This is a genomic window from Methylobacterium sp. P1-11, from assembly GCF_008329595.1.
In the GTDB taxonomy this organism is placed as follows: domain Bacteria; phylum Pseudomonadota; class Alphaproteobacteria; order Rhizobiales; family Beijerinckiaceae; genus Methylobacterium.
On the sequence record NZ_NPKS01000034.1, the window covers coordinates 1 to 56,149 of the forward strand.

The 56,149-nt window shown below is 72.2% G+C and carries 52 protein-coding genes and 2 riboswitches (1 of these 54 cut by a window edge); of the genes, 24 read left to right on the forward strand and 28 right to left on the reverse strand.

Going from position 1 to position 56,149, the window contains the following annotated elements; all coding sequences use genetic code 11:
• Positions 1-621 (forward strand): glycosyltransferase (locus CIW48_RS26280; protein WP_149313386.1); only part of this gene is annotated, 621 nt, incomplete at its 5' end.
• A complete protein-coding gene (locus tag CIW48_RS34620; protein WP_149313387.1) occupies positions 618-1,337 on the forward strand; it encodes a CatB-related O-acetyltransferase in 720 nt (239 codons plus the stop codon). The genes CIW48_RS26280 and CIW48_RS34620, both read left to right, overlap by 4 nt.
• Before the next feature lie 28 nt (positions 1,338-1,365).
• Here the strand turns inward: CIW48_RS34620 and CIW48_RS26290 are convergent, their stop codons facing one another.
• From CIW48_RS26290 to uvrA, 7 genes are all read right to left on the reverse strand, one after another.
• Positions 1,366-2,568 carry a Zn-dependent hydrolase gene (locus CIW48_RS26290; protein ID WP_149313388.1) on the reverse strand — a complete coding sequence of 401 codons (1,203 nt, stop codon included), beginning with the start codon at positions 2,566-2,568 and terminating at the stop codon, positions 1,366-1,368.
• Between the two features lie 50 nt (positions 2,569-2,618).
• Complete coding sequence (trmFO, locus tag CIW48_RS26295; RefSeq protein WP_149313389.1) at positions 2,619-4,046, reverse strand: methylenetetrahydrofolate--tRNA-(uracil(54)-C(5))-methyltransferase (FADH(2)-oxidizing) TrmFO; 1,428 nt, start codon at positions 4,044-4,046, stop codon at positions 2,619-2,621.
• Positions 4,047-4,122: 76 nt separating this feature from the next.
• A complete protein-coding gene (locus tag CIW48_RS26300) occupies positions 4,123-4,269 on the reverse strand; it encodes a DUF1127 domain-containing protein (RefSeq protein WP_091787538.1) in 147 nt (48 codons plus the stop codon).
• A 295-nt stretch (positions 4,270-4,564) separates the two neighbouring features.
• A complete protein-coding gene (locus CIW48_RS26305) occupies positions 4,565-4,834 on the reverse strand; it encodes a hypothetical protein (protein WP_091787388.1) in 270 nt (89 codons plus the stop codon).
• Positions 4,835-5,021: 187 nt separating this feature from the next.
• Positions 5,022-5,996 (reverse strand): S1C family serine protease, encoded by a 975-nt coding sequence (locus CIW48_RS26310; protein WP_091787391.1) that lies wholly within the window; start codon positions 5,994-5,996, stop codon positions 5,022-5,024.
• A gap of 261 nt (positions 5,997-6,257) precedes the next feature.
• A complete protein-coding gene (locus tag CIW48_RS26315) occupies positions 6,258-7,238 on the reverse strand; it encodes a transporter (protein WP_149313390.1) in 981 nt (326 codons plus the stop codon).
• 556 nt (positions 7,239-7,794) lie between these two features.
• Positions 7,795-10,971: an excinuclease ABC subunit UvrA gene (gene uvrA, locus CIW48_RS26320; protein WP_149313391.1), complete on the reverse strand. Its 3,177-nt coding sequence runs from the start codon at positions 10,969-10,971 to the stop codon at positions 7,795-7,797.
• Between the two features lie 468 nt (positions 10,972-11,439).
• Between uvrA and CIW48_RS26325 the strand changes: the two genes are divergently transcribed.
• Positions 11,440-12,618 carry an MFS transporter gene (locus CIW48_RS26325; RefSeq protein ID WP_149313392.1) on the forward strand — a complete coding sequence of 393 codons (1,179 nt, stop codon included), beginning with the start codon at positions 11,440-11,442 and terminating at the stop codon, positions 12,616-12,618.
• A gap of 55 nt (positions 12,619-12,673) precedes the next feature.
• On the opposite strand, the gene CIW48_RS26330 is transcribed toward CIW48_RS26325, so the two are convergent.
• Positions 12,674-13,090: a cupin domain-containing protein gene (locus CIW48_RS26330; RefSeq protein WP_149313393.1), complete on the reverse strand. Its 417-nt coding sequence runs from the start codon at positions 13,088-13,090 to the stop codon at positions 12,674-12,676.
• A 10-nt stretch (positions 13,091-13,100) separates the two neighbouring features.
• A complete protein-coding gene (locus CIW48_RS26335) occupies positions 13,101-14,120 on the reverse strand; it encodes a zinc-binding alcohol dehydrogenase family protein (protein ID WP_149313394.1) in 1,020 nt (339 codons plus the stop codon).
• 110 nt (positions 14,121-14,230) lie between these two features.
• Between CIW48_RS26335 and CIW48_RS26340 the strand changes: the two genes are divergently transcribed.
• Complete coding sequence (locus CIW48_RS26340) at positions 14,231-14,590, forward strand: helix-turn-helix domain-containing protein (RefSeq protein WP_091787408.1); 360 nt, start codon at positions 14,231-14,233, stop codon at positions 14,588-14,590.
• 102 nt (positions 14,591-14,692) lie between these two features.
• Positions 14,693-16,741 carry a nitrate- and nitrite sensing domain-containing protein gene (locus tag CIW48_RS26345; RefSeq protein ID WP_149313395.1) on the forward strand — a complete coding sequence of 683 codons (2,049 nt, stop codon included), beginning with the start codon at positions 14,693-14,695 and terminating at the stop codon, positions 16,739-16,741.
• An 88-nt stretch (positions 16,742-16,829) separates the two neighbouring features.
• On the opposite strand, the gene CIW48_RS26350 is transcribed toward CIW48_RS26345, so the two are convergent.
• The 4 genes from CIW48_RS26350 to CIW48_RS26365 form a co-directional block, all read right to left on the reverse strand.
• Positions 16,830-17,687: an amidohydrolase family protein gene (locus tag CIW48_RS26350; RefSeq protein WP_149313396.1), complete on the reverse strand. Its 858-nt coding sequence runs from the start codon at positions 17,685-17,687 to the stop codon at positions 16,830-16,832.
• A 222-nt stretch (positions 17,688-17,909) separates the two neighbouring features.
• Positions 17,910-19,310: an MFS transporter gene (locus CIW48_RS26355; protein WP_149313397.1), complete on the reverse strand. Its 1,401-nt coding sequence runs from the start codon at positions 19,308-19,310 to the stop codon at positions 17,910-17,912.
• Between the two features lie 115 nt (positions 19,311-19,425).
• Positions 19,426-19,680, reverse strand: a complete 255-nt coding sequence (locus CIW48_RS26360) for a hypothetical protein (RefSeq protein WP_091787420.1) — start codon at positions 19,678-19,680, stop codon at positions 19,426-19,428.
• Between the two features lie 155 nt (positions 19,681-19,835).
• Complete coding sequence (locus CIW48_RS26365; protein ID WP_091787423.1) at positions 19,836-20,678, reverse strand: RNA methyltransferase; 843 nt, start codon at positions 20,676-20,678, stop codon at positions 19,836-19,838.
• An 865-nt stretch (positions 20,679-21,543) separates the two neighbouring features.
• On the opposite strand from CIW48_RS26365, the gene CIW48_RS26370 reads away from it, so the two are divergent.
• From CIW48_RS26370 to CIW48_RS26380, 3 genes are all read left to right on the forward strand, one after another.
• Complete coding sequence (locus CIW48_RS26370) at positions 21,544-22,638, forward strand: replication protein RepA (protein WP_149313398.1); 1,095 nt, start codon at positions 21,544-21,546, stop codon at positions 22,636-22,638.
• Positions 22,639-22,758: 120 nt separating this feature from the next.
• Positions 22,759-23,424, forward strand: coding sequence for a hypothetical protein (locus CIW48_RS26375; protein ID WP_149313399.1), 666 nt, complete (start codon positions 22,759-22,761; stop codon positions 23,422-23,424).
• A 195-nt stretch (positions 23,425-23,619) separates the two neighbouring features.
• Complete coding sequence (locus CIW48_RS26380) at positions 23,620-23,835, forward strand: hypothetical protein (protein ID WP_149313400.1); 216 nt, start codon at positions 23,620-23,622, stop codon at positions 23,833-23,835.
• Positions 23,836-23,883: 48 nt separating this feature from the next.
• On the opposite strand, the gene CIW48_RS26385 is transcribed toward CIW48_RS26380, so the two are convergent.
• From CIW48_RS26385 to CIW48_RS26415, 7 genes are all read right to left on the reverse strand, one after another.
• Positions 23,884-24,234: a hypothetical protein gene (locus CIW48_RS26385; RefSeq protein WP_149313401.1), complete on the reverse strand. Its 351-nt coding sequence runs from the start codon at positions 24,232-24,234 to the stop codon at positions 23,884-23,886.
• 439 nt (positions 24,235-24,673) lie between these two features.
• Positions 24,674-26,254 (reverse strand): SulP family inorganic anion transporter, encoded by a 1,581-nt coding sequence (locus tag CIW48_RS26390; RefSeq protein WP_246695426.1) that lies wholly within the window; start codon positions 26,252-26,254, stop codon positions 24,674-24,676.
• A gap of 2 nt (positions 26,255-26,256) precedes the next feature.
• Complete coding sequence (locus CIW48_RS26395) at positions 26,257-26,934, reverse strand: carbonic anhydrase (protein WP_149313402.1); 678 nt, start codon at positions 26,932-26,934, stop codon at positions 26,257-26,259.
• Positions 26,935-27,165: 231 nt separating this feature from the next.
• Positions 27,166-27,486 carry a hypothetical protein gene (locus CIW48_RS26400; protein ID WP_246695427.1) on the reverse strand — a complete coding sequence of 107 codons (321 nt, stop codon included), beginning with the start codon at positions 27,484-27,486 and terminating at the stop codon, positions 27,166-27,168.
• Positions 27,487-27,870: 384 nt separating this feature from the next.
• Positions 27,871-29,772: an HWE histidine kinase domain-containing protein gene (locus tag CIW48_RS26405; RefSeq protein WP_149313403.1), complete on the reverse strand. Its 1,902-nt coding sequence runs from the start codon at positions 29,770-29,772 to the stop codon at positions 27,871-27,873.
• A 204-nt stretch (positions 29,773-29,976) separates the two neighbouring features.
• Positions 29,977-30,843 carry an alpha/beta hydrolase gene (locus CIW48_RS26410; RefSeq protein WP_173009410.1) on the reverse strand — a complete coding sequence of 289 codons (867 nt, stop codon included), beginning with the start codon at positions 30,841-30,843 and terminating at the stop codon, positions 29,977-29,979.
• A 67-nt stretch (positions 30,844-30,910) separates the two neighbouring features.
• Positions 30,911-31,216, reverse strand: coding sequence for a hypothetical protein (locus CIW48_RS26415; RefSeq protein WP_149313404.1), 306 nt, complete (start codon positions 31,214-31,216; stop codon positions 30,911-30,913).
• Positions 31,217-31,422: 206 nt separating this feature from the next.
• Between CIW48_RS26415 and argE the strand changes: the two genes are divergently transcribed.
• Complete coding sequence (gene argE / locus CIW48_RS26420; RefSeq protein WP_149313405.1) at positions 31,423-32,625, forward strand: acetylornithine deacetylase; 1,203 nt, start codon at positions 31,423-31,425, stop codon at positions 32,623-32,625.
• 125 nt (positions 32,626-32,750) lie between these two features.
• On the opposite strand, the gene CIW48_RS26425 is transcribed toward argE, so the two are convergent.
• Positions 32,751-33,548, reverse strand: a complete 798-nt coding sequence (locus CIW48_RS26425) for a glycosyltransferase family A protein (protein WP_149313406.1) — start codon at positions 33,546-33,548, stop codon at positions 32,751-32,753.
• Between the two features lie 453 nt (positions 33,549-34,001).
• Between CIW48_RS26425 and CIW48_RS26430 the strand changes: the two genes are divergently transcribed.
• Positions 34,002-34,475, forward strand: coding sequence for a DoxX family membrane protein (locus CIW48_RS26430; protein ID WP_149313407.1), 474 nt, complete (start codon positions 34,002-34,004; stop codon positions 34,473-34,475).
• Positions 34,476-34,497: 22 nt separating this feature from the next.
• On the opposite strand, the gene CIW48_RS26435 is transcribed toward CIW48_RS26430, so the two are convergent.
• From CIW48_RS26435 to CIW48_RS26445, 3 genes are all read right to left on the reverse strand, one after another.
• Positions 34,498-35,103, reverse strand: a complete 606-nt coding sequence (locus CIW48_RS26435) for a glutathione S-transferase (protein WP_149313408.1) — start codon at positions 35,101-35,103, stop codon at positions 34,498-34,500.
• Between the two features lie 87 nt (positions 35,104-35,190).
• Positions 35,191-35,442, reverse strand: a complete 252-nt coding sequence (locus CIW48_RS26440) for a hypothetical protein (protein ID WP_149313409.1) — start codon at positions 35,440-35,442, stop codon at positions 35,191-35,193.
• A 191-nt stretch (positions 35,443-35,633) separates the two neighbouring features.
• A complete protein-coding gene (locus CIW48_RS26445; protein ID WP_091787465.1) occupies positions 35,634-35,969 on the reverse strand; it encodes a hypothetical protein in 336 nt (111 codons plus the stop codon).
• A 190-nt stretch (positions 35,970-36,159) separates the two neighbouring features.
• Positions 36,160-36,262: riboswitch (glycine riboswitch) on the forward strand.
• 3 nt (positions 36,263-36,265) lie between these two features.
• Positions 36,266-36,375, forward strand: a riboswitch (glycine riboswitch).
• A gap of 68 nt (positions 36,376-36,443) precedes the next feature.
• Between CIW48_RS26445 and CIW48_RS26450 the strand changes: the two genes are divergently transcribed.
• The 6 genes from CIW48_RS26450 to CIW48_RS26475 all read left to right on the forward strand — a co-directional run bounded on the left by CIW48_RS26450 (position 36,444) and on the right by CIW48_RS26475 (position 43,810).
• The gene (locus tag CIW48_RS26450) at positions 36,444-37,706 is read left to right on the forward strand and encodes a D-amino acid dehydrogenase (protein WP_149313410.1); all 1,263 of its coding nucleotides are present in this window, start codon (positions 36,444-36,446) and stop codon (positions 37,704-37,706) included.
• A gap of 183 nt (positions 37,707-37,889) precedes the next feature.
• The gene (locus CIW48_RS26455) at positions 37,890-39,029 is read left to right on the forward strand and encodes a pyridoxal-phosphate dependent enzyme (protein ID WP_149313411.1); all 1,140 of its coding nucleotides are present in this window, start codon (positions 37,890-37,892) and stop codon (positions 39,027-39,029) included.
• 46 nt (positions 39,030-39,075) lie between these two features.
• The gene (locus tag CIW48_RS26460; protein ID WP_149313412.1) at positions 39,076-40,197 is read left to right on the forward strand and encodes a DSD1 family PLP-dependent enzyme; all 1,122 of its coding nucleotides are present in this window, start codon (positions 39,076-39,078) and stop codon (positions 40,195-40,197) included.
• Positions 40,198-40,321: 124 nt separating this feature from the next.
• Complete coding sequence (locus CIW48_RS26465) at positions 40,322-41,260, forward strand: ornithine cyclodeaminase family protein (protein WP_149313413.1); 939 nt, start codon at positions 40,322-40,324, stop codon at positions 41,258-41,260.
• Positions 41,261-41,308: 48 nt separating this feature from the next.
• Entirely contained in the window at positions 41,309-42,097 is a 789-nt protein-coding gene (cobF, locus tag CIW48_RS26470; RefSeq protein WP_149313414.1) for a precorrin-6A synthase (deacetylating), read from the forward strand.
• Positions 42,098-42,106: 9 nt separating this feature from the next.
• On the forward strand, positions 42,107-43,810 hold the full coding sequence (locus tag CIW48_RS26475) for a DEAD/DEAH box helicase (RefSeq protein ID WP_149313415.1): 1,704 nt from the start codon (positions 42,107-42,109) through the stop codon (positions 43,808-43,810).
• A 610-nt stretch (positions 43,811-44,420) separates the two neighbouring features.
• On the opposite strand, the gene CIW48_RS26480 is transcribed toward CIW48_RS26475, so the two are convergent.
• On the reverse strand, positions 44,421-45,167 hold the full coding sequence (locus tag CIW48_RS26480; protein ID WP_149313416.1) for an SDR family oxidoreductase: 747 nt from the start codon (positions 45,165-45,167) through the stop codon (positions 44,421-44,423).
• Between the two features lie 96 nt (positions 45,168-45,263).
• On the opposite strand from CIW48_RS26480, the gene CIW48_RS26485 reads away from it, so the two are divergent.
• Complete coding sequence (locus tag CIW48_RS26485; RefSeq protein WP_149313417.1) at positions 45,264-46,166, forward strand: AraC family transcriptional regulator; 903 nt, start codon at positions 45,264-45,266, stop codon at positions 46,164-46,166.
• A 44-nt stretch (positions 46,167-46,210) separates the two neighbouring features.
• Here the strand turns inward: CIW48_RS26485 and CIW48_RS26490 are convergent, their stop codons facing one another.
• Complete coding sequence (locus CIW48_RS26490; RefSeq protein WP_149313418.1) at positions 46,211-47,344, reverse strand: hypothetical protein; 1,134 nt, start codon at positions 47,342-47,344, stop codon at positions 46,211-46,213.
• Between the two features lie 90 nt (positions 47,345-47,434).
• Positions 47,435-48,679 (reverse strand): histidine kinase dimerization/phosphoacceptor domain -containing protein, encoded by a 1,245-nt coding sequence (locus CIW48_RS26495; protein WP_149313419.1) that lies wholly within the window; start codon positions 48,677-48,679, stop codon positions 47,435-47,437.
• Between the two features lie 151 nt (positions 48,680-48,830).
• On the opposite strand from CIW48_RS26495, the gene CIW48_RS26500 reads away from it, so the two are divergent.
• The 6 genes from CIW48_RS26500 (at position 48,831) to CIW48_RS26525 (ending at position 54,436) form a co-directional block, all read left to right on the forward strand.
• Positions 48,831-49,094: a hypothetical protein gene (locus tag CIW48_RS26500; RefSeq protein WP_149313420.1), complete on the forward strand. Its 264-nt coding sequence runs from the start codon at positions 48,831-48,833 to the stop codon at positions 49,092-49,094.
• Between the two features lie 111 nt (positions 49,095-49,205).
• On the forward strand, positions 49,206-49,436 hold the full coding sequence (locus CIW48_RS26505; protein WP_149313421.1) for a DUF2945 domain-containing protein: 231 nt from the start codon (positions 49,206-49,208) through the stop codon (positions 49,434-49,436).
• Between the two features lie 117 nt (positions 49,437-49,553).
• On the forward strand, positions 49,554-50,045 hold the full coding sequence (locus CIW48_RS26510; protein WP_149313422.1) for a (2Fe-2S)-binding protein: 492 nt from the start codon (positions 49,554-49,556) through the stop codon (positions 50,043-50,045).
• Complete coding sequence (locus CIW48_RS26515) at positions 50,042-51,085, forward strand: xanthine dehydrogenase family protein subunit M (RefSeq protein WP_149313423.1); 1,044 nt, start codon at positions 50,042-50,044, stop codon at positions 51,083-51,085. Before CIW48_RS26510 ends, CIW48_RS26515 begins: the two co-directional genes overlap by 4 nt.
• Before the next feature lie 10 nt (positions 51,086-51,095).
• Positions 51,096-53,372 (forward strand): xanthine dehydrogenase family protein molybdopterin-binding subunit, encoded by a 2,277-nt coding sequence (locus CIW48_RS26520; RefSeq protein ID WP_149313424.1) that lies wholly within the window; start codon positions 51,096-51,098, stop codon positions 53,370-53,372.
• A 128-nt stretch (positions 53,373-53,500) separates the two neighbouring features.
• Positions 53,501-54,436: a dihydrodipicolinate synthase family protein gene (locus tag CIW48_RS26525; RefSeq protein ID WP_149313425.1), complete on the forward strand. Its 936-nt coding sequence runs from the start codon at positions 53,501-53,503 to the stop codon at positions 54,434-54,436.
• Positions 54,437-54,552: 116 nt separating this feature from the next.
• Here the strand turns inward: CIW48_RS26525 and CIW48_RS26530 are convergent, their stop codons facing one another.
• Complete coding sequence (locus CIW48_RS26530; protein ID WP_149313426.1) at positions 54,553-55,821, reverse strand: efflux RND transporter periplasmic adaptor subunit; 1,269 nt, start codon at positions 55,819-55,821, stop codon at positions 54,553-54,555.
• 204 nt (positions 55,822-56,025) lie between these two features.
• Here CIW48_RS26530 and CIW48_RS26535 point away from each other — a divergent pair, with 204 nt between their 5' ends.
• Positions 56,026-56,149, forward strand: partial view of an oxalate decarboxylase family bicupin gene (locus tag CIW48_RS26535; protein ID WP_149313436.1) — the beginning only. 1,103 nt of this gene lie beyond the right edge of the window; 124 of the gene's 1,227 nt are visible here — the first part of the coding sequence; the start codon lies at positions 56,026-56,028; the stop codon falls past the right edge of the window.

Consider the following 56,149-nt stretch of genomic DNA (forward strand, 5'->3'; position numbering starts at 1 on the left):
ACGGTGCGGCCGCACCTGGAGCCGGAGCGGTCGGTGCGCGACACCAGCCTGCAGCGGCCCGGCCGCGTCCGCCGCGTCGCCGTGCTCGGCGCGATCAGCGCCACGAAGGGCGGCCTGTTCCTGCAGGCCCTGGCCACCGACGCACAGGACCGGGACCTGCCCCTGCACTTCTCGATCGTGGGCTTCTCCGACCCGGCGCTCGCCGTCGGTCTGGAGCGCGTTGGGGTCGCCCAGACCGGGCGCTATTCCGGCGACCACGAGGCCCTGGACCTGGTCTGGCGGGTCTCGGCCGATCTCGTGCTGCTGCCGGCGATCTGGCCCGAGACCTACTCGTACGCGCTGACCCTGGCGCTGCGCACCGGCCTGCCGGTGGTGGCCTTCGACCTCGGCGCACCGGCCGAGCGGTTGCGCGCCTATCCGAACGGCCACCTGCTCCCCTGCACGCTGGCCACCGACCCGGCCGCCTTCAACGACCGCCTGCTCGCCATCGACGTCTCGGCTACCGGCCGGCTCTCGGTGCCGATCCGGGCCGCCACCTACAACGACCTGAGGCGCGACTATTACGGCCTGGATCCGGCGCCGGCCGGAACCGGACATCCCATCGACGAGGACGCCGCATGATCTCCGTCAACGAGGAAATGAAGCAGGAGATGCTGCGGCGTGGCATCTCGGTGCTGCATCCTGCCCCCTTCGGTCTGCCGGAAGACTGCATCTTCGAGCCTCCGTGCAGCATCAAGTGGATGGGGATCGATTACTGCCTCACCATGGGGGCGTTCTCCTACGCGGTGAGCGGCTATTATTTCGGCGCCGACATCGCCCGCTACTGCTCGATCGGCGAGAGCGTCCAGGTCGGGCGCGGCAGCCATCCGGTCCAGTGCGGCTCGACCTCGCCGCTGTTCTACACGCACCACGCGGCGGTGTTCGACCGCCTCGACCCGCGGGCGGAGGATTACGAGATCTGCGGCCCCTATCTCTGGCCCAAGCGCGTGCGCATCGGCAACGACGTCTATATCGGCCACGGCGCCTTCCTGATGCCCGACATCACGATCGGCGACGGGGCGGTGATCGGCGCCATGGCGGTGGTGACCAAGGACGTGCCGCCCTACGCGATCGTGGCCGGCAGCCCGGCCCGGATCGTCAAGATGCGCTTCCCCGACGCGCTGATCGAGCGCTACCTGAAGGTGCAATGGTGGCGCTACGCCTTCTGGGACCTGCGCCAGTGCTCGATCACCGACCCGGAGAAGTTCATCGACGCCGTCGAGGAGCGGATCGCCGGGGGCATGCAGGAATACCGGCCGGAGCTGATCCCGATCCAGTCGCTGGTGCCGGGCGCCTGAGGCTCGGGGCGCCCGGCTGCCCGTCCGCTCAGCCCGCCAGCACGCGTGCCGCCGCGTCGCCGAGGGCCCGCACCCCGAGGGCCAGGTCGGCGTCGCTGGTATCCTCGGCCCAGTGATGGCTGATGCCGCCGATCGAGGGCACGAACAGCATCGCGGCCGGGAGGATCCGGGCGACGTTCTGGGCATCGTGGCCGGCGCCCGACGGCATCACCTGCCACCGGCCGGGGCAGACCGCCTCGGCGGCCTCCGACAGGGCACGCATCAGGGTCGGGTCGCAGGGGGCGGGGATCGCCTTCGCCAGGGCCGTCAGCGTGGCGGGGCAGCGCTCGCGCCGGTTCGAGTCCCGCACCAGCGCCTCCAGGCAGGCCTCCATCCGCTCCAGCACCGGCATCGCCACGTCCCGGAACTGGAAATACACCTCGGCCCGGCCCGGGATGATGCTGAAGCCGCCGGGATCCAGGGTGATCCGCCCCGTGGTCCAGGTGCTGCGCGGGCCGCAGACCTTCGGAAATTCTCGGTCGATCGCCGCCAGCAGCCGCACCGCCGAGAGGCCCGCATCCCGGCGCTCCGCCATGGTGGTGCCGCCGGCATGGTCCTGGTTGCCTTCGAACACGATCCGGAACTGCCAGATCGCCACGATGCCGCTCACCACACCGAGATGCAGGCCGGCGGATTCGAGCTGCGTGCCCTGCTCGATATGCATTTCCAGGAAGCCGCGGTAGCGGTCCGGATCGAGCCGCATCCGGGGCAGCCCGGCGAGGCCGGCGGCCTGCAGGGCGTCGCGCAGGGGCGTGCCGTCGGTGCGGTTGCGGGCCTCGTCGATCTCGGCCTCGGTCAGGTCGCCGATCGCCGAGCGGCTGCCCAGGAAGCCGCCGGAGAAGTGTCCCTCCTCGTCCGCGAAGGCGACGACGTCGACGGGCAGGCCGGCGCGGGCCAGCGCCACCCCGGCCACGACCCCCAGCGCCCCGTCGAGCCAGCCGGCCTCGTTCTGGGTCTCGATGTGGCTGCCGACCAGCAGGTGCGGGCCGGGGCCGCGATGGCGCCCCAGCACGTTGCCGATCCCGTCGATGGAAGCCTCCAGACCGCAGGCCTCGAGCCGGGCCATCAGCCAGCGGCGGGATTCCATGTCCGCGGCCGAGAAGGTCGGCCGGTGGACGCCGGTGCGGAACCGGCCGATCGCGCGCAGGTCGTAGAGGTCGGCCAGAAAGGCCTGGGTGTCGATCTCGGTCATGATGAGCCCAGCTGCTGAAGACCCGGGCGGTGCAAGCCCCGTGCGGCAGGCTATTCCGCCGCCGCAGGTCTCGACGCTCCGCCCTGCGCGCCCTCCATCCAGACGGCGAGGTCGGCCCGAGCCCGGTCGGTCAGCGCGCGCTTCTTCAGCGCGGCCTTCTCGGGCCCGCGCAGGCGCCGGCCGGTCTCGTTGCGGGGGGCCCGCTCGAGCGGCGGGAACAGGCCGAAATTGACGTTCATCGGCTGGAACGAGCGCGGGGCATTGGCCTCGCCGTCCGCCGCCACGTGGCCGCCGGTGATGTGGGCGATGAGCGCGCCGAGGGCCGTGCTCTGGGGCAGGGGTGCGAGGGGCCGGCCGGCCGCCTCGGCCACCGCGAACCGGCCGGCCATCAGCCCGACCGCGGCGCTCTCCACGTAGCCCTCGCAGCCGGTGATCTGGCCTGCGAAGCGTAAGGAGGGCCGGGCCTTCAGCCGGAGGGTGGCGTCGAGCAGGCGCGGGCTGTCGAGATAGGTGTTGCGGTGCAGGCCGCCGAGGCGGGCGAACTCGGCCCGCTCCAGGCCTGGGATCGTGCGGAAGATCCGCACCTGCTCGGCATAGGTCAGCTTCGTCTGGAAGCCGACCATGTTGTAGAGGGTGCCCAGCGCGTTGTCCTGGCGCAGCTGCACGATCGCGCAGGGCTTGACCAGCGGGTCGCGCGGGTTCGTGAGCCCCACGGGCTTCATCGGGCCGTGGCGCAGGGTCTCGGGCCCGCGCTCGGCCATGACCTCGATGGGCAGGCAGCCGTCGAAATACGGCGTGCCCTCCCATTGCTTGAACCCGATCTTCTCGCCCGCCACGAGGGCGGCCACGAAGGCCTCGTACTGCTCCCGGTTCATCGGGCAGTTGAGGTAGTCCGCACCCGTACCGCCCGGTCCCGGCTTGTCGTAGCGGGACTGGAACCACGCCACGTCCATGTCGATCGAGTCGCGGTGCACGATCGGCGCGATCGCGTCGAAGAAGGCGAGGGACTCGGCCCCGGTAAGCCCGCGGATCCCCTCGGCGAGGGACGGCGCCGTGAGCGGCCCGGTGGCGACGATGCAGGGGCCCCATGCCTCCGGCGGCAGGCCCTCGACCTCCCCGCGCGCGATCGCGACGTTGGGGTGCTGCTCCAGCGCCCGGGTCACGGCGGCGGCGAAGCCCTCGCGGTCGACCGCGAGCGCCCCGCCCGCCGGCACCTGGTTGGAATCGGCCGCCCGCATGATCAGCGAGCCGAGGCTGCGCATCTCCTGGTGCAGCAGCCCGACGGCGTTGCCCGCGGGGTCGTCCGACCGGAAGGAATTCGAGCAGACGAGTTCGGCCAGGCTGTCGGTCTGATGAGCTTCGGTGCCGCGCACCGGGCGCATCTCGTGGATCACCGCGCGGTGTCCGGCTTCGGCGACCTGCCAGGCGGCCTCGGATCCGGCGAGGCCGCCGCCGACGATGTGGATGGTCTGTGTCATGTCTGAGAATAGCGAAGGACCGCCGTCCGGATCAACGGGCGGCGGTCCTTCGGGAAGTTCGTCACGAACGCTGGGATCAGACGCGGGCGACGCCGCGGATCTCGCTGCGGTTGATGCCGAGATCGGCAAGGTCGCGGTCCGACAGGCGGGACAGCTGGGAAACGGTGTCGCGGTACCGGATATAGGCGCGGACGCGGCTCAGGACGCTACGGGCGGCGGACATGGTGTGCTGTGACCTCTGCTCGAGCAGACGATGGCGCCTCATTGCGCATCGCTGCCTCTTGTTGGTGCAACGCACATATAATCCCCCCGCAGCGCAGCAGGAGTCGCAAGGTCAAGCATCAGACCTGCGGAAATCGCATAACCGGCTTAAGAAACCGGCAAGGTTTCCAAATGGTCATTCTTTGTGCGCATGCGGACCGCCGGAAGGGTCGCGCTTGGCGTTCCACAAACACGACGGGCGCCCCGCCGGCCGGCGGGGCGCCCGTCATGCGATCCGGATTGCCCGGAGCTGGATTTCAGTAGAACGGCCGCGGGCCGTAGAAGCCATAGGGCCGATAGAAGGGTCGCGGCCGGTAATACCCGCCGTAACCACCATAATAGATCGGCCGCCGCCAGTACCCGTAGGGCCGCGGGCCCCAGTTCGGCCGGCAGATGCCCCAGGGATTGGGATGGAAGCCGGGGCCGCAGCCCCCGGCCGCCTCGGCGGACCCCGCGAGCCCGAGGCCGCCGGCGATCGCGGCGGCCATCACGAGCGCCTTCGCGCGCGGTGCGCTCAGAACCGTCATGACTGGATCTCCTCAATGCGTCCGGCGGATCGGGAGCCGGTCGTCGAAGATTTGGCCCCGCCACCTGAACCGTTGCTGAGCCGTAGGTTGTGTCCGGTACAGCCCGCGACGACCGCGGCGGCAACGCCCCGCGCCGCGCGAAGGTTGCGCGGCGCAGGATGGGCCGGGACGAGCCTGCCGGGCCCGCTCAGTGGAGCGAGGGTGTGCGCAGGAACCGCTCCCGGTCCCCGGACACGAGGGCGAGCTTCACGCCGCGCCCTTCGCGGCGGACCGTGAGGGGCACCCGGACCCCGGCCTCGCCGAGGGCCCAGACGCTGCGAAACAGCGCCGCAAGATCGGCCACCGGCTCGCCGGCCACCGCCTCGATCACGTCGCCGGCCTGAAGGCCTCCGGTCTCGGCCGGACCGCCATCGGCAAGGCCCATCACGACGATGCCCTCCTCGCTCTCGGTGGCGTAGAGCCCGAGCCAGGGGCGCGGCGGCCGGTTGGCCCGCCCGCGGGTGGCGAGATCGTCGAGGATCGGCGTCAGCAGATCGATGGGCACCACCATGTTGATCGGTCGTGCCGCGCCGCTGCTCCCCTGCTGCAGCTGCAGCGAGCCGATGCCGAGCAGATCGCCCTCGGGACCGATCAGCGCGGTCCCCCCCCAATGCGGGTGCGCGGGGGCGGTGAACAGGGCCTCGTCGAGGACGTATTCCCAGTAGCCGGCGAATTCCTGCCGGGCCACGACCTCGACGGCGACGCAGCGCTGGCGGCCGCCCGCCCCCGCCAGCACCGCCCGGTCGCCGGTCTTCAGCCCGGCCGAGCGGCCGAGCGGGAGGGCGGGCACGCCGAGGGTACCCAGCGCCTGGACCAGGCCGAAGCCCGTGGCCGCGTCGAAGCCGAGGACGTGGCCCGGCACCGAGCGGCCGTCCCGGGTGGTCAGCCAGACGCTCTCGGCCTCGGTGACGAGGTAGCCGATGGTGAGCACGAGACCGTCCTCGCGGATCACCACGCCGTTGCCGGCGCGCTCGGTGCCGAGCGTCTCGGCGGTGAAGGCGCTCTCCGGGATCCGCGCCGACAGGGCCAGCACGGCGGAGAGCGCCCGGTCGAGATCGTAGCCGTAATCCGCGGGCCTGGGCTGGGCCTGCGCGGGGATCTTCCACTCGCCCTGCGTCGCCATGACATTCCTTCGGCTCGTCCGCCTGCGGTCCGGCCGGCACCGGACGCGCGCAATCGGCCCACCATAGGATGTCCACGCCGCCCGCGTCACCCGCGGCCCGGTGCGGCGCATGGCACGGGCTTGCTCGGCGCGGTCCGCGGTGGGCGCGGCACAACGAAAAACCGCCCGGCGGAGCCGGGCGGCGCGCCGTCCCGGAGGACGGCCTGTCGGAGATCCGGGCGCCCCCGCCGCGCGGCGGGAGCCCGGCGTCTCGGGATGGTCTCAGTACTTGCGGACCAGAGCCGCCGGGACCGGCGAGGCGGCCGGGGCCGGCGAGTACAGCGGCACGATGAACCGGATCCAGCCGTCGGTGGAGTAGTTGTCGCGGGTGCGGCCGAACGCGTTGGTGAACTGCGCGCCCGTCACGACGTCGCGGGCAACGTAGGCCTGGACGGTGAAGATCTTGAAGTCGTAGCCGACGAGGCCGCCGAGGGCGAAGCGCCCGCGGTTGCCGGCCGCCGCGCTGGCCTGGCTGATGTCGAAGTTGTAGGTGCCGTAACCGATGGCGCCGATCTCGAAGTTGCCGAACTTCTTGGTCGCCGTGAGGTCGAAGTTCAGGGCGTCCGACAGGCGGATCGGGCCGATGGCGGCGCCGACCTGACCGGGGAAGCGGCCGGGCGAGTCGTAGATGTTGGCGGTCAGGTTGGCGGTCAGGTTCCAGCCGTCACCCGTGTAGCTGCCGGCGATGCCGAAGCGGTAGGTGTTGGAGGAGAGCTGCGGCAGGACCGGGGTGGCCGTCGTGCCGTTGGCGGTGATGATCGAGCCGCGGTCGCCGTTCAGGTCGTTCAGGTAGACGCCGCCGAGCAAGCTGACGCCGAAGTTGCTGCCGAGGTCGAAGGCCCAGATGCCGCCGACGAAGGTGCCGACGTTGATCGAGATGTCCTTGTTGCGCACGCCCGCCGGGTTGCGGGTGAAGGCGAACACGGTCGGGGGTGCGACGAGCAGCTCGACGCGGCCGCCGAACGGCACGAACGGGGTCGACCAGACCAGGACCGGGATGTTGACGGCCGTGTCGGGATCGTTCCGGCCTTCGGTACGGCGATAGGTGAACGTGTTGATCGCGTAGAGGCCTTCCGGCAGCGGCGCGCCGACCGCGAGGCCGACCTGCTCGCCCGGAACCGTCGTGGTCTGCGCCTGCGCGATCGTCGAGGCCATGCCGACCGTGAGCGCGACCGTGCCGGCCGCGAGCCAGTTCTTCATCATTTTCTCATTCCTTCCCAAGGTCACACGGCGTCCGTCCCGCATTCGGCACTTCCTTGCCGGTCTGCTCGCCTATCGCGGCTGCCGGCTTCGAACCTGCCGAGCGCCCCCACGGAGCCTGCCCGTCTCAACGTCTGCGACTATTCTACAGAGACCTGCGGAAAGACAGTGGAATGCTCGCCGAAACGCCACAACCGGCCGAACCGTTGCGCAAAAGCCGCATTTTTGCGGCGATGCAACACTGTCCACAGACTGCGCTCGAACGGGGGGGTTCGGCAAAATATCGTTGAACGGTCAAGCTGTTGTCGCGCCGGATCACGGGAGAATCCGGCAAGGCCCGGCGGGTGATCGGGCAGGCCGCCGGGCCGGGCAGGCCGGCCGGAATCCGGCTCCGCACCGGCCGGCGACGGGTGCGAACCGGCGGCCCGCGGCTCGAATCACCGCGCGCCGGGCCGGTTCCGGCCGGCGCCCGGCAGAAAGTGCCGCGCCGGCCCGCCCGTCTCGCGGCCTCGTCCCCGGTGGCCGCGACGCCCGCCGCGCACCGGGAAGGCCCTGCGGGCTACTCGGCGGCGCGACCGCGGCTCGCGGGCGCGGCGGGGCGCCGCGCCAGCACCTCGCGCAGGAACCGGCCGGTATGGCTGGCCTTCGCGCGGGCGATCTCTTCCGGCGTGCCCTGCGCCACCACCTTTCCGCCGCCGTCGCCGCCCTCGGGGCCCATGTCGATCACCCAGTCGGCGGTCTTGATCACTTCGAGGTTGTGCTCGATCACCACCACCGTGTTGCCCTGGTCGACCAGCTCGTGGAGCACCTCCATGAGCTTGGCGACGTCGTGGAAATGCAGGCCGGTGGTCGGCTCGTCGAGGATGTAGAGGGTGCGGCCGGTGGCGCGCTTCGACAGCTCCTTGGAGAGCTTCACCCGCTGCGCCTCGCCCCCCGACAGGGTGGTGGCCTGCTGGCCGACATGGACGTAGTGCAGGCCGACCCGCTTCAGGGTCTCCAGCTTGTCGCGGATCGCCGGCACCGCCTTGAACAGCTCGGCCGCCTCCTCGACGGTGGAATCGAGCACGTCGGCGATCGACTTGCCCCGGTACTTCACCTCCAGGGTCTCGCGGTCGTAGCGCTTGCCCTTGCAGACGTCGCAGGTGACGTAGACGTCGGGCAGGAAGTGCATCTCGATCTTGATGACGCCGTCGCCCGAGCAGGCCTCGCAGCGCCCGCCCTTGACGTTGAACGAGAAGCGGCCGGGCTGGTAGCCCCGGGCCTTGGCCTCCGGCAGGCCCGCGAACCAGTCGCGGATCGGCGTGAAGGCGCCGATATAGGTGGCGGGGTTCGAGCGCGGGGTGCGGCCGATCGGCGACTGGTCGATGTCGATGACCTTGTCGAGATGCTCCAGCCCCTCCAGCCGGCCGTAGGGGGCCGGGTGCTCCAGGGCGCCGTTCAGCTTCTTGGCGATGGCCTTGTAGAGGGTGTCGATCACCAGGGTGGACTTGCCGCCCCCCGAGACGCCGGTGATGCACGTGAAGGTGCCGAGCGGGATCTCGACGTCCACGTCCTTGAGGTTGTTGCCCCGTGCGCCGAACAGCCCGAGCTTGCCCTTCCGGCCCTTCCGGCGGGCGGTCGGCGTGCGGACCGCCATCTCGCCGGTCAGGTACTTGGCGGTGAGCGAGGCCGGGTTGGCCAGCACCTCCGCGGGGGTGCCCTGCGCGATGATCTCGCCGCCGTGGATGCCGGCGCCCGGGCCGACATCGACCACGTAATCGGCCTGCAGGATCGCGTCCTCGTCGTGCTCGACCACGATCACGGAATTGCCGAGGTCGCGCAGGCGCTTCAGCGTGCCGAGCAGCCGCTCGTTGTCGCGCTGGTGCAGGCCGATCGAGGGCTCGTCCAGCACGTAGAGCACGCCGGTCAGCCCCGAGCCGATCTGCGAGGCCAGCCGGATGCGCTGGCTCTCGCCGCCCGAGAGCGAGCCCGAGCCGCGGGCGAGCGTCAGGTATTCGAGGCCGACATCCACCAGGAAGCTCAGCCGGTCGCGGATCTCCTTGAGGATCCGGACCGCGATCGCGTTCTGCTTGGCCGTGAGTTTGTCCGGCAGCTCCGAGAACCAGCGATGCGCCTCGCTCACCGAGAGGGCCGTGACATCGGCGATGTCCGCCATGGCGACCTTCACGGCCAGCGCCTCGGGCTTCAGCCGCTTGCCGCCGCAGGTGGCGCAGGGCGTCTCGCTCATGAAGCGCCCGATCTCCTCCCGGACCGCGTCGGAGTCGCTCTCCTTGTAGCGGCGCTCGAGATTCGGGATCACGCCCTCGAAGGGCTTGGTGACCGTGTATTTGCGCAACCCGTCGTCGTAGGCGAAGCGGATCGACTGGTTCCCCGAGCCGTACAGCACGATGGCGCGGGCCGTCTCCGACAGGCCCTGCCACGCCACCCCGGTCTTGAAGCCGAAATGCTCGGCCAGCGCGTCGAGGGTCTGGCCGTAATAGGGCGAGGTCGATTTCGCCCAGGGACCGACCGCGCCGCGCTTCAGGCTCAGGGCCGGATCGGAGATCACCAGCTCGGGATCGATCCGCATCTCGTGGCCGATGCCGCTGCAGGTCGGGCAGGCGCCGAACGGGTTGTTGAACGAGAACAGCCGCGGCTCGATCTCCGCGATGGTGAAGCCCGACACGGGGCAGGCGAAGCGCGACGAGAAGGTGATGGTCCGGGGCGCCTCGCCCTCGGGGGCGTCGGCGAACACGATCTCGCTGATGCCGTCGGCGAGCTCCAGCGCGGTCTCGAAGGAATCGGCCAGACGCGCCGCGATGTCGGCCCGGACCACGATCCGGTCGACCACCACGTCGATGTCGTGCTTGAACTTCTTGTCGAGCTTGGGCACGTCGTCGATGGCGTAGTACTCGCCGTTGACGCGCAGCCGCTGGAAGCCCTTCTTCTGGTATTCGGCGATTTCCTTGCGGTACTCGCCCTTGCGGCCGCGGACCACCGGGGCGAGCAGGTAGAGCCGGGTCTTCTCCGGCAGCTCCAGCACCCGGTCGACCATCTGCTGGACGGTCTGGCTCTCGATCGGCAGGCCGGTGGCGGGCGAGTAGGGGATGCCGACCCGCGCCCAGAGCAAGCGCATGTAGTCGTAGATCTCGGTGACCGTCCCCACGGTGGAGCGGGGATTCTTGGAGGTGGTCTTCTGCTCGATGGAGATGGCCGGCGAGAGCCCGTCGATCTGGTCGACATCGGGCTTCGACATCATCTCCAGGAACTGGCGGGCATAGGCCGAGAGCGACTCGACGTAGCGGCGCTGCCCCTCGGCGTAGATCGTGTCGAACGCGAGCGACGACTTGCCGGAGCCCGAGAGCCCGGTGAACACCACGAGCTTGTCCCGGGGGATCGTCAGGTCGACGTTCTTGAGATTGTGTTCCCGGGCGCCCCGGACCGCGATGACCCGCCGGTCATGGGCGCTCGCCGGTGCGGCGTCGAACAGGGCCTCCAGCTTGGCGTCGACGGCGGCCTCGGCGGCGGCCGCCCGCGCGACGGGCATGCCGGCCTTCACGCGCGTCGGCTTGGGAGGCGCCGCCTCGGACGCCACCCCTGCGGCGGGGACGGCCTTGGGACCCGCCTTGGGGCCGGAACTCGCCTTGGGCGTGGTCTTGAGATTCGTCTCGGACACCGTCTTGGGAGCGGCTTTGCTGGCGCCGGCCCGGGCTCCGGCACCGGTTCCGGCACGACTTCCAGCTTGGGCTTTGGCCATGTGGGCGGCGGTCTTTCGAGGCGTCGACGCGGTCGGATCGGGTTCGCGCCGGGCCAGCCGCCGCACCGACTCATGTCGAGCCCGGAGGGGCCGATGGCAAGGTGGGCCGGCGGGACGCAAGCCCGTCATGCGCCGCCCTTGCTAGAACGAAACGCGTACGGCGGCAACCGCTCCGTGAACGAGCCGCCACCCCTGCAAGCGCGGCGAAGCGATCCAGCAGCGCCCGGATGTCCGCCCAAATGGGCGCCCAAGGAACAAGCGGGCGCCCAGGGAAGCAGAGCAGGCACGTGAGCGCGCACGTGACCTGACCGCGCAAGCGAGAGCGGTTGCGCCATCCCGGCCCGCTGCGCTGCGCGCCATGCCGGCTCGCCGCGCTGCGCGCGATGACGGCCGCGGTGTTGCACCGCGGGAGCCGAGGCCCCACGTCGCCGGGATCCATTCTCGGACTCGACCCCATCGCAGGTGCCGATGCCAGTGCTCGACCTGACCGGCCCGGCCGCCCTCGGCGGGGCCGGAGATCGGAACGCGGCCCGCGGGCAGCGCGTGTCCACGCGGCTCCTGTTCCTGATCGTCGGCATCGCCAACGCCACCTGGGCGCCGCTGGTGCCGCTGGTGAAGGACCGCGCGGGCCTCGACGCGGCGGGACTCGGCCTGCTGCTCCTCACCTTCGGAATCGGCTCGCTCCTGGCGATGCCGAGCGCGGGGGCGGCGGCCGCGCGGCTCGGCTTCCGGCCGGTCCTGCTCGCCGGAACGCTCGCGCTCGGCCTCGCCTTGCCGGTGCTGGCCGTGGGCTCGGGCCTCCTGCCGCTCACCCTGGCGCTGCTGCTGTTCGGCGCCGGGATGGGGGCGATCGACTGCGTCATGAACCTGCAGGCGGTGGTGGTGGAGCGCGCGAGCGGGCGGCCGATGATGTCGGGCTTCCACGGCCTCTACAGCCTCGGCTGCATCCTGGGGGCGCTGATCGCCAGCGTCCTGCTGGCCGCCGGGCTCGGCGCAGGCTGGAGCGTGCTGCTCCTGGTCGCCGGGATCGCGGCCCTGTTCGCGGCCGCGTGGCCCGGCATCCTGCCGGCCGGCCGGGCCCGGGGAAGCGGCCCCGCCCTCGCGCTGCCCCAGGGCATCGTGCTGGTGCTGGGCCTGCTCTGCTTCGTGGTGTTCCTCACCGAGGGCTCGGCCCTGGACTGGAGCGCCCTGTTCCTGATCCAGCACCGGGGGCTCGATCCGGCCTGGGCGGCGCTCGGCTACGCGGCCTTCTCGGTCACGATGACGGCCGGGCGTCTTGCCGGCGACGCCATCGTGGCCCGGCTCGGCCGGCGGACGGTCGTGATCCTCGGCGGCCTGCTGGCGGCGGCCGGCCTCGCGCTCTCGGTCGTGGTGCCGGCCTGGGAGGCGGCGCTCGCCGGATACGCCCTGGTCGGGGCGGGCTGCGCCAACATCGTCCCGGTCCTGTTCACGGCGGCCGGCCGCCAGACGGCGATGCCCGAGAGCGTGGCGGTCCCGGCGGTGACGACGCTGGGCTATGCCGGGGTGCTGGCGGGCCCGGCCCTGATCGGCTTCGCCGCGCAGGGGGTCGGCCTGCCGGCCGCCTTCCTGATCGTGGCCGCCCTGCTCCTCGGCGTGGCGGCGGCCGGGCGCTCCCTGCGGGTCTGAGGCCCCGGTCTGGGGCCCCGGTCGGAATCTCAGGTCCGCGGCGGCGGTCCGAGGCTCAGGTGGCCGCGTTGCGGGCCATGAAGGTCGCCGGGCTGCCGTCCTCCGGGTTCACGAAGACGATGTCGGTGGGCGCCCGCCGGGGCGTGTCGATCGACAGGAAGGTCACCGGCGCGCCGGACTCGATCTCCGGCATGGCGTGGACAATGCCCCTGGCGAAGAACAGCAGCTGGCCGGGGCCGAACGCGGCCACCGAGGCGGGGTCGCCCATCCAGAAGGTGCCCCGGCCCGACAGGCAGTACAGGTACTCGTCGCAGGTGGCGTGATAATGCGGCGGGGTCGGCCGGTAGACCCGGAACACCCGGGCGCTCGCGGCCGCCCGGTCGGTCAGGTAGGTGTCGGCCAGGAGCGTCGCGGCGCTGTCGGGCAGGGCCGCCGCCAGCGCCGCCACGTCGAAGATCCCGGTTTCCGCCATCCCGTCCCCCTCACGCCGGAAAGCCTTCGAGCACGATCTTGCCCTTGGCGCGCCCGCTCTCGATCAGCGCGTGGGCGCGCCGGAGGTTCTCGGCGTCGATCCGCCCGTAATGCTCACCCAGGGTGGTGCGCAGGCGCCCCGAATCAACGAGGCGGGCGATCTCGTCGAGGAGCGCGCCCTGGGCGGCGATGTCGGCGGTGCCGAACATCGAGCGGGTGAACATGAACTCCCAGTGCAGCGACAGGCTCTTGCGCTTCAGGAGCCCGACATCGAGGCGCTCGGGATCGTCGATCAGGGCCAGCCGCCCCTGCGGGGCGATCAGGTCGACGATCGCGGCGAGGTGGGCGTCGGTATTGGTCGTGGAGAAGACCAGCCCCGGTGCGCCGAGCCCCAGGGCCGCCACCTCGGCGGCGAGGGGCCTGGAATGGTCGACCACGTGGTGGGCGCCGAGATCCCGGCACCAGGCCGCCGTCTCGGGCCGCGACGCGGTGGCGATCACGGTGAGGTCGGTGAGTTCCCGGGCGAGCTGGATCGCCACCGAACCGACGCCCCCCGCCCCGCCGACGATCAGGATCGCCGGTGCGGCGCCCGGCACGGGCTTTCCGGTGTCGAGCCGGTCGAACAGGGTCTCCCAGGCGGTGATCGCGGTGAGCGGCAGGGCGGCGGCCTGCGCCCAATCGAGGCGCGCCGGCTTGTGGCCGACGAGGCGGGCGTCGACGCAATGGAACTGGGCGTTCGTCCCCGGCCGGGTGAGGTCGCCCGCATACATCACCGCGTCGCCCGCGGCGAAGCCCTGGACCTCCGCGCCGGCGGCGACGACGGTCCCGGCCGCGTCCCAGCCCAGCACCTTGAGTCCGCCGGCCTCCGGCTCGGCCCGGCGCCGGACCTTGGTGTCGACGGGATTCACCGAGACCGCCTCGACCTGCACCAGGAGGTCGCGCGGGCCGGGCTCGGGCTGCGGCAGGTCGCAATCGACCAGGGCTTCGGGATCGGTGATCGGCAGGGATTTGCGGTATCCGACGGCGCGCATCGTGATCTCCTCGAACGGTCGCCGCAGGAGATGCCGCCTGCCTTCACAGGCCGCAAGTACGCACATAAAACGCCGATAGTGCCGAAAACGATACCGTCGGAGAGGATGCCATGCCCCGCACCCGCCACCACACCGGCGCCTGCAGCCCCGGCTGCGCCGTCGAGGCGACCCTCCGGTTCATCGACGGCAAGTGGAAGGGCGTAATCCTCTACCACCTGCTGGAGGGGACCCTGCGCTTCAACGAGATCCGGCGGCGGCTCACCAGTGTAACCCAGCGCATGCTCACGAATCAGCTGCGCGAAATGGAAGCCGACGGCCTGATCACCCGGACGATCTATCCCCAGGTCCCGCCGAAGGTCGAATACAGCCTGACCGAGCGGGGGCGATCCCTCGAGCCGGTTATCCGCGCGCTGAAGACATGGGGTGATCTGCACGCCGAGCCGGCACAAGCGATCCAGAACGCCGCCTGATTGGGCAGATCCGTGCCGGATCTGTACGAAGCCGCATAACCCTATCTTTATGACTTCACCGGATGGTGAACCGTCTCCTGCTGGACGGTCCCAGATCTTCCGATGCCCATCCTTGCCTCGCTCCGCGCCCGCATCCTCGCGGTGGCGCTCGCCCCCTGCCTCGCCTTCGCGGGGGCGGCGGGCCTGGCCGTGTCGGACCAGTGGGCGCGGCGCGGCGAGATGGACCGGGTGGAAAGCTTGGTCGGCCTCGCCTCCCGGATCAGCGCCTTCGTGCACGAGGCCCAGCGGGAGCGCGGAGCCTCAAGCCTGTTCCTGGGCGCGAGGGGGGCGCAGTTCGGACCGGACCTGGCGGCCCAGCGCGGACGCACCGACGCGGCGCTCGCCGGGCTGCCCGGGGCCATGGCCGTCGCGACGGGCTTCGGCCCGGTCTTCGCGGCCCGGGGAGACGGCTTCGCGAAGGCGCTCACCGGACTCGCCGCGCAGCGCCGGGCGGTCGATGGCCTGACGGCGGGCACGCCGTCGGTCGTGGCCTATTACACCGGCCTGATCGGCGAGGGGCTCGGGCTCGTGCGGGCGATGGGCGGCGTGATCGACGAGGCCGGCCTCGTAGCCCGGGCGAATGCCTACGCGTCCTTCTTGTCCATGAAGGAGGCCGCGGGCCTGGAGCGGGCCGCCGTCTCGGCCGCCTTCGCGTCTGGCCAGCTTGATCTCGCGGCCGCCCGCCGCCTCGCCACGCTCGCTTCCGAGCAGGCGACCTATGCCGGCCTGTTCCGGGCCGGGGCCGAGGCCGGGCAGGCGAGCCTGCTCGACGCCGCCGAGGCGACCGAGCCGGCCCGGGAGGTCGCGCGCCTGCGGACGCTCGCGCAGGAGACGGTACCGGGTACGCCGCTCGCCTACCGCGACGCGCCGGCCTGGTTCCGCCTCGCCACGCAGCGCATCGACGCCCTGAAGGGCGTGGAGGACCGGCTCACCGCCGATCTGGTGGCCGCCGCAGGCGCGGTGCATGCCCGGGCCGACCGGATGCTGATGCTCTGGGCCGCCGGAGGGCTCGCCCTGTTCGCCCTCTCGGCCGGCCTCGCGGTCTGGCTCGGCACGGCGATCGCCCGGCCGCTCGTCCGGATGGCGCAGGTGCTGACCGCGATCGGCCGCGACGAGGGCACGGCCGATCTGGCGATCCCGGCCGGCGGACCGCGGGAGGTCCGGGCGATCGCCGCGGCCGCATCGGCGTTCCGCGACAGCGTCGCCGAGCGCCGGGCGGCCCGGGCCGCGCAGGAGCGGCTCGCCGCCGAGACCGCGGCGGCCCAGCGCGCGGCGGCCCTCGGCCTCGCCGACAGCTTCGAGCGCCAGGTCGGCGGGATCGTCGAGGCGGTCTCGGCCGCGGCCACCGAGCTGGAGGCCTCCGCCCACGGCATGGCCCGGGCAGCCCAGGACACGACCGATCTCAGCCGGGCGGTGGCCAAGTCCGCCGATTCGGCCGCGCGCTCGGCCGACACGGTGGCGGCGGCCACCGAGGAACTCACCGCCTCGGTCCGGGAGATCGGCGTGCAGGTCGGCGCCTCGGCCGACCTCGCCGCCGCCGCGACCCGGGACGCGGACGGGATGGCCGGCGAGGTGCGGCGCCTTTCCGAGGCGGCCGGCAGCATCGGGGAGATCGTCGCGATCATCTCGCAGATTGCCGGCCAGACCAATCTGCTGGCGCTCAACGCCACCATCGAGGCGGCCCGGGCCGGGGAAGCCGGACGCGGCTTCGCGGTGGTCGCCGCCGAGGTGAAGCACCTCGCCGAGCAGACCGCCCGGGCCACCGAGGAGATCGCCGCCAAGGTCGCCGAGATCACCGGTTCGACGGAAGCCTCGGTCCGGTCCATCGGCGGCATCACCGAGGTGATCCGCACTCTCGCCCGGATCGGCGCCGAGATCGCCGCCATGGTCGAGCAGCAGGGCGCGGCCACCGCCGAGATCGCCCGGACCACCGGGCAGACCTCGCAGGATACCCGCGGGGTCTCCGGGCACATGGCGGGCGTCGGCGAGGCGGCCGGCACCGCCAGCCAGGGCTCGGCCCAGGTGCTGCAGGCGGCGGCCGACCTCTCCCGCCAGGCGGGGGACCTGCGCGGCGCGGTCGAAGGCTTTCTGGCCCGCATCCGGGCCGCCTGAAGACGGGGATCCCAAAGGGCTGAGCCCGGCGACAGGGCGCGGCCCTGCACCCGCGAAAGGTCCGGGACCTATCGGATCGGGGACTTTTCTACCCGCCGAGACCGAGACCGAGGAGCCGGTCGGCGTTGCGCCAGAGGGCGGCCTCCAGGGCGGCCTCGGAGAGCCCGAGCGCGCGGAAATCCGCCACGCCCTGGCTCATCGGGCGGAACGGGAACGAGGAGCCGAACAGGAACTGGTCCTTCATGAAGCCGTTCGCCGCCTCGACGTAGAGGCCGCCGCCCGGCGCGAAGGTGTACATGTCCGGCGAGACGAACACGTTGGCGTTGCGGAACGCCACCGCCACCATGTCGGCGATGCGCGGGTAGAACCCGTGGCAGCACACGATCGGCAGCTTCGGGAAGGTCCGGGCGACCCGGTCGACCGCGAGCGGGTCGTTGAGGCGCAGGTCCGGCGTGGTCGGGCCCGACATCACGAAGGCCGGGACCCCGAGGTCCTGGCACAGGTCGTAGAGCGGCATCAGGCGCTCATCGTCGGCCGTCATGGCCTCGCGATAGAAGCCGGCATCGAGGTTGATGCCCTTGAAGCCGAGTTCGGTCACGGCGCGCTTCGCCTCCGCGACCGCGGCCTTTCGGCCGAGCTTGACCGGATCCACCGAGGCGATGCCGATCAGGCGCTTCGGATCGTGCCGCGCGGCCTCCGCGAGCGCGTCGTTCGTGACCCGTACCCCCGGGACCGAGCGGGCGACCATGACGGCGACGTCGATGCCGGCCCCGTCCATCTCGGCGCAGAAACCTTCGATCGTCGTGCCGCGCGTGAAGTGCTCGACCTCCCGGCTGCCGACCCGGGCATTCAGCCAGCGGGCAACCCCGAATTCCGGCGTGTCGGGCTCGGCGCCGAAGAACCTGTGCAGGAAGGTCGGACGGCTGCGCATGTCCACGACGGGCATTTTCTGCGACTCTCCGGTGAGGCTGGGGGATCGTCCGGTGTGTACGGGCAAGTCCCGGGTTTCCAAAGGGCCAGCGGGCCCTTTGGCGGGGTGTCGGGGCGGAGCCCCGACGAGCACGGCTTCGCCCTGCACCCATGACAAGGTCCCGGACCTTTCGAGACCAGTGTTTCTCGACTCAAGACTCCGGAACCGTTCGGCACGACGCCGTGAGGCCGGGCGACATCAGTGCGAGACGGCCTCCAGGACCTTGCCGCGGGTCTCGACGCCGAGGATCAGGACCAGCAGGGCGGCGATGAGGAAGCCGCCGGCCCCGACCTGGAAGGCCGCGGCCGGGCCGTGATCCCGCACCAGAACCGGCACGATCATCGGGCCCAGGATCGCGCCGATCCGGCCGAAGGCCGAGGCGAAGCCGGCGCCCGTGGCCCGAGCCCGGGTCGGGTAGAGTTCCGGCGTGTAGGCGTAGAGGCAGCTCCACATGCCGAACATGAAGAACTGCATCACGAAGCCGGCGACGAACAGCCAGGTCACCGCGATGCCCGAGACGGTCAGGAGCGACCCGGCGCCGGCATTGCCGTACAGGTAGGCCGAAGCCGCCGCGCAGATCAGGAACAGGGCGGTGGCGGGCTTGCGGCCGACCCGCTCGAGCAGCACAGCCGCGGCGGCGAAGCCCGGGATGCCGCCGAGGGTGATCAGGGTGACGAAGCCCACCGAGCCGACGTTGGAGAAGCCGCGCTCCTTGAGCAGCACGGCGATCCAGGCGTTGAGGCCGAAGAAGCCGATCAGCGCGAAGAACCACAGCCCGAACGCCATCACGGTGCGCAGGCGGTATTCGGGCGCGAACAGCGTCGCGACGGCGCCGAGCCGCGGGGCCGGCACCGCGGCTGCCGGGGCCGGAGCCGGCGCGACCGGGGGGAGGGGACGGCCGGTGGCCCGCTCGACGGCCCGCTCCATGCGGGCCATCACGGCCTCGGCCTCGCCCCGGCGGCCGATCTCGGCGAGCCAGCGGGGCGATTCCGGCATCGTACGGCGCACCGCCAGCACCACGAGCGACAGCAGGCCGACCACCACGAAGGCCCAGCGCCAGCCGAGATAGGGCAGCACGAAGAAGCTGATCGCCCCCGAGAGGACGTAGCCGACCGCCCAGAACCCCTCCAGGATCGCGATGTACTTGCCGCGCACCGGGGCCGGGACGATCTCCGAGACCATCGCCTGCGCCACCGGCGCCTCGCCGCCGACCCCGACCCCGATCAGGAACCGGCAGGCCATCAGCACGGGCAGGCTCCAGGCGACCGCCGCCGCGAGGCTCGCCAGACCCCAGACCACCATGGTGACCTGGAACACCGCCTTGCGGCCGAACCGGTCGGAGGCGGTGCCCGCGAGGATGTTGCCCACGAGCTGGCCCGCGAAGGTCATGGCGGCGAGCTGGCCGGCCTCGGTGGGCGTCAGGTTGAACGCCGCCACGATCGCGCCGAGCAGGAAGGTCAGGAGCGCCACGTCGATCTGATCGACGAGCCACGCCGAGGCGATGATCGCGAAGATCCTGCGCTGGTAGCCCGACATGGGCAGCCGCTCCAGGCGCGCCGCGATGTCGGAGGCGCCGGGGCGTTCTGCGGCTGGCGGCACGGTCGGCTGTCTCCTGCCGCGTGCCGGACCGTTCCGGGGCGGTTCCGCCGATCCGGTACAGCAGGCCGGGCTTCCGGAACAGGGACGGCGGCACGCTCGGCCTGCGCCGGGGCGTTCAGTCGGGAATGGCGAAGCCGATCGACAGGCACAGGACCGCGACGGCCGTCAGTGCCATGGCGGCCTGGCGGACCTGATGCCAGCGGGCGCTGCGCGCACGCTCCTCCGGGCTGGCGCCCAGCTGCAGCTCGTCGTCGAAGCCCTTCACGAAGGATTCGAAGCTCGGAAAGGCGCGCCGCGCGAGCCACATCCACACGCCGACGGCGACCAGGCTGAAGGCCCAACCGCCGTAGGTAAACGCATCGTCCAGCATCCGGCGCAGCCCTCGAGCCTACGCCCCCCTCACCCTCACTTCTACGGGAGATTGCGGAGATTGCCTAGGCGGACGAGGGGCTTCCGGCGCCGGTTCCGTGTTTCCGGACATGTCTCGGCCGGACCCGCCGGGCCGTCGTCTCGATCAGGCGCCGGTCAGGGCGCGGTCCGGCCGAGGGCGTAGAGGGTGATGGCGGCCGCGTTCGAGACGTTGAGACTGCGGATCGCCCCCGAGAAGGGGATCCGGGCCAGGACGTCGCAGCAGCCCCGGGTCCGCTCGCGCAGGCCCTTGCCCTCGGCGCCGAGCACGATCACCAGCGGCCGCGCGACCGTCAGCGCGTCGAGGCTCTCGGGCGCGTCGGAATCGAGGCCGACCCGGGTGAAGCCGCGTTCGCCCAGGGCGATCAGAGCCTCGGCGAGGTTCCGCACGGTCACGAACGGCACGTGTTCCAGGCCGCCGGAGGCGGATTTCGCCAGGACGCCGGTGGCGCCCGGCGCGTGGCGCGCCGTGGTGACGATTCCGGCCACCCCGAAGGCCGCGGCGGTGCGCACGATCGCCCCGACATTGTGCGGGTCGGTGATCTGGTCGAGCGCCAGCAGCAGCGCGTCGGCGGGCAGGTCGTCAAGGCCGGGGGCGGGCAGGGGCTCGGCCTCGAGATACAGGCCCTGGTGGACCGCGTCCGGGCCGAGCAGACGGCCGATCTCGCTCGGCCGCACCAGTTCGGGGGTGATCCGCAAGGGGCCGCCGAACTCCGCCTCCAGCCGCGCGGCCGCGTTCTCGGTGGCGAGCAGCCGGTGCAGGCCGCGCTCGGCATTGCCCAGGGCCTGCACCACGGGATGCCAGCCGTAGAGCACGGCCGGCCCGTCGCCGCCCTCCTCGTGCCGGCGACCCGCCGCCGGGCGGCCACCGGGCCGCGGAGCCGCCCACCGGGATCCGTGCGGGCGGTGATGGGCGGGGCGGCCGCCGGGCGGCCGGCCGTCATTGCGGCGGTCCGTCATCGGGATGCGATCGGCAAGGGCGGCTTGGGTAACGGGAGCTTGGGCAACGGGAGCTTGGGCAAGGGGGACATCGGCACGCCGTTCTCTGAGGGCCCGTTCGGGAGGATCCGAGAAACCGGGCGCCATCGCCCGCGTCAAGCCGCCCGCGTACCGGCGAAGCCCTGCGCGGACACGTCAAGCCGGCGCGGTCGGCGGCCGTCGGAATGTGGAAAACCATCTCATATTCCCTTCGTGCCCTGTGCATGTCCGGACCAGTCTCGGTTCGTTCGTCAGAACGAACGGGCGTCCCCGAATTAGGAAGATTATCTAGAAGAGTCTTTCAGAGAGTCAGTTCAGCAGGTTATATGCAGTGGGAAATCCTGACGCTGCATCAGTGGTTTGAGCGCTGTTTGCGCATCCGACTCTGCGTGGCGGTGCATCGGATTCTGCGCTCACCCGTATCGGATTCTGCGCGCGTCGGGTCACCGGACGTATCGGAATCTGCGCGGCGGCGTATCGGATTCGGCGCGGATTCCGGCCCGGGCCGGTGGATAACGGGGACGGAACGGGCGCGGCCGGCCGTATTGGATTCTGCGCTGGCCGGGATCGCCGCCGGACCCCGTATCGAACTCTGCGTGATGTCGCGCGGAGGGCCGGCCCGAGCGGCGTCCGAGGGGCCGGAGAGGTCCTGGAGATCGCTTGGCCCCTGCCGGTGCGTCCGCATGCGGGGCAGGGAAGCGTGGATTGCCGGGACAAGCCCGATCGGACCGGGGCCGCGGCGCTCGAATCGTGGCATGGATCATGGCTTGGATCGTGGCTTGGCAGGATCGGGGCGTCCGCGCGTTCACCGGGCGGACGGTCCACCTGCCGCGTTGGCCGAGGGGCGATGAGCATCGAGGAGAAGATCGCCGGGATCCACGACCCGGACCTGCGGGCCGAGATCGAAGCGGCGCGCGGCGGCTTCCTGTTCGCCCAGATCGTCGAGCATGTGCTGCACCGTCAGCGCGAGCGCGATGCCCAGGTCGCCCTCCTCGGGGAGGAGGAGAGCCGCCGGGCCGGGCTGTCGCGCGACCAGCGCCGCCGCGACGCGGTGCGCCTCGTGATCGAGAACGAGCCGGCGCTCCCGTCGAGCCTCCAGCATATCCACTCGGTCCTGGCGCTGTGCGGCCTGCCCTACCGCGATCCCGGCCCGGTGCGGGAATTCTCCCGCAGCTACGGTCGCAACTCGCTCAACCTGATCGCCGGCCGGATCAAGGACCCGGAGACCGGTGCCTTCGAGCCCCAGGGGCTGCCCTACGGCCCGAAGGCCCGGCTGGTCCTGCTGCACCTCTGCACCGAGGCCGTGCGCCAGCGCAGTCCCACCGTGAAGGTCGCCGAGACCCTGTCGGGCTTCATGCGCGAGATGGGCTTCGCGGTCACGGGGGGCGAGCGCGGCACCATCCGCCAGTTCAAGGAGCAGCTGAACCGGCTGGCCGCCTGCTCCATGCAGATCGGCCTCTGGGACGGGCGCGACAGCGCCACCACCCTCAACGTTCCGCCGTTCCGCAGCCTGGAATTGTGGCGCCCCCGTGCCGGGGAGGGGGACGAGGAGGCCGGTCGTACGGTGCGGTTCGACCCGGAATTCTACGAGACGCTGATCCGGCACGCCCTGCCGGTGGACGTGCGGGCGGCCCGGGCCTTCTCGGGCTCGGCACGCAAGCTCGACCTGCTGTTCTGGACCGGATATCGCCTGCGCTCGCTGCAGCGGCCGCTGCGGCTGACCTGGGCCAACCTCCACGCGCAATTCGGGGCCGAGAACGCCTCGATCCGCAGCTTCCGGCAGGCGTTCAAGGCGGATCTGGCGCATCTGCGCGAGGTATTTCCGCGCCTGCCGCTGGTCCTCGACGATGGCGGCCTGACCCTGCACCCGGCCGATCCGAGCACGCTGCTCGTGCCGCCCCGCCCGGCAGCCAAGGGAATACGGAAGCGGCTGAAGGAATAGGCGAGTTCCCGGGCCGCTTATTCTATTCCTTCGGGAGTGGGGCGAGCAGACGGAATGATTCGGTATTCCTGCAGCTCAAAGGAACGGCTATACGTTCCTTCCGGTCGGAGGGAACATCGCGTGGGCCTGTCGGAAGCCGAGATCGAGGCGCGGCTCGCCCTCCTGCGGCGTCAGCGCGAGGCGCTCGATCGGGAGATCGCCGATCTCGTGCTCTACCTGGAACTCGGCCGCCGCCTGGCCGCTTCCCGCTCCCCGGCACGGCCTGAGCCCGTCCCGGTTCCCGAGACAGCCCCCGATCGGGGGTCGGTGCTTGCCGCGAACCCGGCCGACAGCCCGGCGCCGCCGGGTCCGGTCGGGCCGGAGACCCGGTCCGGACCGGCTTCCGGACCGGCTTCCGGCGCGGATGCGGCGCCGCGCGGAGACCGGGTGGTCGGGGCCCGTCCCGGACCGCGGTCCGCGGGGGCGCCGGGGCCCGCCTTCGGCCCCGGCGCGATCCCGCCGGCGATCGCCTTCGCGGAGGATGCCGCCGGCGCCCGCCGCTACGGCCGGGCGGTGGTGCAGGCGGCCTGTGCGGCGATCGCCCGCGCGGGCCGGCCGCTGCACGCCGCCGAGATCCTGGAGGTGCTCGCCGGGCAGGGCTTCACCCTGCCCGGCCGGGATCCGGTGGCGGCCCTCAACACGCGCCTGTGGAAGCGGTCCGGTCCGGGCGGGCCCCTGAGCCGGGTCGGCGAGGCCACCTACGCCCTGGCATCCACCCCGGAATCGCCGGAGCCGGACCCCGCCTGACGGGCGCCGGTCACGAAGACGTGACGCCGCGCCCGGCCACCCTCTCTCCATATTGGGGGCGCGCCGGGACCGGCGATCGGCTTGGCTGCCAGCCTGCGGGCCAGGAGGGCCGGCCGCGCGGCGGATCGGCCGGGGAGGGCGTGCCATGGATAGGATCGGCGGGATCGGCCGTCCGCGGATGACCGGGAGGCCGCGATGACCCCGGTACTCGCCACGCCGGTCACGCAGGTCTGCGCCTTCCTGCTCGGCTGCGCGGTGATCCACGCCGCCCGCGCCCACGCGGATCGGATCACGCGGGTGCTCGGCGTCGCGGTCGTCGGGGCGGCCGTGCTGGTGCTCCTCGTCGCCTCCCTGGACTACGCGCCGGAAGGCGGGACCTTCGACGAGGTCACGGTCTACGCGGCCTCCTGATCCGGCCGCCGGACCCTGCAGGGGTCCCGGGACGGTTGACGGGACCGCTCAATTGACCAGGCAGAAGCCCTGACCGGTGCCGACCCGCCGTTCCTGCGCGCACCACGGCTTGGACGCGGCCGACGGGGCCTTCAGGCTGGCGGTCGTCTGCGCGGGGTCGGCGGCGGTGATGCCGAGGGGGGACCGGCCGGGCGCGGGCCGGAAGGCGGCCTGATCGGGACCGGTCCCCAGGCGCAATCCCGGCGCGGGCCCACCGTCCGGCGCCGGATCGGATGGGCTCGCCGCCACCGGCTGGCCCGGATCGGACGGGCTCAGGGTGGCGAGGCCGGGCATGTCCTGCGCCGCCGCGGCGCCGCACAGGACCAGGCAGGCGGCCGAGGCCGCGAGGGACCTGATCATCGACGAAGCTCCTGACGAGAATCATGTGCGCCGACCGATCCCGCAGAGCGGGCCTGCCGTATCGCCGAGTCTGGCGCTCCGCTCGTTAAAGGCCTGCGAAGATTTAGGATTAACCGGTTTTGAAGATCGTGGAATTCCCGGGGCCGGGCCGCCTTGACGACGCTCGTCCCGGGTCACGCCGCCCGCCCGGCCGCCGCGGCGGGATGCCTCGAGCGGACGTGGTGCAAGCCGGCGCTGCCTCCGCGCGGGGCCTCGATCCGTCGCGGGGGCGCCGCGGGATCGATGGTCCCGCCCGCGGGGCCTGCGCGGAGCGGAGGTTGCAGCGCGCCCGGGGGCCGCTCCCGACGGCCAGGTGATCGGAAACGGCCCCCTTGCGTCCTTCTCGGCGTCCTTCTCGGCGTCCCTCCGCCGAATCGGCGGCGCCTGCGGTGGAGGCCGCCTAGTGAGCCGGCGCCGCCACCGCGGCGGCGAGCCGGTCGTGCGGAACGCCAGACCCCCCGACCACGGCGATCCGGCTGCCGGCGGCGCTGCGCCGGCTCGCCCAATCGCCGATCATCTCCAGGCAGGTGTGGTCGATGGCCGCGAGATTGTCGGTGGCGAGGCGAACCTCGTCGCCCGCGGGGGTGCGCTCCAGCGCCGCCGTGAGGCTCGGCAGCTGCAGGAAGGTCGCCGCCCCCGACAGGCGCAGCTCCGGCACGCCCGGCACCTCGGGGGCCGCCGCGTGTTCGATCCGGAGCCGGCCCTTGCGCAGGCTCGGCAGGGCCTGGACCAGGCTCAGGGCGAGGCCGGTGAGCACCCCGGTGAGCAGGTCCACCGCCACCACGGTGGCCAGCGTGGCGAGCCAGATCGCCGCGGTCAGCCAGCCGTAGCGGGCCTGCAGGTGCAGGGCGTGGGCCGGGCTCGCCAGCCGCCAGCCGGTGACCACCAGGATGCCGGCGAGGCTCGCGGTCGGCACCAGGGCCAGCAGCCAGGGCAGGGCGAGCAGGAAGGCCAGGATCCAGGTCCCGTGCATCACCGTGGCGGCGCGGCTCACGGCGCCCGCCTGGACGTTGGCCGAGGAGCGCACGATCACCCCGGTCATCGGCAGCGCGCCGACGAGGCCGCAGATCAGGTTGCCGATGCCCTGCGCGCCGAGTTCCCGGTTGAATTGGGTGCGGGGGCCGTCATGCATCCGGTCGACGGCCGCCGCCGAGAGCAGGCTCTCGGCGCTGGCGATCACCGCGATGACCAGGGCCATGATCAGGATCTCGGCCTCGGCGAGGCGCGCCCAGGACTCGGCGCCCGGCAGGGCGAGGCCGGAGAACAGCGCCTCCGGCACCGCCACGCGCTTGACGGCGAAATCCCCGAGCCCCGCCACCAGGCTGCCCGCCAGCACGCCGATCAGCGCCCCGGGCAGGAGCCGGAGCCGCGCCGGGCGCAGCCGCTCCCAGGCGATCATCGCCGCGATGGTGATCCCGCCGACGATCACGGCCCCGGTGCGGTCGCCCGCGCCGGTGACGAAGTCGAAGAACGCGGCCGGGATCGCCACGAGGTTGTCGAGGCCGCTCGCCCGGGGGAGGGCGTCGGCCAGGACGTGGATCTGGGCCAGCACGATCAGGATCCCGATGCCGGCCAGCATGCCGTGCACCACGGCCGGCGAGATCGCCCGGAACCAGCCACCGACCCGCAGGGCGCCGGCGGCGAGCTGGACGAGGCCCGCCACCACCAGGACGGGGCCCAGGACGTCGAGACCGTGCGCCTGCACGAACCCGTAGACGATCACGGCGAGCCCGGCGGCGGGCCCGCTGACCTGGAGCGGCGAGCCGGCGAGGAATCCGACCACGATGCCGCCGACGATGCCGGTGATGAGGCCGCGTTCCGGCGGCACGCCGGACGCGATGGCGATGCCCATGCAAAGGGGCAGCGCGACGAGGAAGACCACCACGGAGGCGGGCAGGTCCCGGGCGAGGCTCGTCCGGACGGCGCCGCCCGGGGCGAGGGCGGTGTGCAGGCGTGTGGTCAGGCTGCCGGGGGGGCGCATGATCAGGCCGCCTGCAGGCGGCTGCCGGCGGAGGAATCCTGCGCCACGGGCATGTCGGCCCCGGCGATCGGCCGGAAGCGCCCGCTCGCGCCGTCATAGGCCAGGAGGGCCCCGGTCTCGATCTCGAAGAACCAGCCGTGCAGCCGCAGGGATCCCTTGGCCAGGGCGGCGGCGACGCTCGGATGGGTGCGCAGGTTGGCGAGCTGGACCACCACGTTCTCCAGGGCCAGGGCGTGGTGGCGGGCCTGTTCATCCATCCCTTCGGGATAGGCTTCGCAGACGATCCGCTCGGCGGCCTCGGCGTGGCGCAGCCAGGCGGCGACGCTGGGCATGCGCTTGAGCAGATCCCGGTTCATCAGCCCCTTCATGGCGCCGCAATCGGAATGGCCGCAGACCACGATGTCGCGCACGCCCAGTGCCACCACGGCGTACTCGATCGCCGAGGAGACGCCGCCGACCACGTCGGAGGCCGGGGGCACGATGTTGCCGGCGTTGCGGCAGACGAACAGGTCTCCGGGCCCCGCCTGGGTGATGTGCTCGGGCGAGACCCGGGAATCCGCGCAGGCGATGATCAGCGCGCTCGGGTGCTGACCGTCGCGCACCAGCTGCTGGTACATCTGCCGCTGGCCGGGAAAGACGCTCCCCTGAAAGCTCGCAATGCCCTGGATCAGGTTGTTCATGAAGGGATCTCTGACGCTGGGAGAACCGGAGGACGGGACGGGGGAGGGCGATGCGCGCAGGCCGTGCCCGTCAGGGTATGGACGGGACGTGCGGAAGGGGCGTGCGAAGCGGCATTCGGATCGGGTCGGGGCCGCCCGGCCGGTGGGGCCGGGCGGTGGAGGCTGAACCGCCGGCCCAGGGCCGGACGGTCAGTCGACGGCCAGCCGACGGTCAGTCTGAGCCTCGGATCCTCAGCGTCGGATCCGGCGGGGCTCGCCGGTTCCGGAAGCCCAGTGCGGGTCGACCACCCGGCCGGGGGCGACCGTGGCACCGGCCCGGTCGTGAAGCATCGGCGCCCCGAGGATCTGCCCGGTCCCGGAGCGCTGCGAATGCAGCGAGCGCGGATCGTGATTGGGATCGCTGACGTAGGAGCTCATATGGCCGCCGCCGGCAGCCTGACGGCTGCCGCCGCCGCCCTCACCCGCCTGGGCCGCCAGGGGTACGCCGAGCAGGAGGCCCAGGGCGAGGCCGACAGTGGTGCCGCGGACCGGGAGGTGTCTGGACTGGGTCATGGCGTTTCCTCGCATGTTCGTCTTGTGGCGAGGGACACCGCATCCCTGCCGATAAGTCGACCCTAGTCAAACTATCCAAAAGTGCGTGTGCGTCTCAGCACATTCCATCAATGAAAGCTTTAATCCTCATCCCTGTACTATTGGGTGCGATCGCGCACGTCATTGTTGTCTGATGAAATCATCGACGGGATTAAAGGGATATCCGGTTTTGGCGCACCCGGAACGTATCCTGCCGGGCCACCGGGATGCCCGGCCACTCTCCCGCCGCGACGGAGCGGGGCGCTGTCGGGGCGCTGTCGGGAGGATGCCGGGAGGATGCCGGGAGGATGCCGGGAGGATGCCGGGAGGATGCCGGGAGCGACGGCCGGTCAGGCCCGAGCGGGATCAGGCCCGTCCGGCGCGCAGACGCGCCGCCGGCCGTACGGGCGCGCGGGCGGCGGCGGGCAGGGGATTGGCCGCCACGTAGACGAGGCCAGCAGCCTCGTAGGTGAGGCTGGCGGTCCGGCCCCCGGCAAAACCCCGCTCCAGCAGGCGGGTGCCGAATCCCGTCCGCGATGGGGAGACGACCGGCGGGCCGCCGCACTCGCGCCAGGTCAGCCGCAGGGTCTCGGTGTCCGGACCGGATTCCACCGTCCAGGCCAGAGCCGCTCGCCCGTCCGGAACCGACAGGGCGCCGTGCTTGACCGCGTTGGTGCACAATTCGTGCAGGATCATCGTGAGCGCGAGCGCGCCCTCGGGCGGCAGCCGCAGGTCGGGGCCGTCCAGCGTGATGCGGGGTGCCGTCGCACCCGAAGAATCCCGACCCGAAGAATCCCGACCCGCGGGTTCCGCGCCCAGGAAGGGCCGCACCGCCTGGGCGGCGATGCCGCGCAGGTCCGCGCTCGCCCAGCTCTCGCGGGTCAGGATGTCGTGGGCGCGGGACAGGGCGAGCAGCCGCGCCTCGAAGGCGTCGCGCCCGGCGGCGGCGCCGCCGCCGAGATTCTTCAGGCTCTGCGCCGCCATCGCCTGCACGGTGGCGAGGGTATTCTTCACCCGGTGATTGAGTTCATCGATCAGCAGTCGATGGGTCTCCGCGCGCCGGGCGCGTTCGTCCGCCGCCGCGGTCAGGGCGTCGGCGATCATCGCACCCTCGCGCACCAGGGAGCGGGGCAGCGGCGGCAGCGGCTGGTCGCGGCCCAGCGTCTCGGCGGCGACCGCCAGCTCCAACAGGGGGCGGGCGATCAGGCCGGCCAGCAGCCACGCGAGCAGCGCCGCCGCGAGGGCCACCCCGCTGCCCGCCGCCAGGATGAACCCGCGCAGGGCCGCCACCGAGGTCAGGGCCCGGTCGGCCGTCTGCCGCACCACCACCTGCCAGCCGAGACCCGGATAGTCGCGGTGACCGGCCGTGGATGCGTGGGCGCTGAGATACGCGGCGGCGCCGTCGGGCCAGGGCCCAACCCAGCTCGTGCCCTGCGCATCGAGGGGCCGGCCGCCCGCCAGGACAGACCCGGGCAGGCGCGCGCCCTGCAAAGCGGGCGGACCGAGGAGCACCGTGCCGTCGCGGGACAGGATCAGGATCTCGGCACCCTGGCGGTGGCCCCGGAGGCCGCCCTCGAGGATGCGCGCCATGTCGCGCGCCCAGGTCCAGTCGAGATGGGCGGCCAGCACCCCGAGGACGCGGCTGTCCGGCGCCCGGACCGGAGCCGCGACGTCGAGGAGGCGCAGGGGCTCGCGCGCCGCTGCGCGCGCCCCGGCCTCGGGCGGGGGCATCCGCGCCTGGAGGAGCTTGGCCGGGTGTACGTCGCCCACATAGGGCCCGGCGCGACCGCCGCGGAAATAATCGCGGCCGGAGACGTCCGCACCTTCCAGGGCGCCGGTGCTGGTCACGGAAACGCGTCCGTCGGCGTCGATCAGCCCGATGATCGAATAGGCCGGATAGGTCGCCTGGAGCCGCTCCATCACGGCGCGCTTGGCGGCGGAGCCGGTCCCGGGATCGCGCAGGCTGTCCGAGGCGGCGGCGATCTGGATGTCGCGCCAGCGCTCGAACATCCCGATGTCGAGGCCCCGGGCCATCTGGGCGGCGATCTCGGCGAGCTGGCCACCGACCTCCGCCTCGAGCCGTCGGGTCGCCTCGCGGCTCACCAGGGCGGCGAGGGCCAGGGTCGCGAGGAAGCCGAGGGTGCCGAAGCCCAGAGCCAGCACGATGCGCAGCCGCGGCACGCCCAAGACACCGCGGCGGCCGGATCGGTCCGCGCGATCGGCGCGGGGCGCCGCCGCAGGGGTTTCCGATTGCGCGACCGCTTGCATCCGACCTCCCTCGGATCCGGCCGGCTCCCGGGGGAGGGAGATCGTGCCCGCGACCCCGTCTGAGCATGCGCGGCGGGCCTCAACAAGACGGGAATGGCCTCCGGCGATACAGAATTTCTATCGGGAGTTGCAAATATGCACGTGGTCGTCGCCTGCGCCATCCAAGGTTTCGTCCGAGGTTTCGTCAGGATGACGGCCGGGACTTCAGCCCTCGAGAAGGGCATGGGCGGCCCGGACCAGGATCCCGTCCGGCCGGCGCAGGGCGTTGAGCACCGAGAAGTGCTCGGCCTCGGGGACCGGCAGCAGGGGCCCCGGCGCATGGGCCGCCGCCCGCAGGGCGTGCAGGTTGCGGGCGTCGTGGATCAGGGCCGGCAATTCGCGGGAGCCGTAGGCGATGCAGAGCGGCTTCGCCACCACCGGGAGGCGCAGCGGCGACAGGGTCTCGATCTCGACGTCGGTGAGGCTCAGCTTGGCGTTCAGAGAGGTCTGGCGGATCGGCGCGAGGTCGTAGACGCCGGAGATCGCCAGGCCCGCCGCCACCGCCGGGTGCCCGAGCTGCATCGCGGTGAGCAGCCCGCCCGCCGACCAGCCCGACAGGACCAGGGGACCGCGGATCCCGTGCGCGGCCCCGTGGGCGGCGAGCCAGTCGAGGGCCGCGCCGGTCTCCGCCACGATCCGGGCGAGGCTCGCCTCCGGCGCCAGGGTGTAGCCGACCATCGCCACCGACCAGCCGGCGGCGTTCGGGCCCTGCGCGAAGCAGGCGAACAGCTCCCGGGCGCCGCGTTGCCAGTAGCCGCCGTGGATGAAGACCAGGCAGGGCGCTCCCCCGTCCCGGGCCGGATAGAGGTCGAGGGCGTTGCGGGCGCCGGGGCCGTAGGGCACGTCGAGGCCGGCCGGATGCGCGGCCCGGTAGCCGGCCGAGGCCGCGTCCCGGGCGGCCATCTGGGCCGCGCTGTCGGCCACCGCGCGGGTGTTGTCGTAGCAGGCGTCCCGCGCCTCCTGCGCCAGGGCGGCCCAGCGGCGGCGCGGATCCGCAGGGGTCGGATCGTCCAGGCGGAATTCCAGTGCCATCGTGGGCTGTCTCAGGCCTTCCGGTCACCCGCACCATGGCAGGCGGACGGGGCCGGGTCGAGGCGGTTCAGAAGCCGGGCCAAGCCCCGGGGATGGTGCCGCCGTAGCCCCAGCCCGTGAACGGCGGCGCCCCGACCCGTTCGCGCGTCGCCGGAGCCAGGGCCCGGACGAGCGGCCGCGTCTGCTGCCAGACCCGCCAATGCGGCCGGTCGCGCGCTGCCCTGCGGGCGAGGGTCTGGTCCATGTCGGAGGCGGTGCGATGGTGCGGCTTCCCCGGATGCTTCCCGTCATGCTGGCGGGCCTCGGCCGGGATGGCCAGCAGCAGCGCCACCGGCAGCAGGGCGGCGCGGGTCGGGACGCGGCCGGTACGCATGGTTCGGGCTCCGCCGGAGCGGCCTTCGGGGGCCGCCACTGACGGAGACGCCCGGGCAACCGTCCGGTTCCGGGGACCCGCCGGGCGGTCCGGACGTTGCCCGGGATCCCCGGAGCGTTGAAAACCCCGTAGGAATCCGGTCGACCCTTCCGGGCCGACCGGACCGAATCGCGCGCCTGCAGGACGCTATCCATGACACGCCATCCATGACAGAGCCCGCACAGACCGCCCCCCCGCTCCCGGGCACGCCCGATCCGGTGGCGCTGCTCGCCACGCTCGTCGCCTTCGACACGGTGAGCGCGCGCTCGAACCTGCCGCTGATCGACTGGGCCGAGGCCTATTGCCGGGGCCAGGGCGCCGCAGTTGAGCGGGTGCCGGATCCGACCGGCCGGAAGGCGGCGCTGCTGGTCAGCGTCGGGCCGTTCGCCGACCGTCCCGGCTACGTGCTCTCCGGCCACAGCGACGTGGTGCCGACGGACGGCCAGCCCTGGTCGTCGGACCCGTTCACCCTGCGGGAGGAGCAGGGACGGCTCTACGGGCGCGGCACCTCCGACATGAAGGGATTCCTCGCGGTCTGCCTCGCGCTCCTGCCCGAGATGGTCGCGGCGGACCTCGCCACCCCGATCCACCTCGCGATCTCGTACGACGAGGAGGTGGGCTGCCTCGGCGTGCGCCCGCTGATCGCCCGGATGCGCGAGCGCGTGCCGCGGCCGCTCGGCTGTTTCGTGGGCGAGCCCACCGGGATGGATGTGGTGGTCGGCCACAAGGGCAAGTCGGCCGCCCGCCTCACCTTCCGCGGCAGGGCCAGCCACTCGGCCCTGGCGCCCCAGGGCGTCAACGCGGTGGAATACGCCGCCCGCTTCATCGAGCATGTCCGCCTGTCCGCGGAGGCCATCGCCCGGGACGGAGCCCGCGACCCGCTCTACGACGTGCCCCACACCACCGGCCTGTCGAGCGTGGTCCGGGGTGGATCGGCGCTCAACATCGTGCCCGACACCTGCAGCGTCGAATTCGAGTACCGGGCGATCGGCGCGGACGATGCCGCGGCGCTGGCAGCCGCGGCGATCGCCTACGCCACCGGGACGCTGGCGCCGCTGATGCGGGCTGGCGATCCGGCCTGCGGCGTCGATGTCGAGCCGCTGATCGATTATCCGGGCCTCGACACCGACCCGGAGGCCGAGATCGTGACCCTGGCCAAGCGCCTCGCCGGCCGCAACGGCCACGCCAAGGTCTCGTACGGCACGGAGGGCGGGTTGTTCGAGCGGCTCGGCGGCGTGCCGGCCGTGGTGATCGGGCCGGGCTCCATCGCCCGGGCCCACCGGGCGGACGAGTACGTCACCCGGGACGAACTCGAGGCCTGCGCGGGCTTCGTCCGGCGGCTGATCCGTGCCTGTACGTCCGGCCGCTAGAGCCGCGCCCGGTCTCAGCGTGTTCGGGCGCGCTCTTACGCCGAACCGGTCTCCGTATCGGCGGCGCGCGCTCCCGGGCGCGCAGCTTCATCCGGTTCGCGCAGCGGCTGCCGGGCGTCCCGGTCTCACCACGGAATCCGCCCGAAGCGATCGATCAGCCGCTGATACTCGGCCTCGCTCTCGGCCCTGGAGGTCCCGCCCTGGCCGACATCCGAGGTTCCGGAGCCCGGATGCACCAGGCGGCACACCAGCGGCAGGACGAAGCCGTGGCGTGCGAGGCTTATGTTGGGGCCGCCGAGCTGAAGGATGTTGGCGAGCCACGGGCGGACCTGGATCGCGTCCCGGAGGGTGCCGGGCGCCGTCGCCTCGACGAGGTGGACCCGGCGCAGGCCGGTCTCGGCGAGGCGGCCGAGCCACTCGTTGTCGTAATGCCACTTCGAGGCCGGGCTGATCGCGCCGACCTGCGCGAAGGTGGTCCGCCGCATCAGCCAGCCCGACGGCGTCGCGAAGTCGTTGATCCGGACCACCTCGCCGGCCTCGTCCACCTCGAGCTGTGTCGAGGAAACGAAATCGAAGCGGTCCAAGGCCCGGAGCGCAACGGCGAGGTATGGCGGCAGCCAGCGATCGTCGTCCTCGAGGAAGCCGACGTAGTCCCAGCTGGCATCGACGGCGCGGATCGCGGCGTTCAGCGCGGGGATCTGCCCCTTGCGCTCACCGCGCGCGAAGGTGATCTGCGGATGGTCCGCGAGGTGCGCCGGGATCTCGGTCTCGGGGTCGGTCCCGACGAAGAAGTGGATGGTCACCGGTCTGTCGAGTTCCTGGGCGTTGGCGCTCTCCACCGCATGGTCCAGGAAGTACTGACCGGCTTTCCCGGCCAGGGTCGAGAGCTTCAGCCGAGATGGCGTGATGACTGCTACCCTCATGCCCAATGATCCGAGACTTTTATCGCTGACATTTGCAGCATAGCTCTGCTTCCAAGATCGATGTGCGATAACGTGCCCGCGAGGCGGCCGGGCCGCGCATCAGTCCAGCGAAGAATGATGCGACGCACGATGTCAAGACTTGCTCGAAGGTCGCCTGTGTGCGTGAATTGAGATATGGAAATTATTACTGACGATAGTAGTGGGATAATTTATCGATCTATAAAAATATATCTGGGTCCTATTGTGGTTTTATCGTGCAAGCATTCGGAGTGGAGCGCTCAAATCACTGTTGCCCGGACGACACCCGTGATCGAAGAAGCGCGGCGCGCCGGCCCGCACAGCACGTTCCGGGGGCGGATCTGCACGCGGGCGCGGCCGTGGACGAAACCTTTGCGCCGCTCGCGGCTTGGATCTGCGGCCTGAACCGGGCCGGGTGGGGAGACCGTTCAGCGCATGGCCAGCCTCAGCGTCGTGATCGCGTTCGGCGTCCGCCTGCTCCTCGTGCTGCTGTTCCTGCCGTTCAGCGCCCTCGACAAGATCCTGAATTTCAGGGGCGCGGTCGGGCAGGCGCGGCAGGCCGTGCACGCCACCGCCCCCGCGACGGCGCTGATCCTGATCGGGCTCTGCGTCGAGATCGGGATGTCGCTCTGCATCCTGACCGGGACCGCCGACCGGGCCGCCGCCTTCGTGCTCGCCGGCTATTGCGGGGTGACGGCGCTGCTGTGGAAGCAGTTCTGGGTGCCGGGGGATTTCTGGGCCGGAGGGAAGGGCCGCGAGCTGTTCTGGGACTTCCTGAAGAACTTCGCCCTGGCGGGGGGCTTCCTGCTCATCACCTTCGGCACGGGTGCCGGGACGGTCCAGGACTTCCTCGCCGATCCGCTCGGCTCGACCCACCCCTACGCGATCACGGACCGGGCCCGGCCGTAGCGGGGCCCGGCGCCGCGGGGCTTCAGCCGTTCGGCACGGTGGCTTCCATGGAGGGCCGGCGTTCGAACGCCGCGTACCACGCCGCGACCGCCGGGCGGCCCTCCCGCCACGCGAGATCGGGGAAGCGCAGGTCCAGGTAGCCGAGCGCGCAGGCCAGCGCGACCGTGCCGATATCCAGCGCCGGCATCCCGCCGACCAGGTTCTCGAACCGGTCCAGCGCCGCGCGGATCTTGCCGACCTGACCGGCCTCCCAGGCGTCCCAGCGCTGCGGCTCGGGGCGGAGCACGCGCTCGTAGCGGGTGAGCAGCGCCGCATCGAGCAGGCCGTCGGCGAGCGCCTGCCGGGTCAGCGCGTCCCAGCGGGCGGCGCCCTCGGGGAACAGGTGCGGCCCGGCCGAGAGGCCGTCGAGATACTCGCAGATCACCCGGCTGTCGTAGAGGGCGGTGCCGTCCTCCAGCACCAGGGCGGGGATCTTGCCCAGCGGATTGTGGGCGGCGACCTCCGCGGAGGGGCCGGTCGGCGAGGCCCCCGCGGCGGTGACGGCGATCCGGCCGATCAGTCCCGTCTCGTGGGCGAGGACCAGCACCTTGCGGGCATAGGGAGAGGCGGGGGAGTAGAGGAGCTTCATCGGACCGTCCCGGTGGGTCTTGACGCCGTGATCGCGGCGCCGGGACCTTGCACCGATGCCGCGGGGAATCCAGTCCCCGCCGGGCGCTCAGACCTTCCGGGCCATCCCGGAGCCGGAATGGACCACCCGGCTCCGGCTCCGGCTCGGGCGTCGCGCCCGCATCCGCGCGCGCCAGACGAGGATGGCGCTCGCCACCCGATCGAGGAGGAGCATGCACAGGCTGCCGACGATGGCCAGCACACAGGCGGCCCCGATCAGGACGCCCCAGATCCCGGGGGCCGGGATGATCATCAGGCACAGGAGACCGAAGACGGCCGCGCCAGGAATCCACTTCGCCATCGCGCCGTCCGCCTGAACAAGAAAAGTGTCGCTCGGTCAGAACCTGCACCGAGACCCTTAAAGAGTGTTGGATCGACTGCTGTGTAGGCGAATATTTTCAGCTTTGGAGGATGCAAATCTGTCCATCTAGGTTTATGTGCGGTAAATAAGGTGGCGAATGCGGCAGGTGATAGCCGTCCCGCGACCGGATCCTAATCCACCAGCGACAAGGTCCGTCCGGCGCTGACCAGATGGTAGAAGCGGCCGTCGAACATCTGCATCACCGCCTCGGTGGCGGCGTGCGATTCCGGGCGGATCGGCGAGGCGAGGCAGGCGTCCAGGGCCGCCTGATCGGGAAAGTCCATCTCCAGGATCATGGCGATCGGCCGCGCGTCGTCGTCCTTGGAGACGAGGCGCTGGACCCGCACGGCGGTGACGCCCGGGAACCGCCGCCAGAACGGCTCGAGCTCGTCCCGGACCCGGCGGAAGAATTCGTCCTCCCGGCCGTCGCGCACCGTGCCCTCGTAGATCGCGGTCCTGGTCAGCATCGGCCGTCCCCCTGGAATCCCCCTCAAACCGCCGGGTCAACCGCCGGCAGCCGAGATCGCTCCCGGCCCAGATCGCTCCCGGCGATGACCCGGCGGTGACAACGCGCACCGGCTGTCGGTGGAATCGGCCGCCGGCGGGATGGGCGGGCTTCTCCCCCGCGGCCGATCGGCGTATCCCGGGACAGCCCATCGCGACGATGCGGGAGAGACCGGGATCTTCCCAGCAGAGGGGACCCGGCGCCGACGGAGCAACCGCCCCGGAAACTCTCAGGCACCGGAACCGTGTCGTCAGGGCGATCTGGAGAGTGGTGCAGCGGGCGAGCCCGTGGGCACCCGCCGAAGGGGACGTCCGTGCTTCGCCTCGCCAGGGCGAGGCCGGATCAAGCTCTCAGGCATCGGGACAGATGGGGCGCGCAACCGGCCGACCGCTTGAGGGCGGCCTTCCCGCGTCCCGACGTCTCGGAGTCCCGAATCATGACCCACATCGCCGTGATCGGCGCCGGCATCACCGGCGTGACGACCGCCTATGCGCTCGCCCAGCGCGGCTACCACGTCACCGTCCTCGACCGGCAGCGCTACGCCGCCATGGAGACCTCCTTCGCCAATGGCGGCCAGCTCTCGGCCTGCAACGCCGAGGTCTGGAACAAGTTCTCCACGGTGATGCAGGGCCTGCGCTGGATGCTGCGCCGCGACGCGCCGCTGCTGATGAATCCCAAGCCCTCCTGGCACAAGCTGTCCTGGATGGCGGAGTTCGTCCGCGAGATCGCCCATTATCGGGAGAACACCGTGGAGACGGTGCGGCTCGCCCTGAAGGCACGGGAGGCCCTGTTCGCCATGGCCGGGGCGGAGGGGATCGACTTCGACCTGAAGACCCGCGGCATCCTGCATTTCTACCGGGACCGGGCGAGCTTCGAGAAGGCCACGGCCGTCAACGCGCTGCTGCGGGAGGGCGGCCTGGAGCGCTACGCCGTGACCCCGGAGGAGATCCGCGTCATCGAGCCGACGCTCGCCGGCACCTATCACGGCGGCTACTTCACGCCCTCGGACGCCACCGGCGACATCCACAAATTCACCCGGGGCCTCGCCGCGGCCTGCGCCCGCAAGGGCGTCCGCTTCGTCCAGGACGCAGATGTCCAGACCATCGCGCCGGGGGAGGGGGGCTATGCCGTCGGCTGGCGTGAAGCGGGCCAGCCGGCCGGCGGCGCGCAGGCCCTGCGCGCCGACGCGGTGGTGATCTGCGCGGGCTGCGCCAGCCGGCGCTTCGCCGCGATGCTGGGCGACCGGGTCAACGTCTACCCGGTGAAGGGCTACTCGATCACCGTGAACCTGCTGACCCCGGAGGCGCAGAAGGCGGCGCCCGAGGTGAGCATCCTCGACGAGGCGGCCAAGATCGTCACGAGCCGGCTCGGCGACGAGCGCCTGCGGGTCGCCGGCACCGCCGAGTTCAACGGCTTCAACCGCGACATCCGCCACGACCGGATCCAGCCGCTGGTCGACTGGACACGGGAGCAGTTCCCGCGCGTCGACACCGACCGGGTCGTGGCCTGGAGCGGCCTGCGCCCGATGCTGCCGAACATGCTGCCCAAGGTCGGCCGCGGCCGCCTGCCCGGGGTCTTCTACAACACCGGCCACGGCCATCTCGGCTGGACCCTCTCGGGCGCCACCGCCGAGCTCGTCGCCGGGGCGATCGCCGCCGAGCACGCGCCGGAACGGAGAATCCTGCCGCTCGCGGCCTGAAGGGTCCTGGGTTTCCGAAGGGCCGAGGCCCTTCGGCGGGGTGTCGGGGCGGAGCCCTGACGCGGCGAGCCTCTGCCCGCCGCGACCCGGATTGCGGCGCGCCGTCCTGTCCCCACAAGGGAGGCGCGCCGACCAAGATTATTTTGTATTATCTTCCCGAGCCGCCCCGGAAACCGAGCCGCGATGCCTCCGTCTGCCGCCTATCTCGACCCCGCCACCGGCGCGACCTACCCGATCGAGACGCCCCGCTGGCGCTCGGAGACGGGCGGTCCGCTGATGATCACGGACCTGCCGGGGATCGGGCGGGCGGAGATCGACACGGCCGAGCGCTCCCTCTGGCGCTACGCCGCCGCCCTGCCGGTGGCGGTTTCCGACCCGGTCTCCCTCGGCGAGGGCTGCACCCCGCTGGTGCGCCGGCCCTGGCGGGGTGGCCACGCCCATTTCAAGCTCGAATGGTTCGCGCCCTCCGGCAGCTTCAAGGATCGGGGCGCCTCCGTGATGCTGTCGATCCTGCGCCAGCAGGGGGTGGACGCGGTGCTGGAGGATTCCTCAGGCAACGGCGGCGCCGCGGTGGCGACCTATGCGGCGGCGGCCGGGATGCGGGCCAAGATCCTGGTCCCGGCCTCGACTTCGCCGGCCAAGACCGTCCAGATGCGGGCCGCCGGCGCCGAAGTCGAGTTGATCCCCGGCACCCGCCAGGACACGGCCGACGCCGCGGTCGGCCAAGCGGATGCGATCTTCTACGCCAGCCACAACTGGCAGGCCCATTTCCTCCAGGGCACCAAGACGCTCGCCTACGAGCTGTGGGAGGATCTGGATTTTCGCGCGCCCGACAATGTCATCATTCCCTGCGGCGCCGGCAGCAACATCCTCGGCTGCGATATCGGCTTCTCGGAACTGCTGCGCCGGGGCGAGATCGCCCGCCTGCCACGGCTCTTCGCGGTGCAGCCGGCCCATTGTGCGCCCCTGCATGCCGGTTTCGAGGCGGGCGCCGCGGATTTCGTGCCGGTCATCCCGCGCCCGACGCTGGCCGAGGGTGCCTCGATCGCCCAGCCGGTCCGCGGCCGGGAAGTGCTGGCGGCCCTGCGCCGCTCCGGCGGCGGCACTGTGGCGGTCGCCGAGGACGCCATCGAGGCGGCCCTGATGGAGCTTGCCCGCTCCGGCCTCTACGTCGAGCCGACCTGCGCCATGGCGGCGGCGGCGCTCACCGATCTCGCCGCGCGCGGCGCGATCCGGCCCGAGGAGACCACCGTGGTGGTGCTCACCGGCACCGGCATCAAAGCGACGCCGCGCATCGCCGAGCTTCTGGGCCTCGCCCCGTAACCTGGGTTCCCGCCAAGAGATCTGCACGCGATCAGGAGGACACACCATGCGCAACAATATCCCCGCCACCGTCGGGATGCCGGTCGAGGAGGTGGACACCCCCTGCCTGCTGGTCGACCTCGACGCCCTCGAGCGCAACATCGAGAAGCTCGGCCGCTTCATGAAGGCGCACGGCCTGCGCCACCGGGCGCATGCCAAGACCCACAAATCATCCGACATCGCCGTTATGCAGATCGAGCGGGGTGGGGCCTGCGGCGTCTGCTGCCAGAAGGTCAGCGAGGCCGAGGCGCTTGTGAGCGCCGGCATCCGCGACGTGCTGGTCTCCAACCAAGTGGTGGCGCCGAAGAAGATCGAGCGCCTCGCGGCGCTCGCCACCCGGGCGCGGGTGCTGGTCTGCGTCGATGACCTCGGCAATGTCGACGACCTCTCGGCGTCGGCTGTCAAGTACGGCGTCACCCTCGAGTGCCTCGTGGAGATCGACGTCGGCGCCGGCCGCTGCGGCGTCGCGCCGGGCGAGCCCGCTGTGGCGATCGCGAAGAAGATCGCGGCGGCGCCGGGCCTCAGCTTCGCGGGCCTGCAGGCCTACCAGGGCAAGGCCCAGCACGTGCGCGACTACGGCGAGCGCCAAGCCCTGATCCAGACGGCGATCGACGACACGCGGCGCACCGTCGACCTGTTGAAGGCAGCGGGCCTCGACTGCGCCATCGTGGCGGGGGCCGGCACCGGCAGCTTCGCCATGGAGGGCGGAAGCGGCGTCTACAACGAGCTGCAATGCGGCTCCTACGTCTTCATGGACGCGGATTACCAGCGGGTGAAGGATGCGGAAGGGCGGCCGATCGCGGAGTTCGAGAACAGCCTGTTCATCTACACGGCGATCATGAGCAAGGCGAAGGCGGACGTCGCGATCTGCGACGCCGGCCTCAAGGCGCAGAGCATCGACAGCGGCTTGCCGGTGGTCTTCGGCCGGGACGACGTGGAGTACATCAAGTGCTCGGACGAGCACGGGGTGATCAGCGATCCCGGCAACGTGCTGACGCTCAACGAGCGCCTGAAGCTGATCCCCGGCCATTGCGACCCGACGGTCAACGTCTACGACTGGTATGTCGGCGTGCGGAACGGCCGGGTCGAGGCCATCTGGCCGGTCACCGCCCGCGGCATGACCCTGTAGGGGTTTTCGAAGGGCCTCGGCCCTTCGGCGGGGTGTCGGGGCGGCGCCCCGACATCGGGCCAAGCCCGATATCCGCGAAAGGTCCTGGACCTTTCGAGACCACGATTCTGGAGGTTCTCACGTCATGCGCTTCATCTCGGAAGAGGAATCCGCCGCCCTGGTCGATCACGCCATGGCGTTCGCGGCGGCCCGGGAGGCGCTGATCGCCGCGGTCGTGCCGGGCACCACCCTGTTCCCGGCGGTGCTCGGTCACGGCTCTGAGCCGGCCAACCGGTTCTCGATCAAGTCGGGCTCCACGGCCGATTACGCCGGCCTGAAGGTCGGCTCGTTCTGGCCGGGCAATCCGGACCGGGGTCTGCCGCGCCACAATTCGGTGATCCTGCTGTTCGACCAGGATGTCGGCCGGATCGACACGGTGATCGAGGCGGGCCGGGTCAACGCCTACCGGACCGCCGCCGCCGACGCGGTGGCGGCGAGCGTCCTCGCCCGGCCGGATTCAACGGTGCTGGCGGTGTTCGGGGCCGGCAATCAGGCCGAGTTCGAGTGCGCGGCGCTCGCCCGGGTCCTGCCGATCAAGACGGTGCTGGTCGTCGCCCGGGATGCCACGAGGGTCGCGGGCTTCGCCGAGCGCCTGGCGGGGCAGTGGGTCTCGGGGATCGACGTGCGGGCGGCCGCGCCCCGGGAGGCCTGCGAAGCCGCCGACGTGATCGTCACGGCGACGCCCGCCCGCGCGCCTCTGTTCGAGGCCGCCTGGGTCCGCTCCGGCACGCATGTCGCCGCCATGGGCGCGGACGCGAAGGGCAAGCAGGAACTGCCCCCCGCCCTGCTGGAGCGGGCGCAGCTGTTCTGCGACCTGCCCGAGCAGTCCCGCGCCATCGGCGAGTTCCAGCACGCCTCGGAGCATGCCCTGGCGGGCTTGCGCGCGCTCGGCGACGTGCTGCGGAGCGGGGAGGGTGGCCGGACGGATCCGGCGGCGATCACCGCGTTCGATTCCTCCGGCATCGCCCTGCAGGATCTGACCATCGCCCGGGCGATCCTCGCCAAAGCCGATGCGCGCCTGTAGGGGAGGCCGGCGCCGGCCCTCCCCCGCCCCGGCGGAGGACAGGACGGCATGCAGGACAGGCTGATCCGGGTCATCGGCATCGGCACGGGCGATCCCGAGCACCTGACCCTCCAGGCGGTGCGGGCGCTCGCCGATGTCGACGCGGTGTTCGTCCTCGACAAGCGCGCCGAGACCGCCGACCTCGTCGAGAGCCGCCGCCGGATCTGCGCGGCCCATATCCGAAAACCCCACCGGATCGTCGCCGTGGAGGATCCGCCCCGGGAGCGCCGCCCGGCCGATTACGGCAGCACCGTCGCGGCCTGGCACGCGGCCCGGGCCGAGCGGCTGGAGGCGGCCTTCGCGGCCCATCTCGGGGCCGGGGAGGTGGGGGCGATCCTGGCCTGGGGCGATCCGGCCCTCTACGACAGCGTGCTCCGCATCCTCGACCACATCGCCGCGCGAGGGCGCGTGGCGTTCACCCGCACGGTGGTCCCCGGCCTGTCGAGCGTGCAGGTGCTCGCCGCCCGCCACGGCGTTCCGCTGAACGGCATCGGCGGATCGGTGCTGATCACCACCGGCCGGCGCCTCGCCGCGGGCTGGCCCGGGGAGGCCGACAGCGTCGTGGTGATGCTCGACGGCGACCCGGCCTTCGGCCATCTCGACCCGGATGTGACGATCCACTGGGGGGCCTATCTCGGCAGCCCGGACGAGATCCTGATCGCCGGTCGCCTCGGCGATGTGGGCGAGGAGATCCGGCGGGTCCGGGCGGAGGCGCGGGCCCGGCACGGCTGGATCATGGACATCTACCTGCTGCGCCGTGACCGCGCCGCCACGGACAGGGCCGGCGAACCCGACTAGACCGCCGCCATGCTGCGCCTGCGGGACTACCAGCGCGCCAGCCTCGACGCGCTCTCGGCCGCCTGGGCGCGGGCAGGGGCGGACGAGGCTGCGCCCGGCCACCTGATCGTGCTGCCCACCGGCGCCGGCAAGGCACTCGTGATCGCGGCCCTCGCCCGGGAGGCCCTGGAGGAAAACCCCCGCGCCCGGGTGGCGATCGTCACCCATAGCCGCGAGCTGGTCGCCCAGAATTTTTCGGAGCTGACCCGCGCCTGGCCGGAGGCGCCGGCCGGGATCTTCTCGGCCGGGCTCGGGCGGCGGGAGGCCGGGGCGCCGGTGCTGGTCTGCGGCATCCAGTCGGTGGCCGACCGGCTCGACGCGGTCGGCCCGCGCGACCTCGTGATCGTCGACGAGGCGCACCTGATCCCCCGCGCCGCCGACACCCGCTACGGCCGCTTCCTGTCCGGCCTGCGGGCGCTGACCCCCGGGATGCGCGTGGCGGGCTTCACCGCGACCCCGTATCGGCTCGATTCGGGCCGCCTCGACGAAGGCGAGCACCGGCTCTTCTCCGGCATCGCCTACGAGGCCGACACGTTCACGCTGATCCGGCGCGGCTTCCTGGCGCCCCTGGTCTCCAAGGCGACGCTGACCCAGCTCGACGTCTCGGGCGTCGGCCGGCGCGGGGGCGACTACATCCCGGGCGAGCTGGAGGCGGCGGTCAACCGCGAGTGGATCACCCGGGCGGCGGTCGCGGAGCTCGCGGAGTACGGGCGTGCCCGCCGGGCCTGGCTCGCCTTCTGCGCCGGGCTCGCCCACGCGGAGGCCGTGCGCGACGCGGTGCGGGCGGAAGGGTATTCCTGCGAGACCGTCTCGGGCGAGACCCCACGGCGGGAGCGCGACCGGATCGTGGCGGCATTCCGGGCTGGACGGATCCGCTGCCTGACCTCGGTCGGCGTGCTGGGGACCGGCTTCAACGTGCCCGAGGTCGATCTCGTGGCGCTGCTGCGCCCGACCCGCAGCACCGGTCTCTACGTGCAGCAGGTCGGCCGGGCGCTGCGCTGCGCCCCGGGCAAGGTCAATGCACTGATCCTCGACTATGCCGGTCTGGTGCGGATGCACGGCCCCGTGGACGCCGTGACGGTCCGGAGTGCCACCCAGGTGATCGGCGGGGCAGGGGGCTCGCGCGCCAAGCCCTGCCCCGGCTGCGGCGCCCTGATCGCGCTGAACGCCTCCACCTGCGAGGCCTGCTGGACCGAGCCGGAAGCGGATACAGAGGCCCCGCACGAGGCCGCAGCCGACGACGAACTGGCGATCCTCTCGGCGGATCCCGGATTGCCGGGCCCCGAACCGGCCGGCCCTGCCCCGGCGGCGGAAACCGGCTGGCACGAGCCGGCTTGGCATCCGGTCACGGACCTGAGCCTGGAGGCGGCACCGGACGGGCTCGACCTCGTGCTCGGCTGGCGGGACGGCGCCGCCGAGGCGGTGTGGCGCGTCCATCTGCGGCCCGAGCGCAGCGGCTACGAGCGGGAGAAGGCGGTGTCCTGGTGGCGTGGCCTCGGCGGCGGCCGGGACGCGCCGATGAGCGCCCTCGGCTTCCTGGAGCGCGCCGAGCTTCTGGCCCGGCCGACGGCGATCCGGATCCGGGCCGGCCGGCTGTCGGAGCATATCGACTGTCGGACGCAGGACGGCCGGATCCTCGGCGATGTGCGCCGCATGGCCGGGCGCGCGGCATGAGCCGCTGCGGGGAGGGGGCTCGGACCGCCCTCACCCGATCCGGCCGCGACGTCCAGGCGGCCAGGCCGGATCGCGGCCTCTGGAACCGGACACGGCACGAAGCGGCATCATCCCGGATCGCCCACCGGTGACAACCTGGCATGCCAGCCCCTCGCCCGGCCGGGACTGCCTTCTATGTTCCATAATATATCTTATGCGAACTATGGATCCTGGCACGGGGCGGGTCCCGGAGCCGGATAGCGGGCCTCAGCTTGGAACAAAACGGAGAGAAAAGCCGAACACATCTCGGCCGGCTTCGGCCGGCTCTGGTGGGAGCCGGCACGATCGGAGGTTTCGATGCGGGAGCCGGCTCCGCCGCGATCCTGGATGCGTGACGGCGGCGATCGCGGCGGACCACCGGGCAGCCCCGGTCCGCCGGATCGGGCGAGGGCGGCCTGGGACCCCTCCCCGCGGATGCGTCACGCGCACTGATCCGCCGGATTCCGTCGCGCGATCTCCATCCCGCGCGGACGGCACTATCGGCGCGGAACGTCCGCACCGGCATGCCCGTCCGTCTGCTCGGCCCGCCCTCCCCGAGGCGGGCCGTCGGATGTCGCCGGAACCGTGGCGGTCAGGCGGCCGCGGCCCAGGCCTCGGCGTCCGCGCCGGCCGGAAGGCGCATCGGGCAGGCCGGATCGGTCGCCGCCCGCCAGATCGCGGCCGCCACGTCCAGCGACCGCGTCACGGGCTCGGCGGATTGGCGCATCCCGGCGAAGAGCGTGGCTCCCTGCTCCGCATAGGCCTCCGGAATGTCCATCCCCATGCGGGCGCGGGCATTCTCGCCGAACGCCGTGTCGGGGGCCCGCCCTGGGATGACGAGGCGTGTGCGCACGCCGAACGGGTCCAGTTCCACCGCGAGCGCTTCGGTGAAGGCATTCACCGCCGCCTTGCTGGCCGTGTAGACCGAGAGGAACGGCAGCGGCCTGAGCGTCACGGCCGAGGTGACGTTGACGATGACGCCCGCGCGCCGGTTCCGGAACTGCGGCAGCACTGCTCGGGTCATCGCGATGGTGCCGAGCGTGTTGGTCGCGAAGACCTCGTCGGCCATGGCGGGCGTTGTCCCCTCGAGGGCGTTGAGCAGCCCGACGCCCGCGTTGTTGACGAGGACATCGATCGGGCCCGCCGCCGCCACCGCCGCCGCGATGCTGTCCGCCTTCGTCACGTCGAGCGGCAGGACGCGGAGCCTGTCGGAGGCGGGCAGGGTGTCGCGGTGCGGCCTCCGCATGGTGGCGACGACCGACCAATCCCGGTCGAGGAAGAAGCGGGCCGTCTCCAGGCCGAAGCCGGACGAGCAGCCGGTGATGAGAATGGTGCGCATGGACGATGACTCCGGTTGGGAAGGCCCGGAGGGTAGGCGGCCGAGGCTGGACGATCTACGATCAAAAGTCCGAATTCCATGCGCGATCGTCCAGATATGACGGATCCCCTCAGCCAAGTGGTGGGCATGCTCCGGCCCGAGCCCGACATCTCGAAACGCATCGTCGCGGGTGGCCGGTGGCGGGTGACGCGCTCGGATGCCGGCCGGCCGTTCTATGGCGCGATCCTGGAGGGGCGGTGCCGTCTGGATGTGGCGGGCGGCGCACCGGTCGTGCTCGAGGCGGGCGACTTCATCCTGGTACCGGCAGCCCGCGCCTTCGCGGTCTCCAGCCTTGAGCCGCCGGCGAACACGCCGTTAGAGGCGCCGGCCGCGCCCGTTGAAACGAGCCCCGGCCTGTTCCGGCTCGGGCCGGAGCACGCCGAGCCCGACATTCGCATGCTGGTCGGGCATTGCACCTTCGCCTCGGACGACGCCGGCCTGCTGGTGTCGCTCCTGCCGCATCAGGTGCATGTGCGCGGCGAGCCGCGGCTGAGTGCCCTGGTGGAGTTCGTCGACGACGAGACGCGGGCGGGGCGACCGGGCCGAGAAGCCGTCCTGACGCGGCTTCTGGAGGTGCTCCTCATTGAGGCCCTGCGCTCGGCCGCGGGTCCATCCGCGTCGGCCGGACTCCTGCGCGGGCTTCGCGACGATCATCTCGCTGGCGCCCTGCGGTGCATCCATGATCGGCCGGCACAGACCTGGACGGTGGGCGCCCTCGCCCGGGAGGCCGCCCTGTCGCGGTCAGCCTTCTTCGACCGGTTCCAGCGCGCGGTCGGGGTCGCGCCGATGGCCTACGTCACCGGCTGGCGCATGGCGCTGGCCAAGGCGTTCCTCCGCCGGGACGGGATCACCGTCGCGGAGGCGGCCGGACGGGTGGGCTACAGCTCCGCCAGCACCTTCAGCGCGGCCTTCCGGCGGCATGTCGGGATGCCGCCCGCCCTCTACGCGCGCGGCGCCTGAGAGAGGAATGAAGGCGCCCGGAGCGGGAGAGCGGGGCGTCCGATCTACAGGACCCGCGGCAGCAGCCGCCCGAGGAGATCCCGGCCCGGGAAACGGAACGGCGGCATCGGCAGATCCGGCGCGGGCTCATCGCCCGGGATCGGCCCCTCGGCGAAGCGCGCCCCGGCGGACCAGAACCTGTCCCGCCGCGTGCCGATCATGCCGAGCCCGACGGGCTCGCGCGTCGCATCGGGCCGCAGCCGCCCCGCCGCCCAGACGCGCTGCCAGCACCGGCGCCGCGACAGGTCGGCATCCCGCCAGCCCAGCCGGGCATAGCCGGCTGCCGCGAAGACCCGGTCCCCGGCAAAGTCCTCCGGGATCCACACCCAACTCGAGAAGACGTGGACCGCATCGGTGCGGAAGCTGGCCGGATCCACCGCCCGCGTGTAGGCGCTGAGCGCCATCGCCCGGTGCCGGCCGACATGCCGACGCAGGCGACCCGGCAGCGTCAGCGCCTCCGGGAAGGCGGCGGCGTCGAGGGGGGTCGGCGCCACGCCGCGCTCCAGCGCGTAGGCGCTGTCCACGAGGTGCATCCAGGGTTCGAGGTCGACCTCCCAGGCCTGCTCCACCGGCGCGAAGCGGCGGACCCGCCCCGCGATCAGCCGGTCGGCGACGCGCCGGGCCGGTTCCGGAATCCAGTCCGGCCCGGCCTCGGTCACGCGGAGCAGCGTCGAGGGCCCGTGTCCCCAGACCGCCTCGGTCAGGCGGGCGAAATCGGCCTCGGGCTCGTCGCGGCCGACCTTGCGCACCAGGATCTTCGAGCCGTCGGCGAGGTCGTCCAGCAGCTTGCGCTTGAGATGGGCCAGCCGGCCGTATTCCCGCTCCAGCAGCACCGCCGGCTCGATCGAGCCGGCCGGGTGCCCGGTATTCGCCCAGATGTTGTAGGCTACGCTGTGGCAGTAATAGGTGCCCCCGGCGCTCACGGAGAGCCGCAGATCTCCCGGTACGCCGAAATCCGCGAAGCCGCAGCGCAGCCCGCGGATCAGGTCCGCCATCGGCGTGTAGGAGAAGCGCAGCAGCCCGGAGGGCTCGACCCCGCCGTAGCGCTGCACGAACCCGAACTCGCAATTGTCGCCGAGGCTCCGGAAGGCGTGGAGCCGTTCGGCGAGGCGCGCCGCCGTCGTGCTGATCCCGGTCACTGCACCCGCTCACTCTCGCCGAGCCCGTCGCGCGCAGATCGCGACGGGGCAGGGCCTTTGTCCAGTCCCCGCCCCGGCCGGGCGGCGCGCTCAACCGGCCAGCGGCACCTCCAGGCGGAAGCAGGTGCCCGTCTCCCGGGCCGGGATCGTCAGGCTGCCGCCGAGCTGGCGCGTGAGGCTGCCGACCACCCGCATTCCGAGGCTCTTCGAGGCGCGCCCGATCTCGAACCCCGCCGGCAGGCCGATCCCGTCATCGGTCACCTCGACCACGAGCCCTTCGGGCCGGCGCTCGGCGCGGACCCGGATCTCCCCGCCCGCCGGGTGCGTCTCGGGCGGGTAGGCGTATTTGAGCGCGTTGGTGACGAGTTCGTTGACCAGCAGGCCGATGGGGATCGCCCGGTCGGCCGAGATCCGCTGCGGGCAGGCCGTGCAGGCGAGCCGCTGGCCCGGCACGCCGCTGGCGAGGTTGGCCACCAGCTTCTCCAGGAAGGGGGCGAGGTCGAGTTCGCCCGGCACCCCCTCCCCGTCACCCTCCGCTTTGTCGCCATCCTTGTCACCTTGCCGCCAGAGCTGGTCGTGGACGCCCGCGATCGCCTCGACGCGGCTGCGCGCATCCGCCAGGGCCGTCTGCACGGCCGGGTCTTCGGCGGCCCGGGCCTGGAGGGCGAGCAGGCTCGCCACGATGGCGAGGCTGTTCTTGACCCGGTGGCTCATCTCGCGGGCGAGCAGGTCCTGCCGAGCGAGGGCGGCGCGCAGCAGGGTCTCGGTGCGCTGGCGCTCGATCGCGCCGCCGAGCAGGTTGGCGAAGCCCTGCATGAAGGCGATGTCGGCCTCCTCGAACATGCCCTCCCGGGTATCGTCCACCTCCAGCACCCCGAAGGCGCCGTCCCGATTCTCGATCAGCACGTTGATCGCCCGGCGGATGCCGTGATCGGCCATGAGCTGCGGCGTGCGGAACCGGGTCTCATCGGCGAGGTGGTTGGAGATCACCGGCCGGCCGGTCTTGAGGGCGAAGCCCGCCGGAGAGGCGAGGTCCGCCCCAATCCGGGCCTTCCCGATCACGTCGGGCCCCCAGCCGACGCCGGCCCGGACCAGCAGGGTGTCGGCACCGCGCTGATATTCCAGCGCCTTGCAGAACTCGGCGCCCATGCCCTGCGCGCACAGCTCCGCGGCCCGCTGCAGCAGGTGGTCGACATCGGTGCCGCGCAACGCCTCGACGCCGAATTCCGACAGGATCACCTGCTGGCGCAGGCGATAGTCGAGATCGGGCGGCGCGGGCGCGCGGAGCGTCTCGGGGCTGGGTTCCACTTCGGTCTGATCGGTCTGCGCATTCATGGAGGATGGCAGAGTAGCAGGAAGGCGGCCCCGGCGCGAAGCGTCGCCGCTCGGGTGCACCCGTCGTCGCACCCCTGCCGCCATCCGGAGCCCCAACGCTCCCGCGGCGTTCGTCGAACAGCCCGCGAGGAGTGCAGGGAGGCGCACAAGCATGGCCGACGACGTGAACGGACTCTCCGACAAGGCCCTCTCGATCTTCGCCTTCGCGGCCTATCACCGCCTCGTCAGCGGCGAGACGGTCACCTCGGTGATCCGTCGCGACGGCGCCGGCCACGAGGCCGATCCGGAGGGCGTGAAGGAGCTGGAGGCGCGCGGCCTCGTCACCGCCGGCGAGACCGCCATCGACCTCGGTGACGCCGCGCAAGGAGCGGTCGAGACGATGGTCACGGCCCTGCGCCGGTCGGTCGGGCGCTGAGGCTGGAATTCCGGCGGGGCAGGTCGATCCGGCTGCGGCATTCCGGCCGTGGATACCCGGGAACGCCCCTGCCCCGGCTCCGCTTTCCCCGCATCCGCGACGGAGACGCACATGACCGCCCAGGCGAAGGTGAAGGCTGGCGACGACGTGACCTACAAATGGGGTCAGGGCACCGTCTCGGGTGCGGTGACCAAGGTCCACACCCAGGACGTCAAGAAGACCATCAAGGGCAACACGGTGAAGCGCGAGGCTTCGAAGGCGGAGCCGGCCCTGGAGATCAAGACTGCCAAGGGAAAGACGGTGCTGAAGTCCGTCTCGGAAGTCACGGTCAAGTCCGCATAGGGGCGCGACCTGCGCGTACCGTGATCTTGCGCACATCACTTTGTGCTTACGGTCTCGCCGAGAGCGTGGCGGCGGCTATCTGTAACGGTTCCAGCCTTTGCAAGCCGGGACCCCCGCATGACCATTCCCCTCAGGCTCACCCTGAACGGGCAGCCGCGCGAGATCGCCCTCGACGATCCGCGGGTGACCCTCCTCGACCTCCTGCGCGAGCGCCTCGGCCTGACCGGCGCCAAGAAGGGCTGCGACCGCGGCCAGTGCGGCGCCTGCACGGTGCTGGTGGACGGACGGCGCATCAACTCCTGCCTGACGCTCGCCGCGAGCCTCGACGGCGCCGAGATCCTGACCATCGAGGGGCTCGCCGAGGGCGACCGGCTCCACCCGGTCCAGGCGGCCTTCATCACCCATGACGGCTTCCAGTGCGGCTTCTGCACTCCCGGCCAGATCATGAGCGCGGTCGGCCTGATCCGCGAGGGTCATGCCGGCACAGATCCCGAGCGCATCCGCGAGGGCATGAGCGGCAATCTCTGCCGCTGCGGCGCCTATGCCGGCATCCTCGATGCGGTTCAGGACGCGGCGGCCCGCACGGAGCACCGGGAGGACGCGGCGTGAGACGCTTCGATTACATCCGCCCCGCGAGCGTGCCGGAGGCCGTGGCGGCCGGGCAGGTTCCGGGCACCGCCTTCCTCGCCGCCGGCACCAACCTCGTCGACCTGATGAAGGGCGGCGTCGCGACTCCCGAGCGGATCGTCGACATCACCCGCCTGCCCGGCCTCTCGGCGATCGAGCGGTTGCCGGACGGCACCACCCGGGTCGGTGCCCTGGTGCGCAACAGCGACCTCGCCTATGACCCCGCCTTCGCCAAGGCCTACCCGATGGTGGCCGAGGCCCTGCTGGCCGGCGCCTCGGCGCAATTGCGCAACGCCGCCACGGTCGGCGGCAACCTGATGCAGCGCACCCGCTGCCAATACTTCACCGACGCGGTCTCGCCCTGCAACAAGCGCGCGCCCGGCTCCGGCTGCGCGGCTCTGGGCCACGCCACCCGCATCCACGCGGTCCAGGGCTGGAGCGAGCACTGCATCGCCACCCACCCGTCCGATTTCTGCGTGCCGCTCGCCGCCCTCGACGCGGTGGTGGAGATCACCGGGCCGGACGGCGCCCGGGAGGTGCCGCTGACGGCCTTTCACCTGCTGCCCGGCGACCATCCGGAGCGGGAGACCGACCTGCGGCCGGGCGAGCTGATCACCGCCCTGCGCCTGCCGCCTGAGGCGGCGTCCTTCCGGGGCCATGCCCGCTATCTCAAGGTCCGCGACCGCACCTCCTACGCCTTCGCGGTGGTCTCGGCGGCTGCCGCCCTCACCCTGGAGGCCGGCGGACGGATCGGGCAGGCCCGGCTGGCGCTCGGCGGGCTGGCGCTGAAGCCCTGGCGGGTGGCGAAGGCTGAAGCCGCGCTCGCCGGACAGGCACCCTCCCCCGAGGCCTTCGCACAGGCCGCTGCCGCGGCGCTGGCCGGCGCCAAGCCCACCGGCGAGGCCAACGCCTTCAAGATCGAGCTCGCCCGCCGGGTGGCGATCCGCGCGCTGACCCAGGCCGCCGCGGGCACGCCCGCCCGGATCCCGGCGCTCCCCGCCTCCCCGTTCGGCATCGTCTGAGGAGACCCGCATGACCGCGACCTCCAAGCCATCGAACACGCCCGCCTCGAACCTCCCCGCCGGCGCGATCCGCCACGGCTCCAGCATCGGCCAGCCGCTGACCCGGCGCGACGGCCCCCTCAAGGTGACGGGCCAGGCCCGCTTCTCCGCCGACAACCTGCCCCCCGAGACCCTCCACGCCGCGCTCTGCGTCGCCCGGATCGCCAAGGGCCGCGTCACCGGCCTCGACGTGGCCGCCGCCGAGGCCCATCCCGGCGTCGTCGCGGTGATGACGCCGCAGAACGCCCCGGCGCTCGCCAAGGACCCGGACGCCAAGGACGGGCCGTTCACGTTCCGCCTCGACCTCCTGCAGAACGACCGCGTCCGCTACGCCAACCAGCCCATCGCCGTGGTGATCGCCGAGACTCTGGAGGCGGCCACCGAGGGCGCCCGGCTGCTCGCCCCGACCTACGCGGCCGAGACGCCGCGGATCGGGCTCGATTCCGGCGCGGTCTTCACGCCGGATTCGGTCGGCGTCGGCGCGCCGCCGGTGGAGATTGACGGCGACGTCGAGGCCGGGCTCGCGGCCGCGTCCAAGACGATCGCCGCCACCTACGAGACGCCGGCCCAGTACCACAACGCCATGGAGCCGCACGCGGCCGTCGCCAGCTGGGACGGGAACCGGCTGACGCTGCACATGCCGACCCAGGCCCTCGCCATGTCGCAGGGGCGGCTCGCCGGGCTGTTCGGCATCAGCCCCGACGACATCCACATCGAGAGCCCCTATCTCGGCGGCGGCTTCGGCTCGAAGGGCGTGCCGGCCGGGCCGCAGGTGCTCGCCTGCATGGCGGCCAAGCTCGTCGGCAAACCGGTGAAGCTCGTGCCGACCCGGAGCCAGATGTACGGCCCGATGGGCCATCGCGGCCCGACCCGGCAGACGATCCGCCTCGGCGCCGACGCCGCCGGCAAGCTCACGGCGCTCGACCACCACATCCGCACCGCCTCGTCGAGCTTCGACGACTTCTTCGAGCCGGCGGGCCGGGCGACCAGCACCCTCTACGCCAGCCCCGCCATCGCCATCCGGCACGAGGCGGTGCGGCTCGATACCGGCACGCCCCTGTTCATGCGGGCGCCCGGCGAGGCTACCGGCAGCGTCGCCCTGGAGAGTGCGCTCGACGAGATGGCCTTCGCGCTCGGCATGGACCCGCTGGACTTCCGGCTCGCCAATTACGCCGAGGTCGAACCGATCACCGGCAAGCCGTTCTCGTCGAAGGCGCTGCGGGAATGCTACCGGCGCGGCGCCGAGGCCTTCGGCTGGGCCGGGCGCCCGCTCCAGCCCCGCCAGACGCGGGACCAGGACGGGTTCCTGGTGGGCACCGGCATGGGCACCGCGACCTTCCCGGCGCTGATCTTCGAGGGCATGGCCCGGGCCGAGATCCGCGCCGACGGCACCGGCACGGTGGAGCTCGGGGCGATCGACATGGGCCAGGGCTCGTGGACGGCGCTGGCCCAGATCGCCGCCGACGGGCTCGGGATCGGGATGGACGCCCTCACCTTCCGGATGGGGTCTTCCGACCTGCCGAATGCCGGCATCGCGGGCGGCTCGGGCCACACCGCGACGGCGGGCGGGGCGATCCACGCGGCCGCCGGCGACGTGATCCGCCAGCTCGCGGATCTCGCCACCAACGATCCCGCCTCCCCGCTCTACGGGGCCGGCAATGCCGGCGTCACCGCGGCGGGCGGCCGGCTCGCCCGGCGCGACGACCCGAGCCGGAGCGAGTCCATCACCGACATCCTCAGGCGGGCCGGCCGGGCCAGCATCGAGGGCCAGGGCAAGGCCGGCGCCGATCCGGCCGCGCAGGCCTCCTACGCCATGCACGCCCACGGGGCGGTCTTCGCCGAGGTGAAGGTCGATCCCGATCTCGGCCAGATCCGGGTGAGCCGCCTCACCGGCGCCTTCGCGGCCGGCCGGGTGATCAATCCGCGCCTTGTCCAGAGCCAGTATTACGGCGGGATGATCTGGGGCCTGTCCTTCGCCCTGCACGAGCGGGCCGAGATGGACCCGCGCACCGGCCGGTTCCTCAACGACAACCTCGCCGAGTACCACGTGCCGGTGAACGCCGACGTGCCCGCCCTGGAGGCGATCCTCGTCCACGAGGACGACGCGGTGGTGAACGCGCTCGGCGTGAAGGGGGTCGGCGAGATCGGCATCACCGGCACGGTGGGGGCCATCGCCAACGCGGTCTGGCACGCCACCGGCGTGCGGGTCCGCGAGATGCCGATCACCCTCGACAAGCTGCTGGGCTGATCGAACCGGTCGATCGCGCGCCGAACGCGGTCCGATCCCGTCCCGGGCGCGTCGCGTCGCCCGAGATTTTTTAGTATGGGGCATGCCACCCGGCGGCCGGCGGCCGCCGCAGCAGCGCGGAGACCGGCATGCCCCTCACCAGCGACATCGGCGGCGTCGTACCGATCGCGCCGACGCCGTTCCATCCGGACGGCCGGATCGACGAGGTCTCCCTCGACCGGATGACAGACTTCTTCGGGGCGGCCGGCGTCGACGGCCTGACGATCCTCGGCCAGCTCGGCGAGGCCGGCAAGCTCGACCACGCGGAGGGAATCGCGGTGGCGCGGCGCGTCCTCGGGCGCACCCGGCTGCCGGTGATCGTCGGCGTCACGGCGCCAGGCTTCGCGGCCATGCGGTCGCTCGCCCGGGAGGTGATGGAGCTGGGCGCGGCCGGCGTGATGATCGCGCCGCCCAACACGCTCCGCACCGACGACCAAGTGGTCGGCTATTTTCGGAATGCCGCCGAGGCCGTGGGCCCGGACGTGCCCTTCGTGCTTCAGGACTATCCCCTCACCTTCTCGGTCCAGATGACCCCCGGCGTGATCCGCCGGATCGTGTCGGAAAACCCCTCCTGCGTGATGCTCAAGCACGAGGACTGGCCGGGCCTGGAGAAGATCTCGACGCTGCGCGGCTTCGAGGCGGACGGCTCGATGCGCCACATCTCCATCCTGGTGGGCAATGGCGGCCTGTTCCTCGACTTCGAGACCGAGCGCGGCGCCGACGGGGCCAATACCGGCTACGCCTTCCCGGAGATGCTGGTCGACGTGGTCCGCCTCGGCCGGGCTGGCGAGCGCGACGCCGCCCACGACCTGTTCGACGCCCACCTCCCCTATCTGCGCTACGAGCAGCAGCAGGGCCCGCTGGGCCTCGCCGTGCGCAAATACGTGTTCATGCGGCGCGGGATTTTTTCATCCGACGCGCAGCGCAAGCCGTCGCAGGCCCTGACCGCCCAGGCGAAGGCCGAGGTCGAGTACCTGCTGGCCCGCCTCGCTCGCACGGATTCGCGGGCGCGGCTCGAGGCCTGACGCCCGGCACGCCCTGCCCCTCGCCTGGCCGGGAAAGGGGCAGGTCGACGGGGTCGGTCGGCGTCGCGCCGCTCGCCAGGACGATCGGTGCGGCTCCCATACGCCCGGGCTGGCTCTCACGCCCCCGTCCGCCCCTCCGGCTGCGGCGCGATCCGGTCGCCGTCGCGCAGGCCGGCCGGCGGGCCCACGACCACGCGCTCGCCTCCGCGCAAGCCCGACCGCAGCTCCAGTGCCGTCCGGGTCTGGCGGAAGATCGTGACCGGGCGCATCCGCACTACGGTGCTCCCGTCGGCCTCCGTCCCGACCACCGCCACGCGGGTCCCGTTCTGGTCGAAGATCAGGGCGTCGTTCGGCACCGTCACGGCGGGCGCGGTCCGCGGAATCTCCAGCGTGATGGTGATGTGGAGGCCCGCCCGCAGCGCGCCGTCCGGGTTGGGAATGTCGACCTGCGTCACCAGCGTGCGGGCGGCGGAGAGCAGCGTCGTCGACGAGCGCGAGACCGTGCCGGGGAAGACCTTCCCGGGAATCTGCGCCACCTCGACCCTGGCGTTGAGCCCGTCCTTGACGCCGTCGGCGGCGTAGAGCGGCACGTTCACCGCCATGCGCAGCACGTCGTCCCGCGCCAGCGTCAGGAGCGGCGCCCCCGTGTTGGTATCCGCCGTCACCGCGTCGCCGACGTCGTTGTTGCGGGCCGTGACCACCCCGTCGAAGGGCGCGCGGATCTCCTCGAAGCCGGTCAGGACCTTCAGGCGGGCGACCTGGGCCTCCTGGGCGGCGATGTTGGCCTCGGCGACCTTCACGGCGGCCTTGGCGGCGTCGACATTGGCGGTCTGCGCCAGCACCCCGGCCTGGGAGGTGTCGGCGTTCTGCCGGGTCTCGACCCCGGTGCCGGCCAGGGTCGAGGTCCGCCGGTTGGTCACGTCGGCGAGGTGCCGGTTGGCCTCGGCCTGGTCGACCATCGCGCGCGCCTGGATCCGCGCTGCCTGGAGCTGCAGCACCTGCGACTGCGCCTGGACCAGCTGCTGGTCGAGGTCGGGCGCGCTGATCCGGAACAGCAGGTCGCCCTTCTTCACGTGCGAGCCGAGATCGACCTCGCGCGCGACGATGTAGCCGGTCGCCCGCGGATAGAGGCTCGCCGTATCGAAAGCCTGGGTGGTGCCCGTCTGGGTCAGGCTCAGCGTATCGGAGGCCCTGGCCGCGAGGGCGACCCGCACGGTCGGCGGCTTCGCCTCGGCGGCCGGGGGCGGACTCGCCGCCCGGGACGCGTCCGGCCACAGGCGGTATCCGAGGAGGGCGAGGGCCGACAGCGCCAGCAGGGCGAGCCACCGGCGGCCGCGCGCGGGCGGGCCGGTTCCGTCCGCGGCTGAACTGTCCCGGTCCGCCATCCTCGCCCTCGGGTCGCGCCGCGCATCAACCGCCGATCGTGTCCGACGAACGGCCGGGACGCGCCCCGTGCCGTATTCAATTCATAGGCCGCGCGCGGGCTCCGGGCGAGATGCCGCAGCGCAGGATGCGGCATCTCGCCCGGAGCCCAGGGATCCTCCGGGTGCGCGACCGGTTCTCCTGGCACTGACAGGAACCGATCCATGATGACCGAGATCTCAAGGCGTGCGCTCATCGCGGCGGCCGGCGGCGCGATGGCGGCGACCTCGGCCGCGGCGCAATCCGCCGCTCCGGCCGCGCCGCTGCCCGAGCGCGGCGGCAAGGGCGCCG

Coding starts and splice junctions, on each gene's coding strand:
- CIW48_RS26340 (WP_091787408.1), top strand. CDS start 14,231: ATGCCCCGCACCCGCCACCACACCGGCGCCTGCAGCCCCGGCTGCGCC.
- CIW48_RS26495 (WP_149313419.1), bottom strand. CDS start 48,679: ATGAATGCGCAGACCGATCAGACCGAAGTGGAACCCAGCCCCGAGACG.
- CIW48_RS26290 (WP_149313388.1), bottom strand. CDS start 2,568: ATGACCGAGATCGACACCCAGGCCTTTCTGGCCGACCTCTACGACCTG.
- CIW48_RS26435 (WP_149313408.1), bottom strand. CDS start 35,103: ATGAAGCTCCTCTACTCCCCCGCCTCTCCCTATGCCCGCAAGGTGCTG.
- cobF (WP_149313414.1), top strand. CDS start 41,309: ATGCAGGACAGGCTGATCCGGGTCATCGGCATCGGCACGGGCGATCCC.
- CIW48_RS26335 (WP_149313394.1), bottom strand. CDS start 14,120: ATGCGCGCCGTCGGATACCGCAAATCCCTGCCGATCACCGATCCCGAA.
- CIW48_RS26465 (WP_149313413.1), top strand. CDS start 40,322: ATGCGCTTCATCTCGGAAGAGGAATCCGCCGCCCTGGTCGATCACGCC.
- CIW48_RS26455 (WP_149313411.1), top strand. CDS start 37,890: ATGCCTCCGTCTGCCGCCTATCTCGACCCCGCCACCGGCGCGACCTAC.
- CIW48_RS26530 (WP_149313426.1), bottom strand. CDS start 55,821: ATGGCGGACCGGGACAGTTCAGCCGCGGACGGAACCGGCCCGCCCGCG.
- CIW48_RS26365 (WP_091787423.1), bottom strand. CDS start 20,678: ATGACGGACCGCCGCAATGACGGCCGGCCGCCCGGCGGCCGCCCCGCC.
- CIW48_RS26510 (WP_149313422.1), top strand. CDS start 49,554: ATGACCATTCCCCTCAGGCTCACCCTGAACGGGCAGCCGCGCGAGATC.
- CIW48_RS26410 (WP_173009410.1), bottom strand. CDS start 30,843: ATGGCACTGGAATTCCGCCTGGACGATCCGACCCCTGCGGATCCGCGC.
- CIW48_RS26385 (WP_149313401.1), bottom strand. CDS start 24,234: ATGATCAGGTCCCTCGCGGCCTCGGCCGCCTGCCTGGTCCTGTGCGGC.
- CIW48_RS26315 (WP_149313390.1), bottom strand. CDS start 7,238: ATGATGAAGAACTGGCTCGCGGCCGGCACGGTCGCGCTCACGGTCGGC.
- CIW48_RS34620 (WP_149313387.1), top strand. CDS start 618: ATGATCTCCGTCAACGAGGAAATGAAGCAGGAGATGCTGCGGCGTGGC.
- CIW48_RS26405 (WP_149313403.1), bottom strand. CDS start 29,772: ATGCAAGCGGTCGCGCAATCGGAAACCCCTGCGGCGGCGCCCCGCGCC.
- CIW48_RS26380 (WP_149313400.1), top strand. CDS start 23,620: ATGACCCCGGTACTCGCCACGCCGGTCACGCAGGTCTGCGCCTTCCTG.
- uvrA (WP_149313391.1), bottom strand. CDS start 10,971: ATGGCCAAAGCCCAAGCTGGAAGTCGTGCCGGAACCGGTGCCGGAGCC.
- CIW48_RS26390 (WP_246695426.1), bottom strand. CDS start 26,254: ATGCGCCCCCCCGGCAGCCTGACCACACGCCTGCACACCGCCCTCGCC.
- CIW48_RS26415 (WP_149313404.1), bottom strand. CDS start 31,216: ATGCGTACCGGCCGCGTCCCGACCCGCGCCGCCCTGCTGCCGGTGGCG.
- CIW48_RS26345 (WP_149313395.1), top strand. CDS start 14,693: ATGCCCATCCTTGCCTCGCTCCGCGCCCGCATCCTCGCGGTGGCGCTC.
- CIW48_RS26430 (WP_149313407.1), top strand. CDS start 34,002: ATGGCCAGCCTCAGCGTCGTGATCGCGTTCGGCGTCCGCCTGCTCCTC.
- CIW48_RS26460 (WP_149313412.1), top strand. CDS start 39,076: ATGCGCAACAATATCCCCGCCACCGTCGGGATGCCGGTCGAGGAGGTG.
- CIW48_RS26400 (WP_246695427.1), bottom strand. CDS start 27,486: ATGACCCAGTCCAGACACCTCCCGGTCCGCGGCACCACTGTCGGCCTC.
- trmFO (WP_149313389.1), bottom strand. CDS start 4,046: ATGACACAGACCATCCACATCGTCGGCGGCGGCCTCGCCGGATCCGAG.
- CIW48_RS26325 (WP_149313392.1), top strand. CDS start 11,440: ATGCCAGTGCTCGACCTGACCGGCCCGGCCGCCCTCGGCGGGGCCGGA.
- CIW48_RS26310 (WP_091787391.1), bottom strand. CDS start 5,996: ATGGCGACGCAGGGCGAGTGGAAGATCCCCGCGCAGGCCCAGCCCAGG.
- CIW48_RS26395 (WP_149313402.1), bottom strand. CDS start 26,934: ATGAACAACCTGATCCAGGGCATTGCGAGCTTTCAGGGGAGCGTCTTT.
- CIW48_RS26300 (WP_091787538.1), bottom strand. CDS start 4,269: ATGTCCGCCGCCCGTAGCGTCCTGAGCCGCGTCCGCGCCTATATCCGG.
- CIW48_RS26520 (WP_149313424.1), top strand. CDS start 51,096: ATGACCGCGACCTCCAAGCCATCGAACACGCCCGCCTCGAACCTCCCC.
- CIW48_RS26350 (WP_149313396.1), bottom strand. CDS start 17,687: ATGCCCGTCGTGGACATGCGCAGCCGTCCGACCTTCCTGCACAGGTTC.
- CIW48_RS26330 (WP_149313393.1), bottom strand. CDS start 13,090: ATGGCGGAAACCGGGATCTTCGACGTGGCGGCGCTGGCGGCGGCCCTG.
- CIW48_RS26370 (WP_149313398.1), top strand. CDS start 21,544: ATGAGCATCGAGGAGAAGATCGCCGGGATCCACGACCCGGACCTGCGG.
- CIW48_RS26475 (WP_149313415.1), top strand. CDS start 42,107: ATGCTGCGCCTGCGGGACTACCAGCGCGCCAGCCTCGACGCGCTCTCG.
- CIW48_RS26360 (WP_091787420.1), bottom strand. CDS start 19,680: ATGCTGGACGATGCGTTTACCTACGGCGGTTGGGCCTTCAGCCTGGTC.
- CIW48_RS26500 (WP_149313420.1), top strand. CDS start 48,831: ATGGCCGACGACGTGAACGGACTCTCCGACAAGGCCCTCTCGATCTTC.
- argE (WP_149313405.1), top strand. CDS start 31,423: ATGACAGAGCCCGCACAGACCGCCCCCCCGCTCCCGGGCACGCCCGAT.
- CIW48_RS26305 (WP_091787388.1), bottom strand. CDS start 4,834: ATGACGGTTCTGAGCGCACCGCGCGCGAAGGCGCTCGTGATGGCCGCC.
- CIW48_RS26505 (WP_149313421.1), top strand. CDS start 49,206: ATGACCGCCCAGGCGAAGGTGAAGGCTGGCGACGACGTGACCTACAAA.
- CIW48_RS26425 (WP_149313406.1), bottom strand. CDS start 33,548: ATGAGGGTAGCAGTCATCACGCCATCTCGGCTGAAGCTCTCGACCCTG.
- CIW48_RS26480 (WP_149313416.1), bottom strand. CDS start 45,167: ATGCGCACCATTCTCATCACCGGCTGCTCGTCCGGCTTCGGCCTGGAG.
- CIW48_RS26485 (WP_149313417.1), top strand. CDS start 45,264: ATGACGGATCCCCTCAGCCAAGTGGTGGGCATGCTCCGGCCCGAGCCC.
- CIW48_RS26450 (WP_149313410.1), top strand. CDS start 36,444: ATGACCCACATCGCCGTGATCGGCGCCGGCATCACCGGCGTGACGACC.
- CIW48_RS26445 (WP_091787465.1), bottom strand. CDS start 35,969: ATGCTGACCAGGACCGCGATCTACGAGGGCACGGTGCGCGACGGCCGG.
- CIW48_RS26525 (WP_149313425.1), top strand. CDS start 53,501: ATGCCCCTCACCAGCGACATCGGCGGCGTCGTACCGATCGCGCCGACG.
- CIW48_RS26440 (WP_149313409.1), bottom strand. CDS start 35,442: ATGGCGAAGTGGATTCCTGGCGCGGCCGTCTTCGGTCTCCTGTGCCTG.